Genomic DNA, 57,671 nt, shown 5'->3' with positions numbered 1-57,671 from the left:
CACTAATGTCTGTCATAGAAATCCTGCCAAGCCTACCAGGCAATACCCAGCCTTCCTTATGCAATCCGTGGAGTTCACGCAATCGCGGCTCCCTTCCATTGACTCCGACATGAGAATGCCGGTAAATTCTTAGATGAACTTATATCAGTTCAAATAAGAAACGTCATGTCGATTTAATCGCGGCACAGCGTTTCGAAAAAGACGCCGGATCGGAGGTTTGGCGAGTGGCTGCGCCGGCACGCGCGGCGAAACGGAATTACGGAGGAGGATGCAATGAAGAGTGTGAAATCGATCGGACATGTGGCTGTCAGCGTAAAGGACATCGACCGCTCGCTTGACTTCTATGTCAACAAGCTGGGCTTCGACGAAATGTTCCGGCTCGATCGTGACGGCCGCCTGTGGATCGTCTATCTGCGGATCACCGACACGCAGTTCATCGAATTGTTTCCGGAGGGCGTCGGCGATGGCGCACCGCCATTTGCCAATGTCGGATACAATCATCTCTGCCTCGAGGTTGAGAATATCGATGAGGCGATCGCCGATATCACCAGCCGCGGCGTCGTCCTGACGGCGGAAAAGAAGCTCGGTGTCGACAACAATTACCAGGCTTGGATCGCAGATCCGGAAGGCAACCGCATCGAGCTGATGCAGCTCGGCGCAGACGCCATGCAGACGGCCGCTATTCGCCGCATCAAGGGACTGGTCTGAGCCATGGATCTTTTCAGGCATCTCGGTCATATCGCATTGCGCGTCAATGATCTCGACAAGTCGCTGGCCTTTTACCAGAAGCTCGGCTTTCGCGAGATGACGCGTCTGCTCAATGATCAGGGCGAGGCGTGGATCGTCTATTTGAGGATCAACGACGATCAATATCTCGAGCTTTTCCCGAAGGGGATAAAGCGGCCGGAAGCCGGCCCGGACGTCATTGGCATCTTCCATATTTGCCTCACCGTTGAAGACATCGACAAGACGTTCGAAGAGCTTGCGAAGGTGGGCATTCACCCCAGTAAGCCAAGGCCGACGAAGATCGGCATCGATGGCAATCGCGGCGCATGGATCGAGGATCCCGATGGCACGCAGATCGAAGTCATGGAGATGGCGCCGGATTGCATTCAGCTCCAGGCCATCAGGAGATTGCATGATGAATCAGCCTGAACGGGCTGTTGTCTTCCTCGATAGCAGATAATTCAAAAGGGCCCGGCGGTTATCTGCCGGGTTCTCTCGTCGCGGGGTTTAGAGCGTTTCTGCTTTTCTTCGAATTGCGAAAACGCTCCAGCTTTTTGTCCCAACGCAATTCCGGACGGAAAACCGTTATGCGCTTTTCTTGGAATTACTCTAGAAGATCTGGTCATAGGCGTCCTGCATCGCCCGCACGAACTGGTCGTCCGTGCGCTTCGGATCGCTCCAATATTTGTCGGCTTCCTGCCAGATGGTGCGATACCAGTCGGCATCAGCCGTATTGAAGGGGTTGGAGACCTGCTTTGTCGGGTCTTTCAGCGTTTCCAGAACGAGCTTGTTGCAGGCATCGAGATTCGTCGTATCCGCGTCGATACGAACAGGGCTTGCGCCTTTCTTCAGGACGAATTCGGCATTCAGCTTCGGGTCGACATCGAGCTTGGCGAAGTCTTCCTGGGCCTTGGCGGTCTCGGCATTATTGGTATTGAGGAAGCCCCAGGAATCGACCGTCACGACCACGGCCTTGGTTCCGGGGATATTCATGCAGTCGAAATCCTCGCCAAGCTTCTGGTGGGCGGCCAGGAACTCACCCTTCATCCAATCGCCATGGATCTGCAACAGAGCCTTGCCGGTGATGACCAGATTGGTCGTATCGTTCCACTGGCGGTTGGGCGAGCCCGGATCGGTGTGCTCGGCAATCTGGCGGAAGCGCTTCAGCGCCGCGCGCATTTCCGGCGTATCGATGACGGTGCGGTCGGGCTTTTCACCGTAGAACCGATTGTAGATATCGGGGCCTTCTTCCGATGCGATCAGTGCCTGCAGCAGATAGGCCTTCTGGAACTGATCGCCGCCCTGGGCGATCGGGATGTAGCCGGCGGCCTTGACCTTGTCGAAGGCCGCGAAGAGGTCGTCGAGCGATTTCCAGGACTTCGGATCGACGCCGGCCGCTTCGGCGACATGCTTGTTGTAATAGATCATCCCGTCGATATGCACCGTTGCCGGCGCCTTCATGATTTCCCCGTCCACGGTGATGTTCTTCAAGACGGACGGCGGGAAGTTCTTCGTGGCGCCGATGCTGTCGAACAGCTTGGTGAGCGGTACGCCGAGGCCTTGCTTGTTCAGATCCCGATAGATGCCGGGATCGGAATTCATGAAGATCGCGGGCGGGTTGCCGCCGGTGATCATGTTCATCAGGCTGACATTGGCGCCGGAGTCATGGGCGATGGACAGGTCTTTCCATTGGTGACCGTCCTTGGCCCACGCCTGCCGCAGAACGGTGAGCGCCGCGATCTCAGATGGTTTCGACCAGGTGTGATAGACCACGACCTCATCTGCCCAGGCGCTTGCGGCAAGAGTGGTCGCGGCAAGCAAGAGGGACAGCCTCTGCAGGGATTTCCATTTCGTCATGCAATATTCCTCCCTTTCTTGATCTGGTCACAGCCGCTGGCCGGTCGGAGCGTCAAAGACGTTCAGCTTGGTGAGCGGCAGATAGACGGGCAGAGCTGGCTGGCTGCGATAGCGATTTGCGTCACGCCCATCGATGCGTACGGCGATGCTCTTTCCCGACATGGTCAGGAAAGCGAAGGCGTCAGGCCCGGATTTCTCGAAATATTCAACCGGGCAGTCGAAGCGAACGGTGTTTCCCGCGTCCTGACGCTCCTCGATCAGAAGCTCTTCGGCCCGGAACCCGATCTTCACGGGTTTGCCTTCGGCAGCCTTCGCCTTCCACTTGTATTCGCCAAGCCCGATGCGGATGCCGCTCTTCTCATCCACCGCAACGAGGTCGCCGCCGTCACGACTGACGGTGCAGTCGAGCAGGTTCATGGCCGGGGAACCGACAAAATCGGCGACAAACAGATTGGCCGGCTCATTGTAGATTTCATCAGGCGTGCCGAATTGCTGAATGACCCCCTTGTTCATCACGGCAATCTTGGTCGCCATGGTCATCGCCTCGACCTGATCATGGGTCACGTAGACGACGGTATTCTTGAGCTGGTTATGGAGCTTCTTGATCTCCATGCGCATTTCGTTGCGCAGCTTGGCGTCAAGGTTGGAAAGCGGCTCGTCGAACAGGCAGACGCCATATTGCTTGACAAGCGCCCGGCCAATCGCGACACGCTGGCGCTGGCCGCCGGAAAGCTGCGAGGGCTTGCGGTCGAGAAGATGTTCGATCTGCAGCAGCTTGGATGCCCAGGCGATCCGCTTGTCCGCCTCTTCTTTCGTGATGCCGCGCGAAGACAGTCCGAAATTCATATTCCCGCGTACTGTCTTGGTCGGATAGAGCGCGTAGGACTGGAAGACCATGGCAAGGCCGCGATCCTTGGGATCGAGGTAGCTGACGTCCCGCTCATCGATGAGGATTTCACCGTCGTCGATTTCGAGCAGGCCTGCCAGAAGATTGAGAAGCGTTGTCTTGCCACAGCCGGAAGGGCCGAGCAGCACCAGAAATTCGCCGTCGCCGATGCTGAGGTTCAGGTTCTCGATGACCGTGAGAGCGCCGAATTTCTTGACGATATTGTTGAATGCGATGGAAGGCATGCCCCTATCCCTTGATGGCGCCGGCGGTGATGCCCTGCACGAAGAACCTGCCGAGGACGAAGTAGATGACGAGCGGCGGCAGGGCCGTGAGCAGCGCCGAGGCCATGTCGACCGCATAGTTCTTGGCGCCCGTGGTCGTCACCGTGATGTTGTTGAGCACGACCGTCATCGGCTGTGCGTCCTGTGCGCCGAAGGTCAGGCCGACCAGAAAGTCGTTCCAGATGCCGGTGATCATCAGGATCAGGACGACGATCATGATATTGCCCGACATCGGCAGAACGATCTCGAAGAAGATCCGCCAGAAAGAACCGGAATCGATCATGGCGGCCGCGATGATCTGCGGCGGCATGCCCCGGAAATAATTCCGGAAGATCAGTGTCAGGAAGGGCAGGGACAGGACGCTGTGAATGACGGCGATGCCAAAGGTGGTGCCGTAAATATGCAGCGCGCCGGTGATCTTGATCAGCGGATACATGATGATCTGGAACGGCACGAAGGCGCATATGAAGAGAACGAACAGGAAGCCGTTCGCCCATTTGACATTCCACAGCGCCAACCCGTAGCCGGTGACGATCGATAGCGAGATCGTCAGCACGAGGCTCGGGGCAAGAATATAGAGCGAATTGACGAAACCGATACGCACGCCGTTGCAGTTCATGCCGGAACAGGCCTGCGTCCAGGCATAGGACCAGGCTTCGGTCGTCCACGGCGAAGGCAGGGAGAATATCTGCCCTTCGCGGATCTGATCCATCGTCTTGAAGGACGTCACGACGATGACATAAAGCGGAACCGCGAAAAACGCGGCTGCCATCAGCAGGAAGATGAAGATCACCACCCGGCTTGGCCGGATCAGCGGGCGCCGGCGCGCTTTCGTTTCTCGACCGGATTGCGCTGCGGCGGAAATTGCCGTCATGCCGCCCTCCTTTGCCTGATAGCCGTGATGACGACGAGCGGCAGGAAGAGGGCGAGAGTCGTCAGCAGCATGACGGCCGCGCCCGCAGAGGCGAAGCCGAGATTCTGCTTCTGCCAATAGGCGTCGATCACGAAATAGGCCGGCATGACCGATGCGCCGCCTGGTCCGCCATTGGTCATTGCGACGATGATGTCATAGGCCTTCACCACGCCGATGCAGAGCAGGATGATGCAGGTCAAGAAGGTGAGTTTCATCATAGGGATGATGACCTCGATATAGAGCCGCCAGAAGGGGACGCCATCGAGGCGCGCGGCCTGCCAGATCTCGGTGTTGATCGACTTCAGGCCGGCAAGCATGAGCGCCATGAAGAAGCCGGTCGATTGCCAGACCGCCGCCAGGATGACACCGAACATGACCGTGTCCTGGCTTGCGAGCCAGTTGAAGGAAGCGCTCTGCCAACCCATCGAGTGAAGCACGTTCTCGATGCCGAGCTCCGGATTGAAGAGCCAGCGCCAGACGAGCCCGGTGACGATCAGCGAAACGGCGAGCGGATAGAGAAAAACCGTGCGGAAGATGCCTTCCCCGTGCACCTCCTTGTCGATCAAGGCGGCAAGGATAAAACCCGTTACGATCGACAGCAGGCTCCCCACGGCAAAGATGGCGAGGTTCTGCAGGGACAGGATCCAGGAAGGATCGTGGAAAAGCCGCCAATATTGCTTCCAGCCGACGAGTTCATAGTCGGGAAAGCGCCTCGATGCCGTGAAGGAGAGATAGACGGTCCAGCCTATCGCTCCAATGAAAAACACAAGCGTCAACAGCGCCGCCGGCGCAACAGCCAGATGCGGGACGACGCGGCTCCATCGGATTCCCATGAGCCTCCTCCTCAGGCCGCCAGCGTTCCGCTCCTCCAGCTCGCCGCAGACGTGTTCTCATATGAACAAGATACAGTTCACAATAGACCAACTATAGGAATCAAAAAATCGGGATGTCAAATGACAATTGGCCGTCCCTCTGAGCTGTTGCCCGCTGACGTTGGATCGGGGCGAGGCGGGCAGCCAATCAATCGAAGAATGTTTGGTCGTCTTCCGCGAGATATAGTCTTGCGCGTTCGGGTAAGAGGTCGACGCCCATGCCTGGTCGTTCGATGACATCGACAAAGCCATCCTTGACGATCGTCTGCGGCAGGCCCTCGACGATGTCGTACCACCAGTCCGAGTCGCCGGTCGTATACTCGAAGGCGATGAAATTTTGAGGCAGGGTGGCGCATACCTGGATGAGCGCGCCGAGGCCGAGCAAGCCGTTCGCCGTCCCGTGCGGCGCCATCATGATCGAATGAAGATCGGCATATTCGGCGATCCATTTGAGTTCGGCGATGCCGCCGACATCGGCCGGATCGGGGCCGACGACATTGACCGCTTGGCCTTCGATCAGTTCCTTGAAGTTCTGGCGCAGATAGATTTGCTCGCCGGTATGGATCGGCGTCGTGCTCGCGCATGTCAGTTCACGATAGACGCCGGCATTGACCCAAGGCGTATAGTCGCCGGAGAGCAGGTCCTCGATCCACAGCAGATGATAGGGCTCCAGCATGCGGGCAAGACGGATCGCATCGGACAGCATCCATCCCGGGCCGCAATCGAGCGCCAGCCCGATCCTGTCGCCGGCGACTTCCTTCATCGCGGCAACACAATCGACCAGATGGCGCAGGCCCTTTTCCGTGATCGGACCACGGTCGAGTGCGCCGTGGAAGGGGCTGGCATTGGGTTCGCCGTAATAGAAATCCGGAATCCGCTTCATCGGTGAATGGAAGCCGATCGGCTGTTTGATGATAGTGAATCCTTCAGGCAGATCCATCATCTTCTTCAGATCGTCGGCCATGTGCTCCGGCTCGTAACCGCTGATTGGAAAGCGAATGGAGCCGTTGTAGACGCGAATGCGGTCGCGCACGCGCCCACCAAGCAGTTTGTGCACCGGCAGGTTTGCCGCTTTGCCCGCTACATCCCAGAGCGCCATCTCGATGACGCTGACGGCCGCGCCCCAGGGCTTGAAGCTTCCGCGCTGGCGGATCTTCAACATGACACGCTCGACATTGGTCGGATCCTCGCCGATCAGCGCCTCCCGGAAGGCAAGGATATGCGGCTTTAGATAGGGCTTCCACGTTTCGGCCTGGCCATAGCCGGAAACGCCTTCATCGGTGACGATGCGCACGATCGGGCTCTTGCCGATGATGGCGCATTTGAGGTCGACGATCTTCATTTCCGCTCCTCTTCATATCGGCGTCATAGGAGGCGCCGCCCCCTCCGCGGCGTTGCCGCCTGGATCCACCCAGCGGCGATTGACAAACCTGCGAGCCTTCTATTATCATTCATTAGAGAACTGATAAAGTTCAAATAGGAAACGATCGTGGAGGCGGCGGTTTCCAGACGCGCTTGCAGAATGGGCTCAGCTGGAGGAGGCAGGCCATGGTTACGCAGCATGCGGACGTCGCAGGCAGGGCCGAGCGGTTCAACAAACTTTATACCGCGGCAGTCTATGATATCCTCGACGAGATGGGGTTGCCCAATCAATGCATGGATCTCGGCATTCGGCCGCTCGACCGTGCGATGCGCATCGCCGGCCCTGCCTTCACGGTCGCCGCGACGGTCGATATGCGTACCGATGAGGAATATGATCTCGAAGAGGTCAAAACCTTCACCTTCTTCCGCCGCATGTATTCAGGCTGTGTCGTGCTGATCTCAGCCGCGGGCGAATGCAAGGCCGGTCACTGGGGTGAGTTGATGAGCACCGCTTCGAAGGCGCGTGGCGCAGTCGGCGTCGTCGTTGACGGCGGAATCCGAGACGGCAATATTCTCATGGGAATGGAGGACTGGCCGGTCTTTACCCGCTATCTCTCGCCCATCGAGTCGCGCGGCCGCACCCGCATCAGCGGCATCGAGGTCCCGATTTCCGTCACCGGCACCTTGACCTCACAGATCAGGGTCAACCCGGGCGATTGGCTTTTCGGCGATATGGATGGCGTGATGGTCATTCCCGCCGATAGGGTCGACGCCGTTCTGGCACGCGCGGAAGAGGTTCTGACGATCGAAAACAGGTCGCGCGACGAGATCCGTGCCGGCGGCGATGTCGCCGACATCTATGCGAAATACGGACGGCTTTGATCCGTTCGCTGACATCAAGACAGGTAAGCGGCTTGCGAGACCTGCGGCCGGGAGGAAGCCATGAAAATTACGGCGCAGAAGGTCTTCGTCGCAAATGTTTCGCGGACCAACTTCGTCTTTGTGAAGCTCTATACCGATGAGGGGCTGGAGGGCGTCGGCGAGGCGACACTCGAATGGAAGACCAAGACGGTCGTCTCCGCACTGGAGGAGTTGGAACGTGTGCTGATCGGGCGCGACCCGTTTGCCGTCGATGCGATCGTCGAGCAGCTGCATCGCGATTCCTATTGGCGGACAGGCGCGGTCTTTCGCACCGCCCTCGGCGCGATAGAGGCGGCCCTTCTCGATATCAAGGGAAAGGCACTCGGGGTCCCGGCATTCGAACTTCTCGGCGGGAAATATCGCGATCGGGTCGAATGCTACGCCAATCACTGGTTCTTTGGCGCCGTGACGCCGGATCAATATGCGCGAAAGGCCCGCGAGGCTGTGGACATGGGATACCGCGCCCTTAAGTGGGATCCTTTCGATGTCGCCGATCTCGAAATGAATGGCAAGCAACGCCGGCAGACGATCGATATCGTCGCGGCGGTGCGCGATGCGGTCGGTCCGGATGTGGACCTTATGCTCGACGTGCATGGCCGGTTGAACGTGCCGACGGCGATTGCCATGTGCCGCGAGCTTGCACGGTTTGATCTGCGCTGGATCGAGGAGCCGACACCGCCGGAAAGCATCGATGCGCTGGCCGACGTGCGCGCGGCAAGTTCGGTGCCGATTGCCGCCGGCGAGCGCTGGTACGAGCCCACCCGCTTCCTCGAGGCGCTGGCCAAGAAGGCAGTGGACGTGTTGCAGCCGGATGTTTCCCATGCCGGGGGTCTCGGCGAGACGAAGCGTATCGCCCACATGGCGCATTACCATCTTATCCCAGTCGCGCCGCACAACCCGGTCGGACCCGTCATGAATGCGATGACACTGCACATGTCGGTCGCCATCCCGAACTTTTCGGTATTCGAAACCGTCTCGATCGACGTGCCCTGGCGCAAGGAACTCGTGCGCGAGACGCTGCAATTCGAGGATGGCGCGATCCTTGCGCCGACGGCACCGGGGTTGGGCGTTGAGCTGAACGAAGAAGCCTGCGCGCGCTATCCCTACGCCCCATACGACGTGCCGCTGTTCGACGGCAGCATGAATACGAGCGGTGTCGCGGCAGGGGCGGCGACCTTCTCGCGCGTCGGGAAGGATGGACGCAATTGATTGACCGGAATGAGCGGGACCGGGTGGAAAGAGGAGCCACCTTGTCTATGCCAATGGCATGAAAGGTCAGGACACAGGCGCGACGGACATCTCGCGTGAAGGAGGAGGCAATGGACAAGATGAGGATGACGGTCGTTGCGGCCGTCGCGGTCTCGGCGCTGACATGCAGCAGCGCATGGGCCGGCGAGGTCGTCTGGTGGACACCGAACTGGGGCCAGGCGCGAGCCGAAAAGCTCGCGGCCGATTTTAAGAAGGCAAACCCCGACATTACCATCAAGATGGAGATCACCACGGCAAACGGTTTGCCGCAGCGTATCCTGACTGCCCTGCAGTCTGGCGCGACGCCGGATATCATCGAGGTGCAGCATCCCTGGATTCAGGGCTATGCCCATAACGGGCTCGTTCTGCCTGTCGATGACATCATCGAAGACAAGGGCGATTATAACAAGGCGGCGATCACCTACGACACCTATGACGGCAAGCTCTATGGCATACCCTACCGTGTCGAATGTGTCGGCGTGCTCTACAATATGGAAGACTTCAAAGCTGCCGGCCTCGATCCCGCCAATCCGCCGCAGACCTGGGATCAGTGGACGGATGCGGCAAGGAAGCTGACGACGGGCGGAAAGTTCGGTATGGCGATCACCGGCGGCGGGGAGGTCGGCAATACGGTGACCCGCCTGCTGCCGCTGATCTGGATGAATGGCGGGGATGTCATCAGCGCCGATGGAAAGACCGCCGTCGTCAATTCGCCGGAGGCTGTTGCCGCTGTCAAATTCTATACGGACTTCTATAAGAACAAGTACTCGCCGGATTCGACCCTGCAGAATGATGGCATTGCCAACCGTCAGCTCTTCATCGCCGGCAAGGTATCCATGTATCAGGCCGGTCAATTCGACATTGCCCCGATCATGCAGGCAAAGCCCGATCTGAAGCTGGGCGCCATGGCAACGCCGCATCCGGATGGCAAGCAGACCGCCGGCATCATCGGTGGCTGGAGTTATGTGATCCCGAAGGATGCCAAGAACCCTGATGATGCCCGCAAGTTCATCAAGTTTCTCGCCACCTCGGACAATCAGGGTTTCTTCACCGACACCTTCCCGGCCCGCGCTTCGGCACTGTCTCAGCCGCGGTTCCAGGATCCGATGCTCAAACAGTTCGCGGCGATGCTTCCCTTCGGCCGGCCGGCACCGAATACGCCGCGCTGGGTGGAGATTTCGCAAGCCCTGTTCGACGGCGTGCAGCGCGTGCTCTCAGGCGATCAGGATGCGCAAGCCGCCATGGATCAGGCGAAGGACGAAATTCAAGCGCTGCTTGATAGCTGATGGCAGGGACTGAGCGACGTGGTTTTGACGCGACGGCGTCAAGCTGCCGCCCGCGCCATGGACATTGGAGCGGTTCAGCTTTTTCACCGAATCTCTGAACCGCTCCATCTTCTTGTTTTCTCGCAATTCCGGGCGGAAAACCGCTGCGCACTTTTCCTGGAATTGCCCTGAGTGACATTCCCGCAGCATCACAGGAAAGGCCGACCCATGGGCCGCCCATCTACAGGTCTTCTGTTTGTCCTGCCCGCCATGATCGTGCTGGCCATGCTGATCGCCTATCCGATCGCCTACACGATCCTGCTCAGCGTCACCAATTCGCAGGGCGCCTTCACCGGCCGGAATTTTGCCAATGTGCTGCGTCCGCCGGTCACGCGGCAGGCCTTCTTCAACCTGATCTACTTCGTCGGCGGCTCGATCGTCTTTCAGGTCGTGCTCGGCACCGCCACAGCTATTCTGCTCAACCAGCACTTCACCGGGCGCGCCGTCCTGCGCTCGATAACGCTGATCCCCTGGGTCGTTCCTGGCATCGTTGCGGCGACCACCTGGGCATGGATGTTCCACACTGAATTCGGCATCATCAACTACATGATGACAGGCGCCGGCATCATCCCGGCACCCGTCAGCTGGCTGACCGATAGCGGCACCGTCATGCCCGTTCTGATCGCCATCAATGTCTGGAAACTGTTTCCGTTCGTGGCCATCATGGTTCTGGCCGGCCTGCAGGCGATCCCGAAGGAACTCTACGAAGCCGCCAAGGTCGATGGTGCCAATTTCTGGGAAGAGGTTTGGCATGTGACGCTGCCGCAGGTGCGCCCGGTCATCACGGCGGTGACACTGCTGCTGGTGATCTGGGGGCTCAATTCGATCACGCTCATCTATGCCATCACCAAAGGCGGACCGGCGAACAAGACGCTGATCACGCCGATCCAGATTTTTCGGCTCGCTTTCGAGAGTTTCCAGTTCAATCAGGCCGCTGCCCTATCGGTCATCTTCTTTCTGGTGGCGGCTGTGCTGGTGGCGATCTACCTGAGGGTGCTGACGACAAGGCCGGGAGAGGCCCGATGATGGGGAGAAGTCGCCTTGCAACGCTGACGATTGCGGTCTGCTCGCTCGTCCTTATGGCCGTCTGCCTCTTCCCCTTCGCCTGGATGGCACTATCTTCGATCAAGACGCTTCCGGAACTCTATACTGTGCCGCCGCATTGGCTCCCCGCAGCGCCAACGTTCGGCAACTATATCAATGTCATCTTCAGTTCGAATATCCCGCGCTACTTCCTGAACAGCGCCGTGATCTCAGTCGGTTCCACGGGTCTTGCACTCATCCTGGCGATTTTCGCTTCCTACGGCTTTGCCCGTTTCGAATTCCGCGGCCGGCGGCTTTTGCAGTCGCTCGTGCTGATCGGCCAATTGCTCCCGACCGCGGCGATCATCGTGCCGCTCTTCATCACGCTGCGCTATCTGCATTTGGTCAACACCTATTGGGGCCTGATCCTGGTCTATATGATCATCACCCTGCCGCTCAGCGTCTGGATGCTGACCAGCTATTTCAAGGCGATACCCGTCGAGCTGGAAGAGGCGGCGACGATCGACGGCGCCTCCCGCCTCGGCGTGCTCTTCCGCATCACGCTTCCGCTGTCCACGCCTGGCCTGGTGGCTGTCGTCGTCTATGCCTTCGTGACCACCTGGAACGAATTCATCTTCGCGCTCTGCTTTGCGACGGATTCCTCGGTCAAGACTCTGCCAATCGGGCTTGCGGAATTTTCGACCGAGTTCAACACCGATTGGGGAGCGGTGATGGCCGCCTCCATGGTGATGACAATTCCGGTCGCTCTCCTGTTCCTGTTTTTCCAGAACCTGTTCGTGGGCGGTCTGACGGCAGGCGCCACCAAGGGCTGAGCGAGCCCGCTGCGGAATGCACCCTCTTCGGCGGTTTTCCATCCAGATTGACGGGTACTCGAACGGGATCTCAGGTGCGACCGATCATGCGAGATAGGTTGGCGTTGCCGGTTCACTCATTCCGGTTGTTCCGTCGGCCGTCTCGAAGTCGAAAAATTTCTGGGTGACGAGGGCGGCTGCGCCGCGCGCCCAGGAATTGTCTTCCCAATCGGGCAGAAGCGGTGGCGAGGCGAAAAAGGTGCGAGCCGCCATGCTGGCTTCCAGGGGGCCGAAAAGAGCATCGCCGAACGAAACGGCCTCGCCGCCGACGACGATGACTTCGGGATCCGTGATGTTGACGAGGTTGGCGAGCGCCTTGCCGATCCCGGCGCCGGCTTCGTGCAGGATTCTGTTGACCTCCGCATCTCCCGCCTTTGCTGATTCCAGCATGTCGGAGAGGTTGTGGCTGCTATCCCGATTGGTCGCCTCGCGCCATGTGCGAAGCATGGAGGGTTCGGAATAATAGGCCATCAGGCAGCCGCGCTTGCCGCATTCGCACAGCCGGCCGTTCTCCTCATGCAAGGTGTGGCCGAATTTGCCGGCTGCGCCATGGGCCCCGCGGTAGAGTTTTCCGTCGACGATGATGGCACAGCTGATGCCGACGCCGATCGCAAGCACGGCCATATTGCGATGGTGCCTTCCCGGGCCAAAGAGCTGTTGGGCAATGGCATAGGCATTCGTGTCGTCCTCGAGCCAGACCGGCACCTTGACCTTTTGCGCGACCATCGATGCGAAAGGTACATTGTTCCACTTGAAACGAAAGCTGCGCACGCAGACGGCCTGGTTGTTATCGATGACGCCTGGCATGGAAACGCCAATGCCTGCCAGCCGCGCATGGGGGCGCCCTGCAGCCTTGACAAGCTGGGGCACGGCTTGGGCCAGCGTCGTTGCAACATTTTCCGGCTTGTTGTCGCCAAGCGATAGGCGGCAGGACGCGAGCGGGTTGGTTGCAAGATCGGTGACGACGCATTCGGCGGAGCCGACCATCAGCTTGAACCCGATCGCCAACCCATTGGCATAATTGATCTCGACGGGTATGGGACGCCGGCCCGAAAGCCCGGCCACGGCCTTGCCTTCGGTGACGTGGCCCTCCTCGATCAAATCGGCAATGACGAAGGTGACGGCCGCTGGACTGAGGCCGGTGATCGTTGCGATTTCGGCGCGGCTTTTCGGCCCTTCCTGCCGCAGAAGGTTCAGGATGAGCCGCCGGTTGAGGGCTCGCGAAGTGCTCTGGTCGCCTTTCAGGCTCACGATTTCTCTTTCTTAATTTTGTAAATTAATTATTGCGTCCGCTTCAGACTTATGCATAACTTCACTTGTCGATCAACATCCGGCACGTGCGCAAGCACGAAGAAGTCAGCAATAGGACAAGGTTTCTCGAACCGAGGGTTCCGGGCAGTGCAAATGCATTGCGGCGGCAGGTTTTTTGCGACCATTGCGCAGGCGGCAGGAGGGGGCGGCCGCCGCGCATTCCGTCCGGTCTGCTGATTAAGGATGAGGATAGATACCACAACGGGAGGAGTCCAAATGACTTTCAATTTGCTTGGAAGGCCGGCAAGCCGGCGTGCCTTTTTGAAGGGTGCGGGAGCGGTTTCCGCCGCCGCCTTCACCGGTTTTCCCATGCCCGCCATTGCACAGGCGCAAGACATCAACATCATTTCCGACGAGAACAACGCCGATGCACTGGCGATCCTGCGCAAGATGGCAGACGATTTCGGCAAGCAGGCCGGCGTTAAGGTCGTGATCAACAATATGGATCATGAGGCGCACAAAACCGCGATCCGCAACTATCTGGTCGCCGGTGCGCCCGATATCTGCTTTTGGTTCTCGGGAAACCGCATGCGCGCCTTCGTCAAGCGCGGCCTGTTCGACGACATTTCCGATCTCTTCGAAAAAGAGAAGTATAAGGATGTTCTTGGCGCGGCGGCCGGTTCGGTCACGGTCGACGGCAAGCAATACGGTCTGCCGACGGGCGGCACGCTCTGGGGTATGTTCTATCGCAAGGATGTCTTCGCCCAGCTCGGCACTGCCGTACCGGCAAGTTGGGATGATTTCCTGGCCTATGGCGCGAAATGCAAGAGCGCCAATCTGACGCCGATCGCGATGGGCACGAAGGAATTGTGGCCTGCCGCCGGGTGGTTCGATCAGATGAACCTGCGCATAAACGGTCTCGACAAGCATATGGCGTTGATGAACGGCGAGATGAGCTATCTCGATCCGGCGCTGAAGCCGGTGTTCGACATGTGGGAAACCCTGATCAAGCAAGGTTTCTTTACGCCGAACAACACATCTTTCGGCTGGCAGGAGGCGGGCGCGCTGTTGTCGCAGAAGAAGGCCGGCATGATGAACCTCGGCGCCTTTGTCCGCTCTACTTTCCCGAAGGAAGAGCTCGACCAGCTTGCTTTCGCTCCCTTCCCGACGATCGATCCGAAGATCGGCCGTTTCGAGGAGTTTTCGCTGAACTCGGTTCATATCCCGGCCAATGCCAAGAACAAGCAGGGCGCGCGCGAATTCCTCGCCTATTTCTACCGGCCGGAAAATCTCGGCCCTTATCTGGAGCCTGGCGGCAACGTGCCGCCCCGCAACGATCTGCCGCCGAGCAAGGACCCGCTCGTCAACGCTGCAGTCGAAACGCTGAAGACAGTGCAGGGTACCTCGCAATATTACGACCGCGATAGCGATCCCGACATGGCCCAGGCCGGCCTCGTCGGCTTCCAGGAGTTCATGGCGAAGCCCGAGCGGCGCGATGCGATCCTGAAGCGGCTCGAAGGTACGCGCAAGCGCATCTACAAGATCTGACCTTCCTCCCAGCGACCGGCAGGCGGGGCTGCCGCTCCGCCTGCCCATACCGAAAGAGGATAAGATGATGACATTTTGGCGCCGCCATCGCTGGTGGCTCACCCCGACTTTGCTGATATTGCCTGCGGCCGTTCTCTTTTCGATCGTGATCCTGTGGTCGGCGATAGAAAGCCTCTGGATCAGCCTGCACGAATGGGATGGCTTCAGTCCGATGGTCTGGATCGGCTTCGGCAATTATGCCGAGCTGTTCAACGACCCGCAATTCTATGTCTCGCTGAAGAACAACATCATCTGGCTGGTCATGTTCATGGCAGCGCCGCCGCTCGGACTGGCGATCGCCCTCTTGGTCAATCAGAAGATTCGCGGCATGCGGCTCATGAAGTCGCTCTTCTTCATTCCGCTGGTACTGGCTTCGGTTGCCGTCGGCGTCGTCTTTACCTGGGTCTATACGCCGCAACTCGGCCTGCTGGCGCTGATCTTCGGCTTTTTCGGCGCGACCGCACCCGCCGTCCTGTCGGACGAGCATTTCGTCACCTTCGCGATCGTGATTGCAGCGCTCTGGCCGCAGATCGCCTTTTGCATGGTGCTCTACCTCGCCGGGCTCAACAATCTCAGCGAGGAACTGATCGGCGCCGGTCGCGTCGATGGAGCAAGGGGCTGGAACATGCTGCGCCACATCGTCCTGCCGCAGCTGACGCAGGTCACCTTCATCGCGATCGCCGTCACCGTCGTCGGTGCGCTGCGCTCGTTCGACATGGTCTCGGTCATGACGCAGGGCGGTCCTTTCGGCTCGTCCGAAGTGCTTGCCTACCAGATGTTCGAGCAGTCGATCTTCTCCTATCGCTTCGGCTACGGCGCCGCGATCGCCTCGGTCCTGTTCGTGATCATGGCGGTATTCATCGCCTGGTATCTCACGCGCATCATTCGCATCGAAGAAAGAGGGGCCTGATGTATCCGCGCCCAATTGCCGAAGATGCCATCTGGCGGCGTCGCTTCTATTTCATTGCCGTGCTCGCAATCCTGATCCTCTGGCTCTGCCCGCTGTTTGCCATCATCCTGACGTCGTTCCGCTCGACGCAGGATGTCATGGGCGGCAATCTCTGGGGCTGGCCGACGCAGTTTGGCCTGGTGGAGAACTATACGTCCGTCTTCACCCAGACGCCGATGGCGCGCTATTTCCTCAACAGCCTGATGATCACCCTGCCGGCTGTCCTCGGCGTGCTGATCCTGAGCACGCTCGCGGGCTTCGTGCTGGCGCGTTATCGCTTCCGTGGCAACATGCTGGTATTTGCCCTGTTCGTCGGCGGCAATTTCCTGCCCTATCAGATCATGATGATCCCGGTGCGCGATCTGATGGTGCGCATCGGCCTCTACGACACGCCTGTAGCGCTGATCATCTTCCACATTGCCTTCCAGACTGGTTTTGCGACGCTTTTCATGCGCAACTTCATCGCCGCTCTGCCGGACGAGCTGTTTCAGGCCGCAAGAGCGGAGGGGGCGACGCCTTTCCAGACACTGGTTCATGTCGTCGTGCCGCTGGTGCGCCCGGCACTGGCGGCGCTCGCGATCCTCATCTTCACCTTCGTATGGAACGATTATTTCTGGGCGGTGGTGCTGACCATCAGCGATACGGTGAAGCCCGTCACGGCCGGACTTGCCAATCTGCGCGGCGAGTGGGTTTCGGCCTGGAACCTGATCTCCGCCGGCACCATCGTCGTCGCGGTGCCGCCGGTCGTCATGTTCTTCCTGATGCAGCGGCATTTCATTGCCGGGCTCACTATGGGCGCGGTGAAGGGATGAGTATTCCTTCCGCCACATCCGCCCTCCGTGTCACTCCCTTCCTTGCGAGCCTACAAGCATGACCAGTCTCGAACTACGCCACATCAATAAGAACTACGGCGCCTATCATGCGCTGCGCGGTATCGATCTTTCCGTCGAGCAGGGCGAATTCATTGTCATGGTCGGCCCCTCCGGCTGCGGCAAGTCGACATTGCTGAAGTCGATTGCCGGGCTGGAGACGATCTCTTCCGGCCAAATCCTGATCAACGGCCGCGATGTCACCACGGCCGAGCCGGGCGAGCGCGGCATTGCCATGGTGTTCCAGTCCTACGCGCTCTATCCGCATATGACCGTCGCCGAGAACATGGGCTTCGGCCTGCGCATGGCCAAGCGGCAGAAGGCGGAGATCGATGCGGCGGTGGCGCGTGCCGCCAAGATCCTGAGGATTACCGATCAGCTCGACAAGAGGCCGAAGCAACTGTCCGGCGGGCAGCGCCAGCGCGTCGCGATCGGCCGCGCCATTACCCGCTCCCCGGATGTTTTCCTGTTCGACGAGCCGCTATCCAATCTCGATGCGGCGTTGCGCACGCAGATGCGTGTCGAATTGAGTGGCCTGCATGCCGAGCTTGGCGCGACCATGGTCTATGTCACGCATGACCAGATCGAAGCCATGACGATGGCGAGCCGGATCGTGGTTCTCAACCGCGGCATCATCGAGCAGGTGGGCTCGCCGCTGGAGCTCTATCGCAATCCGGAAAATCTCTTTGTGGCCGGATTCCTCGGTGCGCCGAGGATGAATTTCTTCACGGTGACGGTCGATCAGGTTTCCGGACACGGCGTGATCGTCTCCGCGCCCGGCCTTGCGCCGGTGGCTGTCGAACTCGCGCCCGGCTGTGCGGTTCGGCAGGGAGAAAAGCTAACCTTCGGCATCCGGCCCGAGAACATCGCTATCGCCGAGGGACAATCCACGGGGGCTCCGATTTCCGGCCAAGTCCGTCTCGTCGAGCATCTCGGGCGCGAGACCATTCTTTATGTCGATGCAGGCGCGCTGCAATGCATCGGTTCCGAAAGCGGCACCGGCAACATCACCGTACAGATCGGCCATGTCGCCGGCATTGCCAACGACGCGCCGATCGGTCTCAGCATCGATCCCAAGGAAATCTACCTTTTCTCCGGCCAGGACGAACGAACCATCACCGTCCGCAAGCCAGTTCTCGATAAATAATAGTTCAGGAGCCTGATATCATGTCAGTGAGTAGCAGCAAGACCGACCTTTCCGTATGGCGGACCATCAAGACCGACAGGTTTCTTGTGGGAGCGCCGCATTATCCGGAACATGTCGATGAGGGCTATTGGGAGCGGGACGCCAAGCGCATGGCCGAAGCCGGCTTCAATGTCGTGCGTCTCGGCGAATTTGCGTGGCATCTTTTCGAGCCGAAGCTCGGCATGTTCGCTTTCGATCTCTTCGACCGTGCCATCGAGGTTCTGGCGCGCCACGGCATCGATACCATCATGTGCACGCCGACGGCGACCCCACCACGCTGGCTGACGGCGGCGCATCCCGAAATCCTTCGTGTCGATGGCAATGGCCGGATAATGAGCCACGGTTCGCGCCAGCATGCCGATACGGCAAGCCCGGTTTTCCGCGAGCACAGCAAGCGCATCACGAAGGCGATGGCCGAGCACTATCGCGATCATCCCCATGTCATCGGCTGGCAGACGGACAATGAGCTCAACACCAGCATGCCGGAATCCTTCTCTGCGGCGACGCTTTCGGAGTTCCAGGCGTTTCTGGCGGAAAAGTACGGGACCATCGACAAGCTCAATTTCGCCTGGGGCGGCGATTTCTGGGCAACCGCCTATGACGATTTCGACCAGGTCGTGCTTCCGATCGAATTCGGTCCCACCTTCCCAAGCCCCGGCCATGTCCAGGACTACCATCGCTTCCTCGCCTTCGCGACGGCCCGCTTCCAGCACGATCAGGTGGAAATCCTGCGGGCGACGAAGCCCGAGTGGTTCATCTTTCACAATCTCGGCGGCCTTCGCGACATCGATTTTCGCGGACAGTTTTCCACCGATCTCGATTTCGTCGGCTACGACATCTATCCGATGCTCTATGACGAATTCCAGCGCATCGGAAATCACGCCAAGGTACAGGCGCTTCACCTCGACATCTGCCGCGGGTTCTCAGGAAACTACATCGTGCCCGAGCAGCAGTCCGGGTTCGGCAGCCAGCCGGGCTTCTGTACGCTGACGCCGGAGCCGGGCGAAATGCGGCGCATGGCCATGTCGTCCGTTGCGCGCGGCGCCGACGGCCTCATGTTCTTCCGCTGGCGCCCGGCGCATTTCGGCGCGGAAATCTACTGGATGGGCATCATCGATCATGACGATGTGCCCCGTCATCGTTACGACGAAGCCAAGCGCTTCGCGACCGAGATGACGACGCTCAAGGATAAGATCCTTGGTACCTATGTGCGCATGGATGTCGGCATCGCCGGCTCGGATTTCGACAATCAGGAGGCGCACAAGACCTATTCGATCGGGCTGCCGAGCCCACAGGACGATGCCGTTCAGCTGCATCAATATTGCTACGATCGCGGCATTGCCTGCGGCTTCATCCATCCGGAAGACGATCTGTCGCGGCTGAAATTGCTTTATGTGCCGCATTGGGTGATGTGGAAGGACGGTTGGACCGAGAGGCTTGAGGCCTTCGCCCGGGACGGCGGCACCGTCGTCATCGGCGCGCGCACCGGCACGCGTGATGAAAACAATCATGTCATCCGCGAGGCCGCGCCGGGCGCGTCGCTGACGCGGTTGACGGGCGTCAAGGTCGAGGATTTCGGTCGCCTGGCAGCCCCCGACGCCAAGGGTCTATTCGACGTCATGTCGCGATCGGGCGGGCTTGTCATTCCCCCAAATCGTCCGGCGGAATCCCATCGTCGCGCTCGCCGCTTCACTTTCGGCAACCGTGAGATCGAGGCCGCATATTTCTACGAGAACCTGACGGTGACGGATGATGTCGAGGTGATTGCGACATGGTCGAACCGCTATGCCGAAGGTATGCCGATGGCAAGCCTGCGCCGGGTCGGCAAGGGCCGCGTGCTTTATCTCGGCACCTATCTGACACCGGAGCTGACGGATGCTTTGGCCGATCGAACCTTTGCGGAAGCGGGAATCGCGCCTCTTGTCGGCAATCTGCCCGATGGCGTCGAAGTGACGATGCGCCAGAACGACGAGCGACGCCTGCTTTTTCTGCAGAACTATCTCGACCAGCGCGCCGAATTGCGCGACGTCCCGGCCGGGATCGATCTGCTTGACAACGGCAAGGCGATATCCGGCACTCTGTCGCTCGACGCCTATGGCTGCGCCATCATAGAGCTTTGCTAGGCACGATCTCGGTACCCGTTTGTTTGAGCGGGTACCGATCGTTGCGATGCAGTCGCGGGAAAAATACGACTTTCTCCAGCGGGAGGGTGACAAAGCGGCGTTCGCGCCTATTCTCATACGCTGATCATATCTTGAACTTCGGTAGCAGCCGATTTCGATCTTGACGACTGGGAGGATATCATGACGCGCACGGTGATTATCGGCGCCACCGGCCATGTCGGCACCTATCTTGTGCCGCGACTGGTCGAAGCAGGGCATGAAGTGGTGGCGATCAGCCGCGGACAGGCCAAGCCCTATTCGCCGAACAAGGCTTGGAACGAGGCCGAGACATTGGTGATGGATCGTGCTGTCATGGAAAAGGATGGCAGCTTCGGTCCGGCCATCCGCGCATTGAAGCCGGATATCGTCATCGACATGATCTGCTTCACGCTCGATAGCGCAAGGCATCTGGCGGAAACGCTTGTCGGCCATGTCGGCCATTTCCTGCACACGGGCACGATCTGGACGCATGGCTTTTCGACCATCGTTCCGACGCCGGAGGAGGCGCCGAAGCGGCCGTTCGGTGACTATGGCACACAGAAGGCCGCCATCGAGGCATATTTGCTGGAAGAGGCGCGCCGCCGGGGATTTCCCGCGACCCTGATCCATCCCGGCCATATTGTCGGTCCGGGCTGGGCACCCCTCAATCCGGCCGGGCATTTCAATCCGTCGGCATTCTCGACATTGGCGCGCGGCGAAACACTGGCACTTCCGAATTTCGGCCTGGAGACGGTCCATCATGTCCATGCCGATGACGTCGCGCAGATGTTCATGGGCGCGATCGCCAATTGGCGCGTCTCGACGGGGGAGGCCTTTCATGCGGTTTCAGGCGGCGCGCTGACGTTACGAGGCTATGCCGAAGCCATGTCGCGCTGGTTCGGACATGAGCCGAAGCTGGAGTTCCTACCCTATGAGAAATGGGCGGAAGGCCAGGCGCCGGAGGATGCGCAGGCGACCTGGGAGCATATTGCCCGCAGTCCGAATTGCTCGATTGCCAAGGCGGAGCGGCTGCTTGGTTACAGGCCGCGCTATACGTCGCTGCAAGCCGTTCAGGAATCGGTCGCCTGGCTGATGGAGAAAGGGCGGCTCGGCTGAAGGTCAGCCGTTCGGGCTTCGGTCAGCGGCTCTTGAGCCAGGCATCCATGCCCTTGGCTGCCGCACGCCCGGTCGCAAAGCAGGCCGTGAGCAGGTAGCCTCCCGTCGGCGCCTCCCAATCGATCATCTCGCCGGCAACGAACATGCCGGGGAGTTTTTTTAGCATGTATCCACTGTCGAGTTCCGCCCAACGCACGCCGCCGGCCGACGAAATGGCTTCGGCGATCGGCCTTGGCCTCAGCAGCGGAATCGGCAGCGCCTTGATCAGGTGGGCAAGACTTTCCGGATGAGACAGTGCAGCCGGATCGGCAAGCTCGCGCAGCAGGCCCGCCTTGACGCCCTCGATGCCGGCACCCTTGCGCAACCGGTTGGAGAAACTGGCTTTGGGATCCTGCCGTGCCAGGTCGCGTGTCAAACGCTCCTCGTTGCGTCCGGGTGCCAGATCGACAACAAGCGATGCGTACTCCTTCTTCGTCAGGCGATCGCGCAGCGCGGTGGCATGCGCATAGACGAGGCTGCCCTCGATCCCGGTTTTCGAGATGACGAATTCGCCGGGGAAAGTTCCGGTATCCGATGTCGCGGTGACGGCCTTGAGGGGTTCGCCGGCAAAGCGTTCGCTGAACGGCGCGCTCCAGGTCACGTCGAAGCCGCAATTGGCCGGCTGGAAGGCGGCGATATCGATCCCCTTATCGCGAAGCCAGCTGACCCATGCCGCGTCCGAACCCAGCCGGGCATAGCTTGCACCGCCGAGCGCGAGCAGAACGGCATCATGTCGAACGGCCTCGCCTCCCCGCGGCGTTTCGAACAGCAGGCAGCCGTCGTCGAAGCCAGACCAACGATGCCGTGTCAGGATACTGACGCCTCGCGCCTCCAGCCGCGCCAGCCAGGCGCGCAGCAGCGGCGATGCCTTCATGACTTTCGGGAAGACGCGCCCGGATGAGCCAATAAAGGTTTCGGTTCCCAGGCCCTGCGCCCAGGCCCTGACATCGTCGGGTGTGAAGCCGTCGAGCGCGGCGCGCAATCGGGTCGAAGCCGCGCCGAACCGGTCGGCGAAAAGGCCGTAATCTTCCGAATGGGTGATGTTGAGACCCGATTTCCCCGCCAGCAGGAACTTGCGCGCGACCGTCGGCATGCTGTCGTAGACCACGACGCGATGGCCGAGCAGGGATAAGGTCTCCGCCGCCATCAGCCCCGCAGGTCCACCGCCTATGATTGCGATTTGCTTCTCAGTCATGCTCGTCCGCTGCCGCTTGCCTATTGCTCTCTAAAGCCGCACCGGGGCCGAAAGCAAGATCGTTGCGGTTTCTCCGGCCGGTTTCGGCAAAAGCGCGAACTCCTCGTTTTCGGACGCTTTTGCCGCCATACTCCCATTTAAACCGATATAACCATATGGTTACTATTGCTCTCGATTCGCCAGGGACTGTCAACTTATGCGATGATCGGTTACTTATCGGCGCGAGGAAAGACCGCATAAGCCCTATGAAATGCCGCCGGGAGCCATGATGTCGGAAGCCAAAATTGTAAAGCGCAGCGCAAAGAGCGCAGACTCTGAAAATGAAAAGAAAACGACCGCGCGCGCAGCTCCGGAACGGCCTCGCCTCAGGGATGCGGAACGCACCAGCAAGGCGATCCTCGCAGCCGCAACCAAGGAATTTGCCGAGCGTGGCTATGGCGGCGCGCGCGTTGATGCCATTGCCGAACGCGCCAAGATCAACAAGCGGATGCTCTATCACTATTTCGGCGGCAAGGATGCGCTCTATGTCGCCGTTCTGGAGGGCAGCTATATCGCCATCCGCTCGGCGGAAGCACGGCTCGATCTCTCGCATCGCTCGCCCGAGGACGGCATGCGGGATCTCGTCGTCTTCACCTGGCGGTATTTTCTGGATCATCCCGAATTCCTCGGGATTCTCAGCACGGAAAACATGCACAAGGCGCGCTTCCTGAAGCGTTCGGCGCGTATTTTCGAGCTGCATTCGCCGCTCGTCGCCGAAATTTCCGGCTTGCTCGACCGGGGTGCTGCAGCCGGTGTCTTCCGCGCCGGCTGCGATCCGGTGAAAATCTATATGAGCATTGCGGCACTCGGCTCGTTCTTCCTGACGAACCGCTGGACGCTCTCGACGATCTTCCGCCGCAATCTTTCCGAAAAGGCCGAAATCGAGGGGTGGGGCGAGCATATCGTCGACGTCATTTTCGCCTATCTGCGCCCCTAGCGCCGGATGATTTCAGGACGAACCGCCCTGAAAACCGAATCTGCGCTGGAATCAAACAAGTAGAGCCTGATGCCGTCCAAAAACCGGGTACATGTTTCGGTTTAGTGCTCCAGGCACTCCATCCCGATAAGCGGATGATCATGGATCCCTGTTGCCGCGGTCACTGACGATGGCCGTTGACAGCATGACTTCCTCATGCCAGTTATGTAACTATATAGTTATTTACGGGAGGAATGACTTATGGCAACGAAGCCGATCGGCATCATCATGCACGGCATCACCGGCCGCATGGGCTACAATCAGCACCTCGTGCGCTCCATCCTGGCGATCCGCGAACAGGGCGGCGTGCTGCTGTCGAACGGCGACAGGCTGATGCCCGAACCGGTGCTTGTCGGCCGCAACGCCGAAAAGATCGAGGCCATCGCCCGCGAGCACGGACTGTCGAAGACCACGACCGATCTCGACGCCGCTCTTGCCGATCCCGACAACACGATCTTCTTCGATGCCGGTTCGACGCAAATGCGCGTCGAGCTTCTCGAAAAGGCGATTGCCGCCGGCAAGCATGTCTATTGCGAAAAGCCGATCTCGGAGACGCTGGAGGAGGCGCTGTCGGTTGCTGCCTCGGCAGAGCGTCGCGGCGTCAAGAACGGTGTCGTCCAGGACAAGCTGTTCCTGCCGGGTCTGCGCAAGATTGCCATGCTGCGCGACAGCGGCTTCTTCGGCAAGATCCTCTCGGTGCGCGGCGAGTTCGGCTATTGGGTCTTCGAGGGTGACTGGGGCGTGAAGGCGCAGCGTCCGTCGTGGAATTACCGCAAAAAGGACGGCGGCGGCATGATCCTCGATATGCTGCCGCATTGGCGCTATGTGCTCGATAATCTGTTTGGCGAGGTCAAGTCGGTCAGCTGCCTCGGCGCTACGCATATTCCAAGCCGCGTCGACGAGAATGGCAACACCTATGTCGCCGATGCCGACGATGCCGCCTATGCAACCTTCGAGCTCGAAGGCGGCGTCATCGCCCATATCAACTCCTCCTGGGCGGTCAGAGTTCGCCGCGACGATCTCGTTACCTTCCAGGTCGACGGCACGCATGGTTCGGCCGTCTGCGGCCTGATGCGCTGTTGGACGCAGCATCGCGTCAATACGCCGAAACCGGTTTGGAATCCCGATCAGCCGCAGCCGATCAATTTCTTCGACACCTGGGAAGAGGTGCCGGACACGCAGGCCTTCGACAATGGTTTCAAGGCGCAATGGGAGCAGTTCCTATGCCATGTCGCCGAGGGCGCGCCGTGGAAGTTCACGCTTCGCGAGGGCGCCAAGGGTGTGCAACTGGCGGAACTGGCACAGAAGAGCTGGGCGGAACGTCGCTGGGTCGACGTGCCCTCGCTTTCGGCCCGCTAGGAGGCTAGTCTGATGACGAAAAGCCTTCGCTTGCCGACGACGGACGGCTCCATCGCCGCCTTCACGCCCGCCAACGAGCCTTTGATCGCGCCTGTGAAGCCGGCTGGCGGTCATCATTTCAATCGCGTCGCCTATGCCGCCGCGCATGTCGTGGTCGACGCGCTTGCCGACAACGATCCCTGGCTCGACCGCAACATCGACTGGGAACGCACGATTGCCTTTCGCGAATATCTCTGGGGTCTTGGTCTCGGTGTGGCGGAAGCGATGGATACCGCGCAACGCGGCATGGGGCTCGACTGGGCCGGTGCGAAAGAGCTGATTGCCCATGCGCAGTCGGCCGCCCGCGGCCGGTCGGATGCGGTGATCGCCTATGGCGCAGGCACCGATCATCTTCAGCCCGCTGCCGGCGTCATGATCGATGACGTCATCCGCGCCTATGAGGAGCAGATTGCCTATGTGGAAGGGCAGGGCGGCCGCGTCATTCTGATGGCGAGCCGGGCGCTTGTCGCAGCCGCCAAGAGCCCGGACGATTATATGAGGGTCTATGATCGCATCCTCGGGCAGGTCAAAGAGCCCGTCATCATTCACTGGCTCGGGTCGATGTTCGATCCGGCCCTGGCGGGCTATTGGGGCTCGGCCGACGATATGCGCGCCATGGAGACGGCGACAGCGATCATCAATCAGAATGCGGCCAAGGTCGATGGCGTGAAGATTTCGCTGCTGTCGGCGGAGAAGGAAATTGTCATGCGCCGCCGGCTCGATCCGTCGGTCAAGATGTATACCGGTGACGATTTCAACTATGCCGAACTGATCGCCGGTGACGAGCAGGGCTATTCGCATGCCCTGCTCGGCATCTTCGATGCCATCGCGCCGGCGGCGAGCGCGGCTCTCGCAAAGCTTGCTGAGAACGATCTCGACGCCTTCCATGCGATCCTGGCGCCGACTGTTCCGCTATCGCGTCATATCTTCAAGGCACCGACGCGCTTCTACAAGACCGGTGTCGTCTTCCTCGCTTATCTCAATGGCTTCCAGGACCATTTCCAGATGCTCGGCGGCCAGCAGAGTGCCCGTTCGATCCAGCATCTCTCGGAGCTGTTCCGGCTGGCCGATACGGCGCGGGTCCTGCGTGATCCCGATCTGGCCGTCTATCGGATGAAGGCAATCCTTGCCACCGTCGGCATCGATTAGCGGGTAAGATCGGGGGAGGATCATCACGATGGCCATAGAGGGTCTGTCCATCAATCTGGCGACGGTGCGCCAGCAATATGACATGCGCCAGGCGGTGGAAGCCTGCCTGAAGCAGGATATCGTCGCCATCGCGCCATGGCGTGATCAGGTCCATAAGATCGGACTTTCCGAAGCCGCTCGCATCGTTTCCGACAACAGGCTCAAGGTGACCGGCCTTTGCCGCGGTGGCATGTTTCCTGCAGCAGATGCCGAGGGCAGGGCAGCCGCGATCGATGACAACAAGCGGGCGATCGACGAAGCGGCGACGCTGAATGCCGATTGCCTCGTTCTCGTCGTCGGCGGCTTGCCGGAGGGATCGAGGGATATCGCCCATGCCCGTCAGATGGTGGCGGACGGTATCGCGGCGATCCTGCCGCATGCCCGCAGTGCCGGCATTCCGATCGCGATCGAGCCGCTGCACCCGATGTATGCGGCCGACCGCGCCTGCGTGAACACGCTGGAGCAGGCGCTCGACATCTGCGATCTTCTGGGCGATGGCATCGGTGTCGCGATCGACGTCTACCATGTCTGGTGGGACCCCAAGCTTCATGAGCAGATCGCCCGCGCCGGTGCCGGAGGCCGAATTTTAGCCCATCACATCTGCGACTGGCTGGTACCGACCACGGACCTGCTGCTCGATCGCGGCATGATGGGGGACGGCGTCATCGACCTGAAGCGTATCCGCGCCGAGATCGAGAAAGCCGGTTTTTTCGGCCTGCAGGAGGTCGAGATCTTCTCTCAGAACAATTGGTGGAAACGGCCGGGTGAAAAGGTTCTTTCCACCTGCATCGAACGCTTCCGCGCCGTTTGCTGAGCTGCGGCGGCCGAGGCACCATCGCCAAAAAAAACCGGGCCAAGAAATGGCCCGGCTTTCTTTCAAAGCGATGAAGTAGCGGCTTATTCGGCCGAAACGATCTTGCCGCCTTCCCACTTGTAGAGCGAGAAGCTCTGCGAGGTCAGGTCGCCGGTTTCGCCGTAGGTGACCTTGCCGATGGCGGTGTCGACCGGCTCGCCCTTCTTCAGAGCGGTACCGACGGCTTCGGCATCATCTGCCTTGCCAGCCTTCTCGATGCCGGCTTTCAGCACTTCGACGGCAGCATAGGCGTTGAGCGTGAAGGCTTCGGCCGGAATGTTGCGTGCTTTCAGGGCGGCAACGGCGCTCTGCGAAGCCGGGTTCTTCAGGGCGTCGGATGCATTGGTGAAGAGCGTGCCGGCAGCCGAATCGTTGGCGATTGCCCAATATTCGGTGTTGGACAGGCCGTCGCCGCCGATGATCTGAGCCTTGACGGAGATGTCGTGCAGCTGGCGGGCCAGCAGACCTGCCTCCGGATGATAGCCGCCGAAGTAGATCACTTCGACGCCGGCCTGCTTCAGCTTTGTCGTCAGAGCGCTGTAGTCCTTCTCGCCGGGGGTCAGCGAGTCGTTGACGACTTCGGTGACGCCGCCCTTGTTGATCGCTGCCTTGAAGGCGTCCGCCAGGCCCTTGCCGTAGGCGCCCTTGTCGTTGAGGATCGCGATCTTCTTGTCCTTGAAGTTCTTCACGACATATTCGCCGGCAACGACGGCCTGCTGGTCATCTCGGCCGCAGGTACGCAGGACATTGGTCAGGCCGCGGTTGGTCAGGCCCGGGGCAGTCGCGGTCGGCGTGACCATCAGGATGCCGTTTTCGGCCAGCGCGTCGGAAACCGGAATGGCAACGCCTGACGTAACCGGGCCGACGACGAAGCGGACGCTCTCGCCGACGAAGCCGTTGGCGACGGAGACGCCCTGCTTCGGATCGCCGGCATCATCGCCGAGCTTCAGAACGAGCTTCTGGCCAAGAACGCCGCCGCTCTTGTTGATTTCGTCGACGGCAGTCTGCGCGCCATTCTTGACCTGCTCGCCATAGGCAGCGACCGGGCCGGTCAGCGGCGCGATGAGGCCGATGGTGATGTCCGCATGCGCGAGAGGTGCGAAGGCCAGCGAAGCGACGAAGGTCGCGGCCGTCAATGTCTTCAGACTCATGTTAGCTCTCCTTGGATGGACGCGGCAGCGCCTTTTGAAACCGCCCGCAATCGCCTGTCTCGACGCGCAACCTGCCGTGAGGCGTTCTTTTAAAGAGACAGAGCTGATATCGAAGCCGATGATCGCCTTCGGACATTTTTTGATCTCGAAAGCGCTCATGAGGGTATTTTGTGTAGGAATATTGCGACGATTCCGCAAGAAAATAACCGTCGCAAAGACAATTTTGACGATTTTTCGCGATTCCTCATCGTCGGCTGGTTGCTATATTTCCGCAATCAAGGGTCGAGGCGTTGGGCTGCAATTTACCGCCGGACTTCATTCAGCCGAAACTAATCTTCCACAGCTTTCTGCCAAGCGTGCCTGTAGTGTCGTAATCCGCGCAAATCCGCGCAGATCGGCACGTTTTCCGTGGCGGAAGGTGGGCGAATTCCCGTCAGCAGGGCCGCGCCCTGGCTTGTCCCGGTCGAACCCGGCAAGGCAATGACGTTCTTGCCGGTTACCGAAGCCAGTGCGACGAGATAGGCACGATTGAAAGCAAACGGCCCTTCGACGAAGATTGGCCCCTTGGCGCCGATCAGATCAAGGCAGGCTTCCGTCATCATGGCGAGATAGAGGCTGACGGCTGCGAGCCGTTCGACGGAGTCAGTGGTGTTGCCGATCCATCGCATTTTCCTGCCCGGAAACGGACCGGAGCCCTCGACCACATTGGGCAACAGCATGAGGCCTTTCTCGATCACCGTTTCGAGGGCGCTTTCGACGGCATCGGCCGGCGCAGGACTGATATCGGCCAGGAGGATCTCGAACTCACGGCCGCCCATGAAGCGCCCCGACGGGACGGCGCGGCCATAGGCATCGACATTGGCGAGCGCGTCGCGATTGGCATCGAGATGGTCGAGATCGCCCCCGGCGCCGAAGCTGATGACCCAGGTTCCCGTCGAGACGACCGCAAAGGGGGCTTCGTTTTCCACCAGATGCGGCAGAAGCGAGGCGTTGGAGTCATGGATGCCGCAATAGACAAGCACCGCCTTTGCCAGCCCCATTTCGGCGGCAAGCGGCGGCAAGACCGGCCCGAGTGCGTCGAAAGCCGAGCGGACGGGCGCCATCAAAGCGCGGATGCCAAGCGTGTCGACGAGGGAGGAGTAGCTTTGCGTCGTCGGATTCCAGAGATCGGTATGGCAGCCGAGCGAGGTCACCTCGTTAGCAGTAACGCCGGTCAGGCGAAACGCCCAATATTGCGGATAGGTCAGGATCGTCGCGACGCGGGCGAAATCCGCCGGGAAGGTCTTTTTCAGATAATGAATCTGCGCACCGACATTCAGCCCGGCCGACAGCCCGGGTGAAAACGTCTCGCTGAAGTCCGGCCGCAATTGCGCATAGGCATCCTGAACGGCTTGAGGATAGCCGTGCTCGTAGTCGAGAACCGGCATGGCAAGGCTGCCATCCGCCGCCAGCATCACAGCGGATGCGCCGTGCGTGGTGATCGATATGGCATCGAATTCCGGTGTGGCGGCAAAACCCTTGAGGGCAGAGACGATGAAATCCCACAGCCCTTCGATATCGTAGTGCGGGTACGGGCCTGATTTCAAAACGCTGTTCGCAGTCTTGACGGCGGCAATCTCGGCACCTGTTTCTGCATCGAGCACGACGACCTTGGCGTTGGTCTTGCCGATATCGATGACCGCGATATGGCGATAGGCTCGGGTCGTGCTCATGGCAGATGAAAAACCGTGATCAGGTCGCTCTGAACAGGCGAATTGTCAGGATTGGTTGCCATGATGTCGGCCATATGCGCCCACCACTTCTTCATGAGCGGATGCTCTGGCAGGCTCGCCATGGCGTGATCCTTCGGTCGTGTCAGCACGCCGAAGAGCGTGTTCGTCTCGCGGTCTAGATGGATCGAATAGTCGCTGACGCCGGCCCGATGCAGCAGATCGACCAGCTCGGGCCAGATTTCATCATGCCGCTTCCGGTATTCAGCTTCCATGCCAGGATTGAGCGTCATTTTGAAGGCGTGGCGTTCGAGAACAACAGTCATTTGGAGCTCATGGTCCTGATGCGCCGGGCAATGATCGGCAGCGCGATGGTGATGATGAGGAGGAGGCCGATGAAGATCGACATGACGATGCCGGGAACATTGAGCAGGCCGAGGCCGAAGGTGACGAGGCCCATGACGAAGGCGGCGATGACGACGCCGCCGATCGTGCCTGAACCGCCGAGGATCGACACGCCGCCGAGCACGACCATGGTCACCACCTCCAGTTCCCAGCCGAGCGCGATCGAAGGGCGTGTCGAGCCGAGGCGCGAGGTGAGGCAGACGGCGGCAATGCCGCTCATGATGCCCGTCAGGAGAAACAGGATGAATTTGACCCGCTCGACCGGAATGCCGGAGAAACGCGCCGCGAAATCATTGTTGCCGATCGTATAGACCTGCCGGCCGAAATTCGTCGCATGCAGCAGGATCGCGAAGGCGATCGCAAGCACGATGAAGAGCACGAATTCGAAGGAGAAGACCCAGACGACATAACCCTGGCCAAAATAGGCGAAACTATCCGGATAATTGCCATAGGCCTGGTCGCCCAGCACGATATAGGAAATGCCGCGAAACAGGCTCATCGTGCCGATGGTGACGACGATCGACGGCAGCTTCAGCACCGAAACCAGGAAGCCGTTGAAGATGCCGCAGACGAGGCCGACGCCGATGCCGATCGCGACGAGGCCGGGCGTGTCGACGCCCAGTTGCGCGGCTGCGCCCATGGCCGTCGAGGCGAGTGCGATGATGGCTGCGACCGAGAGGTCGATTTCGCCAGCAATCACCAGCAGCGCCATGGCAAAGGCGATCATCGCCTTTTCGGTGAAATTGAAGGTCGCGTCCGAGAGATTGAAGGGATCGAGGAAATAGGGCGAAGCCAGCGAGTTGAAGATGAAGATCGCGACCGCGATGCCGAAGAGCAGCGTTTCCCAGCTTGCCATGACGCGCTTGAAGGGGGTGCCGAGGCGATCCGGAATGACGCGCTTTTCCGCGGCTGCCGCTTGCGAACCGTTGCTCATGCGTGTGCTCCCTGGCTGGCGGTGTCCTTTGCGGCCTGATCGCGCAGGATGATGCGGCCGCGGTTGCGTTCGCGCCGGGCGTTGAAGACGACGGCAAGAATGATGACGGTGCCTGATATCGCCATCTGCGTGAACGGCGAGATGCCGATGACCGGAAGTGCGTTCTTGATGACGCCAAGGAAGAGGGCGCCCAAGACCGCGCCGGCGACCGAACCGACGCCGCCGGCAATAGAGATACCGCCGATGACGCAGGCAGCCACGCTATCGAGTTCGAAGCCGTTGGCGATATCGACATAGGCGACGGCATAGCGCGACACCCAGAGATAGCCGCTCAGCCCCGCGAGCGCGCCGGAGAGGACGAAGGCGAGGAAGCGCGTCCAGCCGACATCGATACCGGCATAGACGGCGGCAACCGGGTTGCCGCCGCTCGCATAGGCCGAGCGGCCGAACTGCGTATAGCGCAGCACCAGATACATCATCAGCACGATCGCGATGCCGATCCAGGCAAGCACCGGCAGGCCGAGAAGTGGCGTGCGCGGCACGTTCAGGAAAATCGGCGTGAATTGATGCGCATTGACCCAGGCGCCCCCCGAGAGCACGAAGGCCATGCCGCGATAGATCGTCAGGGTGCCGAGCGTGACGACGATCGGCGGGATTTCCAGCGCCCAGACGAGATAACCGTTGATGGCGCCGAGAACCGCACCCATCAGGATCGCGGTAATAACGAGGGCGATCAGCGGAATATCGGGATAGGCCGCATTCAGCATCGCAACCGCCATGCCGGTCAAAGCCAGATTGGCGGCGACGGACAGATCGATCGACTTCGTCAGGATCACCGTCATCTGGGCAAGGGCCAGGATGATGAGGATCGATGTGTCGTTGAAGATATTGGCGAGATTGGCGGGCTCGGCAAAGCCGGCCGCACGCGTTGCGAAACCGGCGATCATCACGACGATGATGATGGCGAGCAGTGTTTCGCGCTTTTTGAGGATGCGTGGCATCCCGTCCTCCCTATGCGTTGCCGGTGGCGGCGCGCACCAGCGTTTCCGGCGTCAGTCCCTCGCGCTCGAACAGGCCTGCGGACTGGCCCTCCTTCATGACCAGCACACGATCCGACATGCCGAGGATCTCGGGCAGTTCGGAGGAGATCATGATGATGCTGAGGCCCTCGGCCGCCAACTCGCTGATGAAGCCGTGGACGGCGGCCTTCGAGCCGATATCGATCCCCTTGGTGGGCTCATCCAGAATGATGATCTTCGGCTGCGTCGCGAGCCACTTGCCGATGACCACCTTCTGCTGGTTGCCGCCGGAGAGCGTTCCCACAGGCACGGAAAGCGCGGCCGCGCGCAAATCCAGCCGTTCGGCGTATTTGCGGGCGAGAGCGAATTCGTTGGCCGCCTTCAGGAAGCCCTTGCGCGAGGTGCGTCCGAGCGAGGGCAGCGACATGTTCTGATAGATCGGCATCGGCAGCGCCAGGCCGTGGCGGCCACGCTCTTCCGGCACATAGACGATGCCGGCGGCAATGGCATCCTGCGGCGATCGCACTTGGATTTCTTGTCCGTCGAGCGTCAGGCGTCCGGACAGCGGTTTGGTGATGCCGAAGAGCGATTGGCAAAGCTCGGATCGCCCGGCACCGATCAGGCCGTAGACACCAAGGATCTCGCCGCGCCTGAGCTTGAAGGAAATATCGCGGAATTCGGTGCGGTGACAATATTTGTCGACTTCGAGAACGGTGTCGCCGATTGTCACGGGCACTTTCGGGAAAGCGTCCTTGACGTCGCGTCCGACCATCATGCGGACGATCTCGTCCTGCGGCGTCGACTTCAATTCTCCATGACCGACGGCGCGGCCGTCACGGAAGACGACGAAATTGTCGGCGATTTCATAGAGTTCGTCGAACTTATGGCTGATGAAGAGGATGGCCTTGCCCTTTGCCTTCAACCCTTCGACGATGCGGAAGAGATCGTCGATCTCCTTGCGGGAAAGGGCGGCGGTGGGCTCGTCCATGATGACGATGCGGGCCTCGATCGACAAGGCGCGTGCAATTGCCACAAGATGGCGCTGCGCGATGGAGAGGTCCTTCAAGCGGGTTGTCGGATCGATCGCGCTTTCCAGCGATTGCAGAAGCTCTTTCGATCGGCTGTTCATACTCTTCCAGTCGATGGTGCGCCAGGACGTGCGCGGCGCATGGCCGAGGAAGATGTTTTCGGCGACAGTCAGCTCGTCGAAGAGTACGGTTTCCTGATGAATAGCCGTGACGCCGGCATCGATCGCGGCTTGCGCATTGGCGAAAGCTGTCGGCTTGCCATCGACGAGGATCTCGCCTTCATTCGGACGGTAGATGCCGGTCAAAATCTTCACGAGGGTCGATTTACCCGCGCCGTTCTCGCCGATCAGCGCGGTCACCTTGCCGGGATAAAGCGAAATGCTGACGCCATCCAGCGCCTTGACGCCAGGAAAGATCTGGGAAATGCCGCGCATTTCCAGAATGGCCTGATTGTTCGCGGCTGGTGTGTCCGCGATGGAGCGTTGAAGGACTGTGGTCATCAGCAATGTACCGGATCAGTGAAACCAGGTCCGGCGGCTGACGCCGCCGGAGAGCTGCGAGTTCGATTTTCGATCAGAAAACCTTGGAGAACTGATCGATGTTCGAAGCGTTGTAGACGAACGGATCGGCCATGGCGGCTTCGCCGTTTTCGCCAACCTTGATCTTGCCCATGCGGCCGGCATTGATCTCGCTGCCCGGCTTGCCGTCGGTCTCGCCCTTGACCAGGCGATAGGCAATCTGCGTTGCGGAATAGCCGAGATCGATCGGGTTCCAGATCGCAAATTCCTTCGTCGCCCCAGACTTGATTGCGCCGGCCATTTCGGACGGCAGGCCGAGACCGGTCACGTAGACCTGGCCGATCTTGCCGGCATCCTTGACGGCCTGCGAAGCGGCGAGCACGCCGACCGTCGTCGGAGCGACGATGACTTTGACTTCCGGATGCGAGGTCAACAGGCCCTGGGCTTCACGATAGCTCTTGTCGGAGAGGTCGTCACCATAGACTGTTGTCACCAGGTTGAGGCCCGGGAAATCCTTCAGCTGCTTCTTCATCTCGCCGATCCAGATGTTCTGGTTCGTCGACGTCGTCGTGGCCGACAGGATGGCGAAATTGCCCTTGCCACCGTCGAGGTGATCCTTGGCGAGCGTCAGGCACATCTTGCCGATCAGCTCGTTGGACGAGGGGTTCAGCTGCAGGATACGGCCGGCCTTGGCGACACCGGAATCCCAGGAGATCACCTTGATGCCGCGCTGGGTGGCCTTCTTGAGAGCCGGGACGACGGCATCAGGATCGTTCGCCGAAATCGCGATGGCATCGACGCCCTGCGCGATCAGCGAGTTGATGACTTCAATCTGACCTTCGGCCGTGGTCGAAGTCGGGCCGGTATAGATCACCTGCACGCCGCCCAGATCCTTTGCAGCTTCCTGTGCGCCCTTGTTGGCGGCTTCAAAGAAGCCGTTGCCCAGCGACTTCACCACGAGACCGATCTTGACGTCTTTTGCACTGGCCGCGCCGGCGAAAAGCGTTGCGGCGAGCGCGACGCCGATCGCCAGTTTCTTTGCAATATTCATGTCACTTCCTCCCAAAGTTAATAGGCATGCTCACCCCGCCTGAGCCGCGTCTCATGCGACCGACGGGGAATCCTCCTCCTCGGCCTCAGCCGAAACATTTGCAATGATGAGCGAGATGCCCGCGTCCTCGATCATGCGCACCGTCTCGGCGGTGATGCCGTCGTCGGTGATGATGGTCGAGACCTGCTCGAGCGGGCAAAGGATCAGACTGGAGCGCTGGCGGAACTTGCTCGAATCGACCATGACGACAAGCTCGTCGGCCTGGCGCATGAGCTTCTGCTCGCTCTGGATGACCAGCGCGTCGGCTTCCATGATGCCGAGCGGGCCGACGCCCTGCGCGCCGATGAACATGCGCTGAGCGTAGAAATTCCGGATCGTATCGTTGTCGAAGGGCGAGAGGATCAGGCTTTGTTCGCGATAGATCGCGCCGCCCGGCACCGTCACGTTGTTCTTCGAATGCTTGACCAGGTGTTCGGCGATCGCGAAGGAATTGGTCATCACCTGCAGCCGGAAGGCCGAGATATAGTGGACCAGCTGAAACGTGGTCGTGCCGCCATTGATGATGATGGCGTCACCGGGATTGCAGAGTTCGGCCGCCTTGCGCGCAATTGCGCGCTTCCTATCGATGTTGACGGCTTCGGATACACGAAAAGGCCGTGCCGCCAGATTCCCAAGCTGAGGAGGATGGATGGATTCCGCGCCGCCGCGCACCCGCCGGATCTTTCCCTGTACATGCAGGGCAGCGATATCACGGCGTATCGTCGCTTCCGAAGCCTCGGTCAGCTCGGAAATATCCTGAATCGTGACGACGGACTTTTCCTGTACGGCGCTCAGAATAATGCGATGGCGTTCACGTTCGTGCATCGGCTCCTCCTTGATGGCGGTTATTTCGCAAATACGACAATGTGTCAATCATAAACGATCATAAACTTTCATATTGCAGCGCAACATTATCGAATTTGATCGTTTTCGATTGACAAGGCGACTATACGTGAGCGATACCCTGCTCACAAAGGGCGGTTCCATCATAATCCGGTCCGCCCGAAAGACTTGATTTCAAGGGAGGATGACATGGCGGCTGGCGTTCAGCTTCTGGAAAACCGTTGGGACGATGCATATGCTGATGGGCTCGATGAGCCGGGCAAGCTGCTCTATCGGTCGAATCTGCTCGGTGCCGACAAGCGTATCACCAACTACGGCGGCGGCAACACGTCGGCCAAGGTCATGGAAACCGATCCGCTCTCCGGCGAGAAGGTTAGGGTGCTCTGGGTCAAAGGCTCCGGCGGCGATGTCGGCACCATCAAGCTCGACGGTTTCGCCACGCTTTATCAGGACAAGCTCGACAGCCTGAAGAACATCTATCAGGGCGTTGCCGACGAGGACCGCATGGTCGGCTTCCTGCCGCATTGCACTTTCAACCTCAACGCCCGCGCCGCGTCGATCGATACGCCGCTGCATGGCTTCGTGCCGTTCACCCATGTCGACCATATGCACCCGGATGCCATCATCGCCATCGCCGCCTCGAAGAATTCACGCGAACTGACACGCGAGATCTTCGGCGACGATATCGGCTGGCTGCCCTGGCGCCGTCCCGGCTTCCAGCTCGGCCTCGATCTCGAAGCCTTCGTCAAGGCGCATCCGAATGCCAAGGGCGTCGTGCTCGAAAGCCATGGTCTCTTCACCTGGGCCGATGATGCCAAAGCCTGCTACGAGCTGACGCTCGCGATCGTCAACAAGGCGATCGAATGGTTCGCAGCCAAGACGGAAGGCAAGACGATTTTCGGCGGTGCCATCACCCAGAGCCTGCCGCAGGCGGAGCGTCGTGCGATCGCCGCCCGGCTGATGCCTGAAATCCGCGGCCGCATCGGCAAGGCGGAGCGCAAGCTCGGCGATTTCGACGATCAGGATGCCGTGCTCGAATTCGTCAATTCGAAGAACCTTCACCCGCTCGGCGCGCTCGGCACCAGCTGCCCGGACCATTTCTTGCGCACCAAGATCCGGCCACTGATCGTTGATTTCGACCCGGCCAAGCCCGATGTCGATGCGGTCATCGCCGGCCTCGACAAGGCGCTGGAAGATTATCGTGCCGACTACGCGCGCTACTACAATGATTGCAAGCACGACAATTCGCCTGCCATGCGCGACCCGAACCCGGTGATCTTCCTCGTGCCCGGCGTCGGCATGCTGTCCTTTGCCCGCGACAAGGCGACTGCCCGTATCGCCGGCGAGTTCTATGTCAACGCCATCAACGTCATGCGTGGCGCCTCCACGGTTTCCGAATATCAGGGCCTGCCGGAGCAGGAAGCCTTCGATATCGAATATTGGCTGCTGGAAGAGGCGAAGCTGCAGCGCATGCCGAAGCCGAAGAGCCTTGCCGGCCGTGTCGCTTTCGTGACTGGCGGCGCGGGCGGCATCGGTCGCGCCACCGCCGCGCGCCTGGTGGGCGAGGGCGCTTGTGTGGTTCTGGCTGACATCGACCAGGCGGCGCTGGAGAGCACACAGGCCGATTTCGCCAAGCGATATGGTGCCGATGCGGTGCGCAGCGTCAAGCTCGACGTGACGAAGGAAGATGCCGTCATCTCCTCCTTTGCCGAGGCTTGCGTCGAATTTGGCGGCGTCGATATTCTGGTCTCAAACGCCGGGATCGCGTCTTCCGCGCCGATCGAGAGCACCGAGCTTTCGATGTGGAACCGCAATATCGATATCCTCGCGACAGGCTATTTCCTCGTTTCGCGCGAAGCCTTCCGGCTGTTCCGCCGCCAGAATCTCGGCGGCAATGTCGTCTTCGTCGCCTCCAAGAACGGTTTGGCCTCCTCGCCGAATGCGGCCGCTTACTGCACGGCAAAAGCCGCCGAGATTCATCTCGCCCGCTGCCTGGCGCTGGAAGGGGCGGAAGCCGGCATCCGCGTGAACACGGTCAATCCCGACGCCGTGTTGCGCGGCTCGAAGATTTGGAATGGCGAGTGGCGCGAGCAGCGCGCCGCCTCCTCGAAGATCGAGGTGGACGAACTGGAGGAACATTATCGCAAGCGCTCGATGCTGAAGCTGAATGTGTTTCCCGAGGACATTGCCGAAGCGATCTATTTCCTGGCTTCGGACCTTTCCGCCAAATCGACCGGCAATATCATCAACGTCGACGCCGGCAACGCGCAGAGCTTTACGCGGTAGTTGGCCGCACTTCCTTCTCCCCCGCGGGGAGAAGGTGGCCCAAAGGGCCGGATGAGGGGGCGCGGCAGACGCGGTTCTATCTTTCGCTCACGCTCAAGATGGTCGTCGCTTCGCTCCTTACCCCCTCATCTGCCCGTTGGGCATCTTCTCCCCGCGGGGGAGAAGAGGGAATAAGCTGATCGAGACGCTGATATTTTGAGTGACGTACATGGGAGGAAAGAATGGCCGAGTTTAGAATTGCGCCCGATCTGGTCGCTGCAGAAAACGACAAGCGCGCCGCCGCGCTGAAATCCGATTATGAGGCGCTCGGCGCCACGCTCGCCCGCCGCGGCATCGATATCGAAGCCGTCACCAAAAAAGTTTCTGAATTCTTCGTTGCCGTTCCGTCCTGGGGCGTTGGCACCGGCGGCACGCGCTTTGCCCGTTTCCCGGGCACCGGCGAGCCACGCGGCATCTTCGACAAGCTCGATGATTGCGCCGTCATTCAGCAGCTGACGCGGGCAACACCAAGGGTTTCGCTGCACATTCCCTGGGACAAGGCCGATGCGAGGGAATTGAAGGCGAAAGGCGATGCACTCGGCCTCGGCTTTGACGCCATGAACTCCAACACCTTTTCCGATGCGCCCGGTCAGGCCCATTCCTACAAGTTCGGTTCGCTGAGCCACGTCGATGCTGCGACCCGCGCCCAGGCTGTCGAACACAATATCGAATGCATCGAGATCGGCAAGGCGCTCGGCTCGAAGGCGCTGACGGTGTGGATCGGCGACGGCTCGAACTTCCCGGGACAGACCAATTTCACCAAGGCCTTCGAGCGCTATCTCGCCGCCATGGCCGACATCTACAAGGCACTGCCGGATGACTGGCGGCTGTTTTCAGAGCACAAGATGTACGAGCCGGCCTTCTATTCTACGGTCGTACAGGACTGGGGCACCAACTATCTGGTCGCGCAGACCCTCGGCCCCAAGGCGCAGTGCCTCGTCGATCTCGGTCACCACGCGCCGAATACCAATATCGAAATGATCGTCGCGCGCCTCATCCAATTCGGCAAGCTCGGCGGTTTCCATTTCAACGATTCCAAGTATGGCGACGACGATCTCGATGCCGGCGCCATCGAGCCCTACCGCCTGTTCCTCGTCTTCAACGAACTGGTCGATGCCGAGCGGCGCGGGGTCAACGACTTCAATCCGGCGCATATGATCGACCAGTCGCATAACGTTACGGACCCGATCGAAAGCCTGATTTCCAGTGCCAACGAGATTCGTCGCGCCTACGCACAGGCGCTGATTGTCGATCGTAAGGCACTGGACGGCTATCAGGATGCGAATGACGCGCTGATGGCGTCGGAAACGCTGAAGCGCGCCTATCGCGCCGATGTCGAGCCGATCCTGGCCGAAGCTCGCCGCCGCGCCGGCGGCGCCATCGATCCGGTCGCCACCTACAGGGCGAGCGGCTATCGCCGCAAGGTTGCCAGCGAACGTCCGGCATCCGTTGCCGGCGGTGGCGGGATCATCTGACGCCCCCGGTAATTCCGGCGGATGGGCGACCTCATGCCCTCCGCCGAAAGTGCTTTGCTCAATAACCGAGCGCCATGCCATCCTTGCGGTGGTCGGATGCGCCGAGCAGGATGCCGCGCTCGTGATCGATCATGATTGCCTGCGCGCCGCCGATCGGTTCATCCGCCCAGTCGACGGTGTGGCCGCGCCGCTCCAGATCCCGCCTGGTTTCCTCCGATATGGTCGGCTCGAGCGAGAGCTTGCCGCCGAAACAGAAGCTGCGCGGTTGGTCGCTCGCCTGCTGCGGATCGAGATCGCGATCGAGGATCTGGGTGAGCATATGGGCATGGCCGGCTGCCTGATATTGTCCACCCATGACGCCGAAACTCATGCGCACCTTGCCACCTTCCATCAGCATTGCCGGAATGATCGTATGGAAGGGCAGCTTGCCGGGACCGATGGCGTTCGGGTGGCCCGGTTTGACGACGAAGCCGGCCCCGCGGTTCTGTAGCAAGACGCCCGAGCGAGGCGCATAGATGCCGCTGCCGAAAGCCATGAACACGGAATTGATGAGGGAAATGGAGTTGCCGTCCCGATCGACGACGGAGACATAGACCGTGTCGCGATGTGTCGGTCCGTCCCAGATCTTGGTGTCGGCGGCACGCTCGAGGCTGATCTTCGCCCGCATGGCGGCGACCGATCGATCGGACAGCAATTCGTCGATGTCGAAAGTGAGATGGTCGGGATCGCAGATCAGTTGGTCGCGCATGGCGTAACCGGCCTTGGTCGCTTCGGCATGCAGGTGGATGCGGTCGGCTTCGGAAAGCTTGGGATCGCGAAGGTCGAAGCCGTCGAGAATGCGGGTGATCAGCAGCGCCGCCAGGCCCTGGCCGTTCGGCGGGCATTCCAAAAGGTCCCGGCCACGGAACTTGCCGGAAATAGGCTTCGTGTCGAAAGCCTTGTAGTCCGCGAAGTCGCTTTCCGCGTGCAGGCCGCCCAGCGATTGAAGAAGCGCAGTGATCTCCTCGGCCACCGGGCCGCGGTAGAATGCGTTCCGACCATCTCTGGCGACGGCTCTGAGGGTGGCGGCAAGCGCCGGGTTGGCAATACGGTCGCCGGTGCGCGGCGCCTTGCCGTTCGGCAGGAAATAGGCAGCCGCTTGCGGATATTTGGCCACACGATAACTGTAGCGGCGCCAATCGAGTTCGACGCGCGGCGTGACGCAATAGCCGTCTTCCGCAGCCGCGATTGCAGGGGCCAGAACGCGATCCATGCCCAGCCGGCCATAGGAGCCAATCAGCCGGCACCATGCATCGATCGCGCCGGGAATGGTAACGGCATGCGGGCTGTCGTCCGGGATGGCACTAAAGCCCTTATCGAGGAAATAGTCGAGATTTGCCTTCTTCGGTGCACGGCCCGAGCCGTTCAGCCCGACCGGCGTACCGCCGCCAGCGCTGTAAAGCGCGAAGCAATCGCCACCTATACCCGTCATGTGCGGGTCGATGACGGACTGCAGTGCGACTGCGGCGACTGCAGCGTCCACGGCATTGCCACCGGCTCGCAGAATGTCGACGGCGGCAAGTGTAGCCAGTGGATGCGAAGTTGCCGCCATGCCTTTGTCGGAGATCGCGACAGATCGGCCTGGCTTGAAAAAATCTCGCTGCTGCATGGTTTCGATGCTCTCCATGTGTCCCGCCCCCATCCGTCTGCGATGCGGCGTCGTTAGTGTTTTACGGTGTTTTGGCGGTCATGGAAGAGATGAACTGGCCGAGTGGTGATTTTCGGTTGCGTGCTGCCGCATATGAGGTGGCGCTGAGTGCCCAAGCGGCGAAGGCCCCGTTCTTCCGATTCTCGCGCAGCAGGCGATCACTTTCGAGTGGTCCGACAGCGGGAATTGAGTATTGTCGAGGGCAGCGATGCGGTTGATTCATGATTGGGTGATCGGCCGATGTCTCGAAGGACAGAGCCTGTTCTGGATAGGTGAGGAAAGACGATGACGATTGACATTAACGGTTTTGCCGGACGCCTGAAGCGCCGCGAAAATGGCGGCATGATCTCCGGCTGGGTCGGTATTCCCGACGCGATGCTCGTCAACCATCTGGCGCAGGAAGATTTCGATACGCTCGTCCTGGATATGCAGCACGGCATGTGGGATATGGCTTCCGCCGCAAATGGCATTGCGCATGTCCGGCTTGCCGGCAAGCCGGCAATTGCCCGCATTCCGGTCGGCGACTTCGCATCGGCATCGCGGCTTCTGGACGCCGGGGCCTCCGCCATTATCGCGCCGATGATCAATTCCGCAGATGACGCACGCGCCCTGGTGAAGGCGACCAAATATCCGCCGCTCGGCGAGCGCAGCTGGGGCCCCTCGCTTGCTCTCAATCATTTCGCCATTTCCGCGGAAGACTATCTGCAGAGCGCCAACAGCCTGACCGTTACCATCGCGATGGTCGAAACCCGGACAGCGCTCGACGCGATCGACGAGATTCTTGCCGTTGATGGTATCGACGGCATCTTCATCGGCCCATCGGATCTTTCCATCGCGCTTTCGAATGGTGCCCGGCTTGCGCCCGAGAGTGCTGCGATCGACCAGGCGCTTTCAACCGCGCTCGCGCGCTGCCGCGCCCATGGCAAGATCGTCTGCGCCTTTGGCGGCGACGGCGATCGCGCCGGGCAATATTTGAAGCTCGGCCTCGATCTGGTCATTGCCGGTACGGAAACGGCGCAGCTGCGGGCAGGTGCCCGCACGGCCATCCAGGCTGCGCGCAAGATCGCGGACCAGAGCTGACGCCTTACAGACCTGACCAAGATGGTTCCGGTTAAGCCGATGCTCACTCCGTGATATTGAACGATGGTTTTGGATCTGCTGCCATCAAGGCGCCGGCGGATCCAGGCATTCAGAATGCTGGGCGGCGAACGTTGAAGCAATTCCGGAAAACTGCACAAACGGCTTTCGGTCCGGAATTGCGAGACAACAAAGAGATAGAGCGGTTTGGCAGTTCCGTGAAACGGTGAACTGCTCCAGCCTCCGTTAGTTTACGAGCTTTACGAAGCAGGGATTATACGACTCTTCGCCACAGCTGCCGCGGGCTTTCGCCGGCGTGATCGTGTTTTGAATGGCGATGGCGACAAGCGATACGGCAATGATCGTCAAAACAGTTCTCGTATATTTATCCATGAGATTCCCCGGTGATAGAAGGATGAAACATACGCAGCTTAAAATTGATTTTCTGAACGTCGCCTGAATATCGATGCTTAGGGTTGTATTCTGATGTGCGTGACGAGTCTCGGAATGACGGTGCACGCACGCATTTCCCTCCCCCACATTGAGCGCAGCCCGTGCTTGCATCCTCGTCGGGCTGCAGGCATTCTCGCGCCGATATGACGGAGCGGAATGATTTGCCGAAAGTGCAGGAACTGGCGATGGGACGCGGTTTGCGGCGGGAGGCGGGCCAGCGCGTGACCCTGCGGACGGTTGCGACCGCTCTCGGCCTGTCCGTCACGACCGTCAGCCGCGCCTTGAAGGAAGGCCCCGAGGTCAATCGGGAAACGATCGAGCTGGTCAAGCGGGCGGCAAGCGAGCTCGGCTATCGTCCCAATCTCGGTGGCGTCAATCTTCGCACCGGCAAGACCCATGCCATCGGTATCGTGCTGCCTTTCGGGCGCGAGGGCGAGATGAACATTGTCGTCGCCTCGCTGATCGAGGGCGCCTCGCGCTACATGAAGGCGCGCGGTTATCGGACCACGATCGCACCGCAACTGCAGGCCGATGATCCCTTGGCGACGGTGCGTGATATCGTCGAAGAAGGATCGGTCGACGGTATCGTCATCACGCATACGACCCCGCAGGACGACCGCGTCAAATATCTGCTCGAGGTCGGCATGCCCTTTGTCACTTTCGGCCGTACCGAACTCTTGAGCGTTCATCCGAGCATCGACCTCGACCATGAGGTGATCGGCGCGGAGGCGGCGCGCCTGCTTCTGGATGCCGGGCACCATATGCCGCTGCTGATCGCGCCCAGCCATCAATTCACTTACAGCCTGCAATTCGTTCGCGGCTGGCGCAGGACCTTTGCGGAACGCCATCTCAATGTTCCGGACGATTGCATTCATTTTACCTCCGCGACCCCCGACAATGGTCGCGAGATGGCAAAGCGCATAGCCGTGCAGAAACCTGAAGCGAGCGCCGCTTTCGTCGCGAGCGAGGAAGCGGCGCTCGGGTTCCTCGCCGGCCTGCGCGACGCCGGACGACAGGCCGGCAAGGACTTCGCTCTGATCACTTACGGCGGCACGGCGCTGCCGGACTTTTTCAATCCGCCGCTCAGCACGTTCCACTATTCGAACCATGCCATAGGCGAGCGTTTGGCCGCCTTTCTGCATCGGGCGATCGCCGGCGAAGATTCGGCCGATCTGCGCGAAGTCGTCCGTGCCGCCTTCGTCGATCATCAGAGCCAGGCCCGCCACGGTTAAACAATGACGCAGCGCGAATATGAGCGAATTTCCGGAAAGTATTCGTAACGTTACGAATCCGCCTATTCTTCCTGAATTCGCTGCGACGCGCCAGAAAATATCGAGTTGACAGATGTCCCTTTTTCGTGATCGTAACGTTACGAATGACGAGAACGCGGGCTGGGAGGCTTGCGGGCAAGTCGTTTCGGCAATGCTGCGGAGCTACCGTGTACAGGTGGCCGCATTCCGAGGCGGAGGAGGATGACATGAGCGGAAACTCGCTTTTTTTCGGATCGCCAATTTGGACCTTCAATTGGAATCCGCCCTATCAGGCGCCGCTCCGGCGGCTTGCCCGCACCGGCTGCAAGGGGTTCGAGCTGACGGCATGGTCGGTGGACATGCTGAGCTACTATACGCCCGAAACCATTGGTGAATTGAAGACGATCGCCGACGGGGAGGGGCTGATTCTCACCAATTTCTTCTTCAATCTGCCGTTCAACCGCGCCGCAAACGCCGCCGTCTCGACCGTCGATCTCAATGGCTACAAGCGCGGGATGGATGTCGCCGCTGCCATCGGCACGCCGGTCGTGACAAGCATGACGCCCTATCCGTTTCAGTCCGAGGTCAAGCCGATCCTGCAGCGGCCGATTTCGCAGGAATGGAGTGCGGCGGTCGAGCAGCAATGGGATTGGACAGGCGAATATGACGCCGTCGTCGAAGGTTTCGCCAGAGCCTGCGAAATTGCCGCCTCCGCCAATCTCGGGGTTGCGATCGAGCCGCACCCGTATCGCTGGGTCAGTTCCGGTCAGGGCATGCTGCGCCTGATCGAGCGCACCGGCGCTGCCAATCTCGGCCTGAATTTCGACCCGAGCCATCTCTTTCCGGCCGGCGACATGCCGCATTACGTCGTGCTGGCACTCGGTGATCGCATCTTCAATACGCATTTTTCCGACAACGAGGGTCATACCAACGCCCATTGGCGGCCGGGACGCGGCAAGATCGACTGGAAGGCGATCTTCGCGGCACTTCGGACCATCGGCTATTCCGGCCCGATCACTCTGGAGTTGGAAGATGCGCCTGGGGCCTCGCACTGGACGCATTTTCGCGAAGCGACGGCAGAATTCGACGACGAGATGCGCCGCGGCATGAGCTATCTGCGCACCGCTGCCGCAGAGCTTGATATCACCATTTCGTAAGAGGCAAATCCCAATGAGCAACGAGCCCATGAAAGTCGGCATCGTCGGCGCCGGCAATATCAGCGCCACCTATGTCGCGACCCTGCACATGTTCGATTTCATCCGCGTGAAATCGGTCTACGATCTCTACGACGCATCGGCGCGCAAACTCGCCGAGCAGTTCGGCATCGAAGCCGTGGCGCTCGATACGATGCTTTCCGACCCGGAAATCGGCCTGATCATCAACCTGACGACGCCGGTCTCGCATTATGCCATCAGCAAAAAGGCCCTGCTTGCCGGCAAGCATGTCTATTCGGAAAAGCCGCTCGGCATTTCCATGGCCGAAGCGGAAGACCTGATGGCGATCGCGCGGGCAGGGGATCTGCGGCTTGGCTGTGCCCCCGACACCTTCCTCGGCGGCGGCCATCAGCTGACGCGCCGGCTGCTCGACGAAGGGCGCATCGGCAAGACGATCTCGGCAACGGCAATGCTGCTTTTGCCTGGCCACGAGCACTGGCACCCCAATCCCGCCTTCTTCTATGGTCGTGGCGGCGGTCCGATGCTTGATGTCGGCCCCTATTACGTCACCAACCTGATCGCACTGCTCGGCCCGGTGCGCGAGGTCTTCGGCACGGCGAAGATCACTCGTATCGAACGTACGGTGAAGACCGATCCGCATCGCGGCGAGACGATCAAGGTCTTGGTGCCGACGCATCTGACCGGCGTGATGGAATTCCATAGCGGTGCGACCGTCACTATCGCCACCAGCTTCGACGTTATCAAGCACAGGCACAATCAGATCGAGCTTTACGGCTCCGAAGGCACCATGGTGACGCCGGATCCGAACAATTTCACCGGCAAGGTCGAAATATTCCGCGATGGGGACGATGCATGGCGGGAGATTCCGGTCGATCATCCCTACACCGAAGGTATGCCCGGCCATCTCGGCCTGCGCGGATTGGGCGCGGCCGAAATGGTGGATTCCCTTCGCTCGGGGCGCCGACATCGGGTATCGTCGGAACTGGCCTTCCACGCATTGGAAGTCATGACGGCTTTCGAACGTTCTGCCCAATCACGCGGCGTGGTTGCAATTCATAGCAGTTGCGGCCGCCCGGATCCGATAGCGCGCACAATTAATGAGGGACGTTTCGCCTAGGCTGCGCTATAGAGTTCAGGAAAATGCGGTCCTTTCGGGTTGCAGGCTTGACGAAGGGGCAATGCCAGAGGAAGCATTGACCACTTGCCGCTGGGAACGGAGGCCCGGCGGCGCGGTTTTGGAGGATCGTTGAATTCGGCACCCGATGTCTGTGGACGGCAGCGGCTGAACACAGGCGTTGGGAGAACGCTATCAAAGGAGGAGGAACGCATGCGCAAATTGATGATGACATTGGTCGGCGCCACGGCGCTGGCTGCAGCGAGCGTGACCGGTGCTCTGGCCGAAGGCAAGAAAGCTGAAGTCCTGCATTGGTGGACTTCGGGCGGTGAGGCCGCAGCCGTGAAGGAATTGGCCAAGGCCTTCAACGCCGCCGGCGGCGAATGGGTGGATACCGCCATTGCCGGATCCGGCTCGACCGCCCGTCCGATCGGCATCAACCGCATCATCGGCGGTAACCCGCCGACGGCCATGCAGTTCAATACCGGTACGCAGATGAACGAATTGGCCCAGCAAGGCCTTCTGCGCCCGCTCGACGATCTCGCCAAGGAGCAGGATTGGAAATCGGTTCTGACGCCGTCCTTCTATCAGGCCATCCAATTTCAAGACCATATCTACGGCGCGCCGATCAACGACCACGGCCAGAACTGGGTCTTTTATTCCAAGGCCGTCTTCACCAAGGCCGGTGTAACGGAAGAGCCGAAGACCTGGGACGAAATGTTTGCCGCGCTCGACAAGATCAAGGCGGCCGGCCTGATCCCGATTGCCGTCGGCGGCCAGCCCTGGCAGCTGCAATCGATGTTCAATGCCATCCTGCTCGGAGAAGGCGGCAAGGATCTCTACGCCAAGGTCTGGAAGGATCTCGATACGGATGCGGTCAAGTCCGACAAATTCAAGCATGTGGCGGAGGTCTTCGCCAAGCTGCGCAACTATCAGGATCCTGGCAGCCCGAACCGTGATTGGAACGTCGCGACCGGCATGCTGATCGACGGCAAGGCCGGCATTCAGTTCATGGGCGACTGGGCCAAGGGCGAGTTCATCCATGCCGGCCTTGTGGCCGACAAGGATTTCGGCTGCATCCTTGGGCCGGGTGAATCCAACTTCATGATGGGCGGCGACATCTTCGTCTTCCCTGTCCTGAAGGACAAGACCGCCACCGACGCTCAGACGTTGCTGGCGACGGTCATCATGTCGAAGGAAGGCCAGCTTGCCTTCAATTCCAAGAAGGGTTCCGTGCCGGTGCGCCTCGACGTCGATACGTCGAAGCTCGATGCCTGCGCCCAGAAGGGCCTGACTGCGCTCAAGGATCCGAGCCGCCAGATCCTCGCGCCGGATGTGCTCACCGCTCAGGATATCGTCCAGACGGAACAGGATCTGGTCGCCCAGTACTGGACGACGCCAAGCATGACGGCCGACCAGTTCGCCGAGCAGTTTGCGCAGGTGATTGAACAGGCGAAGTAAGCTTCGATCGACATCCATGCGGCGGCGGGCATCCCTGCCGCCGGCTTCCATGAATGCTGAGGAGGAGCGCGCCCATGAGCACCCCAGACACGAGTGCCGCCGCCGCACCAGCGGCCGCCAGGCCTGCGAGCGTCAGCCGCAGGAAGATGCATTTTTCGCCCTATGTGGCCCTGTTCCCGGCTTTCGCCATCGTGCTTCTCGCCTATGTCGTCACGGTCGTCTGGAACATCTGGATATCATTCACGGACAGCAAGGTGCTGCCGGTCAACATTTTCGTCGGCACGAAGCAGTATGAGCGGTTGTTTTCGACGGCGCGCTGGCTGCTGTCGCTGCAGAACGTCGTCCTCTTTGGCATTCTGTTCATTGCCGGCTGCCTGATCCTCGGCTTTCTGCTGGCGGTCGCGCTCGATCAGAAGGTGCGTTTCGAAAATACCTTCCGGACGATCTTTCTCTATCCCTTCGCCATGTCCTTCATCGTGACGGGGCTGGTCTGGCAGTGGATCATGAATCCGACGCTCGGCCTGCAGAAGGTTGCCGACAGCATCGGCTTCACCTGGTTCCGCTTCGACTGGATCGTCCAGAGCGATCTTGCCCTTTACGTCATCGTGCTTGCCGGCATCTGGCAATCATCCGGTCTTGTCATGGCGATCATGCTGGCCGGCCTGCGCGGTGTTGACCGCGAATTGTGGAAGGCGACGCGTATCGACGGCGTACCGAGCTGGCGCGTCTATCTGCACATCGTCATCCCGATCCTCAGGCCGACCATCATCACTGCCAGCGTGCTTCTGGCGATTGCCGTCGTCAGGGTCTACGAACTCGTGCTGGCGACCACCGGCGGCGGTCCGGGGATCTCGACCGAAGTGCCCGGGAAATTCATCATGGATTACCTCTTCGGGCGCGGCAATATCGGCCTTGCGACCGGGGCATCGACCGTGATGTTCATCACGGTGGTCATCCTGGTGACGCCCTGGCTCTATTATGAATATTTCCGTGAAAAGCCGAGGGGGAACTGATGACGATGCCATCTTCCGTCACTGGTGCCATGCAGGGTCCGACCGGGCGCAAGCCGCAGCATCTGACCCCTGGACGCATCGGCCTCTATCTCTTTCTCGTCATCGCGGCACTGTTCTTCCTGCTGCCGCTCTATGTGATGCTCGTCACTTCGTTCAAATCCATGCCGGAGATCCGCCAGGGCAATATCTTCGCCTTTCCGCAGATGTGGACGGCGGATGCCTGGGTACAGGCGTGGAGCACCGCCTGCACCGGACTTGAATGCGGTGGCATCAGCGTCGGCTTCTGGAACTCGGTGAAGATCCTGATCCCGAGCATGATCCTGTCGATCCTGATCTCGTCGCTGACCGGTTACGCACTGTCCTTCTGGCGGGTCAGGGGCGCGAACGTGCTCTTTGCCATCCTGCTGCTCGGCGCTTTCATCCCCTATCAGGTGTTCATCTATCCGCTGGTGCTGATCTATCGCGATGTCGGCATCTATTCGACGCTGCCCTGCATCATCATCACCCACACGGTCTTCGGCCTGCCGGTGTTGACGCTCTTATTCCGCAATTATTACTCAAGCCTGCCGATGGAGCTCTTCAAGGCGGCCCGCATCGATGGCGCCGGGCTTTGGCAAATCTTCTTTCGGCTGATGATCCCGATGTCGATCCCGATCCTGGTGGTGGCGGCGATCCTGCAGGTCACGGGCATCTGGAACGACTTCCTTTTCGGCGTCGTTTTCGCCGGCCGGGAAAATTTCCCCATGACCGTGCAGCTCAACAACATCGTCAACTCCACCCAGGGCGAGAAGCTCTACAACGTCAACATGGCGGCGACCATCCTCACCGCCCTGGTGCCGCTGATCGTCTATTTCGGTTCGGGCCGCTGGTTCGTGCGCGGCATCACCGCCGGCGCAGTCAAGGGATAGTTCATGGCCAATGTTTCCATTCGTGAACTTGCAATCGATTTCGGCAGCGTCAGCGTTCTGAAATCGCTCAATCTCGAAATACAATCGGGCGAGTTCATCGTGCTGCTCGGCCCGTCCGGCTGCGGCAAGTCGACCTTGCTCAATGCGATTGCCGGGCTGACCGACATCACCGACGGGCAGATCTGGATCGGCGACAGAAACGTCACCTGGGAAGAGCCGAAGGATCGCGGCATCGGCATGGTATTCCAGTCCTACGCGCTCTATCCGACGATGACGGTGGAGGGGAATCTTTCCTTCGGGCTGCGCATTGCCGGCATGCCGAAAGACGAGATTGCCCATCGTGTCGACCGCGCCGTGCAGATCCTGCAGATCGATCCCTTGCGTAAGCGCCGGCCGGGCGAATTGTCTGGCGGTCAGCGCCAGCGTGTCGCCATCGGTCGCGCGCTCGTGCGCGATGTCGATGTCTTCCTGTTCGACGAGCCGCTCTCCAATCTCGACGCCAAGCTCAGAACCGAGCTGCGCGTCGAGTTGAAGCGCCTGCACAGCGGCCTCGGCTCCACCATGATCTATGTGACGCACGACCAGATCGAGGCGCTGACGCTCGCCGATCGCATCGCCGTCATGAGCGGCGGCGTCATCCAGCAATTCGCCACGCCGAAGGAAATCTACCGGCGCCCGGTCAATCGCTTCGTGGCAGGCTTCGTCGGTTCTCCCTCGATGAACTTCCTGTCCGGGCAGGTGACGAGCAATGGCGGCGTGCCGGCCTTCGCTTTGCCCGACGGCCGCAAGATCGATCTCAACGGCTATGAGTTTTCCGGCACGCCGGGCGAAGGTCGCAAGGCGACGCTCGGCGTGCGGCCCGAGCAGATGCAGTTCCAGCCCGCGGGTAGCCGGGCCGCGAGCCTGCCGGCAATTTTCACCATCGTCGAGCCCATGGGGTCGGACAATCTGATCTGGGGCCAGGTCGGCAGCGAGACGCTGTCGGTGCGCATCGACGCCGACGAGGAGGTCGCGCTCGACCGAGAGCAGCCGGTCTATTTTCAGCCGACGCTCGCGTCGTTGTTCGGAGAAGACGGCCAGCGCCTGTAAGTCGCCGTGCCGCGCGTTCGACCGAGCGCGCGGCAGGATTGTCATGCCCTGACTTCGAAGACCATGTTGAACGGCGTTTCGGTCGCCTTGCGGAAGTGCGAATAGCCCGCATCCATGGCAACCTTGCGCAGTTTCAACTCGCCGGCTTGTGCACCCAGACCCAGCCCGACTTCCTGCGATAGCGAGGCCGGTGTGCAGATCATCGTCGATGCGCCGTAGAAGACGCGGCCGACAGGGTTGAGGTTGTCCTTCAGGCAATCATGCGCGAAGGGCTCGACGATCATCCAGGTGCCATCGTCGGCGAGGCTTTCCTTGACATGTTTGCCGGCGCCGACCGGGTCGCCCATGTCATGCAGGCAATCGAACATCGCCACGAGATCGTATCCGGCAGCCGGGAAATCCTTGGCACTTGCCTGCTCGAACGTGATGCGTCCGTCGACGCCCGCTTCCTTTGCAGCAGCTTGGGCCCGTTCGATCGAGGGCAGATGATAGTCGAAGCCGAAGAAGGTCGAGTTCGGATAGGCCTGCGCCATCAGGATGGTCGAGGCGCCGTGGCCGCAGCCGACATCGGCAACGGCGGCGCCGGCCTGAAGCTTTTCATGCAATCCGTCCAGCGCCGGTATCCATTCCGTAACGAGATGGCTGTTGTAGCCCGGCCGGAAGAACCGCTCCGTGCCACGAAACAGGCAGGCGCTGTGCTCATGCCAGCCGAGGCCGCTGCCGGTTTTGAAGGCATTGGCGATCTTCGGCTCATCCAGCCACATGGATTGAACCACGTCGAAGGCACCATTGAAGAAGGCGGGGCTGCTTTCCTCCGCAAACACCATGGCCTGCTCCGGCGTCAGGTAGAAGCGCTCGGTTTCGTCGTCATAGCTGACATAATCGGCCGCCGCCTGCGCCGACAGCCATTCACGCACATAGCGCTCCTTCACGCCAACCTTGTCGGCAAGCTCCGCCGACGTCATCGGTGTTCCGTCCGCCATGGCCTTGAACAGACCCAGATGATCTCCGAGTGTCACCAGCACACCCGAGACCGCCGCGCCGACATCGCCGACCAGGCGCCCAACCAAGGCATCGAGCTTCTGCATATCAGGTTCGCGCATGACATCCTCCTCCCAGAATTGATGTAGCGTTCCATCCGATATATTCGGAAGCCTCAAAATACTCCTGGGTGAGACAGTAAGCAATGATATGGCGGGATAAAGTAATACTTGCCCCGCTGATGAAGATATAGATTACTTGTTTGAATTAATTGAAGTTTCTTATTGAGGGTGTTGCGATTTTTCAGCCGGCACGCGCCAGTTCTTTTTCCAAAACGGAAATAAAACGCGGATCATCCGCAGTGATATCCGGAGCAAAACGGGCGGCAACCTTGCCATCGCGGCCGATGAGGAATTTTTCGAAATTCCAGACAATGCCGCCGTCTTGCCCGGTTTCAAGGCCGTGTTTCGCCAGCCGTTCACGCATGGGGCCGTCTCCGATCGTCTCGACACCGGAGGCGATCAGGCTGTTATAGAGCGGATGGCGTTCCTCGCCGGTGACGGCAATCTTGGAAAACATCGGAAACTGCACATCGTAGGTCAGAGTGCAGAAGCTCAGTATTTCGTCGTTGCTGCCCGGTTCCTGGCCCTTGAAATCATTGGCGGGGAAGCCGGCGATGACCAGACCTTCGTCGCGTTTCTCCTCATAGAGCTTTTCCAATCCTTCATACTGTACCGTCAGGCCGCATTTGGACGCGACGTTGACGACCAGGATGACCTTGCCGTGAAAGTCGGCAAGCGTCGTATCACTGCCGTCGATTCTCTTTACCGGAATATCGAGCACGCTGTCGGTCATTTCATTCAACTCCAAAATGATTTTGATCACCGTATAATAAGCTGTGACCCTAAGCACACTATACTATCAATGTTTTGCCTCGACGGATTGTCGCATTTGCCGCTGCCATTATCCTGCGTCGCTGCCAGTTGCGCGATAAAACGACGTTGGGACACGTGGAGAATGCCAATGTCAAACCGGTGTCAGTAAACCAATCGAGCTCTTATCGTTCCCGGAATCTGACGAAGCGCCTCAAGTATATCATTCGCTCTCTGGCCAACGCCTTCGGCTTCGACAACCACGTAACCTGTTTCGCCATGCGTCTGCAGGAATTCGCCGACGATGTTCAGTCCGCGCGACGAAAAAATCGTGTTCAAACTGTTTAGGATGCCCGGGCGATTTTCGTGGACATGGATGAAGCGTGTACCGTTTGGACGCGGCGGCAATTGAACCTGGGGAAAGTTGACCGCACCCAGTGTCGAGCCGACATCGGAATATTCGACGAGCTTGCGGGAAACCTCCCTACCAATGCGCTCCTGGGCTTCTTCGGTCGACCCGCCAATATGCGGGGTCAGGATCACGTTATCCAGGCCTTGCAGCGGCGTTTCGAAGCGCTCTTTGTTTGACGCGGGTTCTTTCGGGAACACGTCGACAGCCGCCCCTGCGAGATGTCCCTCTTTCAAAACCTTCGCAAGCGCTTCGAGATCGACCACGGTACCGCGGGAATTATTGATGAAAAAGGCTCCCTTTTTCATTCTGCGCAGCTCGGCCTCAGTTATCATGTTTTGCGTAGAACTGGTTTCCGGAACATGCATCGTCACGAAATCCGAGATTTCGAGGAGTTCGCCGAGCGAAGCCATGGATTCCGAGTTGCCGTGGCGAAGCTTGTCTGAAGGATCAAAATAGCGAACGTTCATGCCCATGCTTTCCGCAAGAACGCTAAGCTGCGAGCCGATGTTGCCATAACCCACGATGCCAAGCGTTTTGCCGCGCATCTCGCGACTGCCTTCAGCTGACTTGTCCCATCCGCCTTGATGAGCGGAAGCCGAACGCGGGAAAATCCGCCTTGTCAGCATGATGATTTCGCCGATGACAAGCTCAGCGACCGACCGCGTATTCGAGTAGGGAGCGTTGAACACAGGGATACCGCGTCGGCGGGCTGCATCCAGATCCACCTGATTTGTTCCCACGGAAAAACAGCCGACGGCCATGAGCTTTTTGGCGGAGCTGAAAATTTCCTCTGTGAGCTGCGTGCGTGAGCGAATTCCGATAATATGCGCTTCGGCTATATGGCTTTTGAGGTCCTTATCATCGAGAGCCTTTGGCAGATGAGTGAGATTGACGTAGCCCGACGATACAAAGTAGTCCACCGCGCTCTGGCTGATCCCTTCCAATAGAAGTACCGAAATCCGATCACGAGGAAGAGAAAGCTGTCTGGTCATGAATTACCTTTGATTGTCGAATTCTATCTGGCAGGTGTCACTCGTCCGCCCAGAGCTCACACCCACGGTCACATGACTTAGCGGCCATCCGACAGGCAGTGCAAGAACAAACTCAAGTCCATCGCCGCTTACTGGCCTGTGCTCTGATCGGTAGCCGGCATGAGGGCCGATCCGTTCATTCAGCTCCGTGATAGACTTGGGAAAATAGCAGAGAGTTCCGCGAAATCCGAAACTGATTGCCGAGAAAGTTGCACAAATCCCATCGGTTAATTTCAAAACCTATCAGTTTATAGGCATATTTCCGAGTTTATATTCGATATATCTCATTAAAATTGCAAAAACTAATAGTATTAAAATACATAACTGTCGATTGAATTCGAATGTCGATCGATGAATTTATAGATCTGATAATATTTCATAAAATACGACGCGACATTGTCGATAATTATTGTTATAGTAAGCGGAATCGCGGACCTATTTCTTGAGAATGATCTTTCTGGCGCATTTTAGAACTTTTATGACTGGCAGGCGGTTCCGGTGATGGAGAAAGTCGGATTACATCAGCTGGATACGAAAAATTTCGCAGGGAAGCGAGAACGCCCTGCGGATGAGGTTTTCAGCGGGATTGACACTATTTCGAGGCAATCTCGCATGGATATCAAGCCGACGGCGCAGCGGGCGACAATATGGGTCGACCGGAGGCAAGATGCGGATAGTGGCGCAGATGTTCTAAAGCCGATGAAGTCAACGGCTCTTGGAATCGATGCCGACTTCCGATTACCCCATCGCACAGAGCAGGTCAGGCTGGCCAGGCAGCTGGTCAAGGAAGCAATACCGGACGTTCGACATCTCTTTAATCGGGCGCGGCGTTATCGCGATATCCAATATGATTCTGCCGGGAGAGTGGTGGGAAAGCTTATGTCGCGGCGGCCGGCCGATGTTGTTGCGTTAATCGGTGCTGAAAAACCCAAGGACGGTCGGGAGGGAACTCTCTTTCATTCGCTGGCCGTAAGCGCATTGGTGATTGCATTCGGCCGCGGTTTGGGATTGAGCGAAGATACGGTCGGCCTTCTCGGTTTCGGCGGATTACTGCACGACATCGGAAAAATGGCTTTGCCAACGAAGCTGTTGGAGGCATCTGGTCCATTGGATACCGCCGAGCTCATGCTTATCCGGACACATCCGGAGTTGGGGCACGAGATTCTCAGGCAAATCAAGAATATACCGAAAGTCGTTTTAGATATTTGTCTTTATCATCACGAGAGGTTCGATGGCTCCGGCTATCCATACGGGCTTGTCGGAGCCGAAATCCCCGAGGCCGCGCGCATCGCTGCAATCTGCGATGTCTACGATGCTCTTACGACCACGAGGCCATATAAGACCGCATGGTCTCCCTATGAAGCAATCGATGCGATGCTCAGATCGACCGGACAGTTCGACCCTGTGCTGTTGAACGCGTTTGTATCTTGGATAACGAGCGACGGCATCACCCAATAGATCAACGGATCGCAGGCATGCAGCGTTGCAGCCGAACGGTGGCTGCGTTCAGCTGCGGCAAATTTGCACCTGCCATTCTTCGCTCGGTAAAGCGCGCGATCCACCTCCGAGAGACAGACAGAGCCGGATCGGCGGTCGTGGCGATGATTTTCGCTAAGTATACGAGACAGGACGCAGGATCTGATGCGGAGAAGATCCGCAACCCGAACTACGTTCAGGCAATAGTACAACCATGTTGTGATCGGTAATGAAACAGGCCGATACTGCCGCCATCCTTTAATCTGTATATGGTGCAGCAGTCATTGCTAAATATGAAGATCTCGTAATATATTCTCTTAAAGCGGTTGCTACGTTCTGGTAAGTTACGACTCACGCCCGGTCGTTCGACGAGACTGCGATTGTTGATGCGAAGGGGCCGATGCGGACACACCAGATCAAACTGGACAATGGCCGGATTTTGCGTGGCCGGCTTGGAGGACGAGGCCCTATGCCCGAGAACCGAGTGGATCGGTCGCAGCGAATTCCATATGGGTCCGAATCCGCCAACGGTTCAGAGGCGATGATTTCGCTTTGGGATCTCGATCTCAAACTGCTCGATTCCTCCAAGAGATTCAAAGAGCATATCGGCCTTGCCTTCCGGAACGAGATGACGCTGTGGGAAGCTTACCCGACTCTTGCAAAACCGGCGTTTGCCGAACTCATTCGTCAGGTCATCGATACCGGTGAGCCCCGCACGATCCGGCTTGACGATCCGAAGCGGCGAAAATGCAGCGTTCTCGTCTCCTCTATCCGCGCGGGGCTTCTGATTGTCGAAAACAACGGCGCAATTACGAAGGATGTCCCGCCATCCGCAGACGATGAAAAAGCGCTGCTTATCCATCAGGCAACGCATGATGTCTTGACCGGATTACCCAATCGCCGTCAATTCAGCTCGGCACTGGCGCAACTGTTTCCGGTGAGCGGCAAGATCGGGCCGGTGCTGATGCAGCTCGATCTGGACGATTTCAAGCCCGTCAATGACACGCTTGGCCATGGCGCCGGCGACATCGTGCTGAAACTCGCCGCCGAAAGAATCAAGGATGCGCTCGGCCGGGGCGGAACGGTCTACCGTCTCGCCGGCGATGAGTTCGCCATAATCCAGGCCGGCACGCAACGGACCCTCGAGGCAGAAAAACTGGCGGAAGCGCTGGTTGCGGAGTTCAAGAAGCCGTTCACGGTCAACGGCATCTCTGTCTTCGTCGGGGTCAGCGTCGGGATCGCAATTGCGCCGCGCGACGGCAATGAGGGGGAGCAGCTGATGAAGGCTGCCGATGTCGCCCTTTATGCCGCCAAGCAAGAGGGACGCCGGCGTGCGCGAACTTTCGATCCGGCCATGCTGATCGTGGTCGAGCAAAGGGAGCTGCTGCGGCGCAGCCTGCGCGTGGCGCTGCAGCGCGACGAGTTCTTCATCGAATATCAGCCGCTGGTGAAGCCTCCGTCCAATGTGGTCGGTTTCGAGGCGTTGCTGCGCTGGCGGCATCCAACCCTCGGAGTCATTCCCCCGGCGGCTTTCATTCCCATGGCCGAAGCCGATGGCCTCATGCGGGACATTGGTCAGTGGATGCTGGAGGAAGCCTGCCGCGAGGCCCTGGCATGGCCGGCGCACTATACGCTTGCGGTCAATCTTTCTCCGGCGGAGTTCCTGACGCCGGGCCTGACCGATCGCATCTCTCAAACGCTCGATATCGTCGGATTTCCAGCCGAGCGCCTGGAGCTGGAAATCACCGAAGGCGTGCTTCTCGAGCGGACGACCAACAATCTCGACACGCTGAACACGCTCAACGTGCTCGGCATTCAGATTTCCCTCGATGATTTCGGCACGGAATATTCTTCGCTCAGCTACCTCAAGAATTTTCCCTTCGATACGATCAAGATCGATCGCTATTTCATCAGGGATCTTCTGCAGGATACCAAAGGGCAAACCATTGTACGCTCCGTGATCGGCCTCGCTCATGGCCTGGACATGCAGGTGACCGCGGAGGGTGTCGAAACGCAGCAGCAGGCAGTCTGGCTCCAGAAGGAGGGCTGCGATCGCCTGCAGGGCTACGGCATCAGCCCTCCGCTCGGCGCGGACAAGC

The 57,671-nt window shown here is 59.7% G+C and carries 50 protein-coding genes (2 of these 50 cut by a window edge); 29 read left to right on the top strand and 21 right to left on the bottom strand.

Features of this window, described 5'->3' with window-relative positions; translation table 11 throughout:
* A protein-coding gene (locus tag DQ393_RS14070) for an IclR family transcriptional regulator (protein ID WP_112342387.1) crosses the window boundary here: on the bottom strand, positions 1-16 show its 5' end (the start). Its footprint begins 857 nt before the window's first position; only the first 16 of its 873 coding nucleotides appear in the window; it begins with the start codon at positions 14-16; the stop codon falls past the left edge of the window.
* Positions 17-273: 257 nt separating this feature from the next.
* On the opposite strand from DQ393_RS14070, the gene DQ393_RS14065 reads away from it, so the two are divergent.
* A complete protein-coding gene (locus tag DQ393_RS14065; protein WP_112342386.1) occupies positions 274-708 on the top strand; it encodes a VOC family protein in 435 nt (144 codons plus the stop codon).
* 3 nt (positions 709-711) lie between these two features.
* On the top strand, positions 712-1,155 hold the full coding sequence (locus DQ393_RS14060; RefSeq protein ID WP_112342385.1) for a VOC family protein: 444 nt from the start codon (positions 712-714) through the stop codon (positions 1,153-1,155).
* Between the two features lie 180 nt (positions 1,156-1,335).
* Here the strand turns inward: DQ393_RS14060 and DQ393_RS14055 are convergent, their stop codons facing one another.
* The 5 genes from DQ393_RS14055 to DQ393_RS14035 all read right to left on the bottom strand — a co-directional run bounded on the left by DQ393_RS14055 (position 1,336) and on the right by DQ393_RS14035 (position 6,880).
* Complete coding sequence (locus DQ393_RS14055; protein WP_112342384.1) at positions 1,336-2,583, bottom strand: ABC transporter substrate-binding protein; 1,248 nt, start codon at positions 2,581-2,583, stop codon at positions 1,336-1,338.
* Between the two features lie 27 nt (positions 2,584-2,610).
* Positions 2,611-3,714 (bottom strand): ABC transporter ATP-binding protein, encoded by a 1,104-nt coding sequence (locus tag DQ393_RS14050; RefSeq protein ID WP_112342383.1) that lies wholly within the window; start codon positions 3,712-3,714, stop codon positions 2,611-2,613.
* 4 nt (positions 3,715-3,718) lie between these two features.
* Positions 3,719-4,627, bottom strand: coding sequence for a carbohydrate ABC transporter permease (locus DQ393_RS14045; protein WP_112342382.1), 909 nt, complete (start codon positions 4,625-4,627; stop codon positions 3,719-3,721).
* On the bottom strand, positions 4,624-5,499 hold the full coding sequence (locus DQ393_RS14040) for a carbohydrate ABC transporter permease (protein WP_112342381.1): 876 nt from the start codon (positions 5,497-5,499) through the stop codon (positions 4,624-4,626). Before DQ393_RS14040 ends, DQ393_RS14045 begins: the two co-directional genes overlap by 4 nt.
* Positions 5,500-5,686: 187 nt before the next feature.
* Positions 5,687-6,880 (bottom strand): mandelate racemase/muconate lactonizing enzyme family protein, encoded by a 1,194-nt coding sequence (locus DQ393_RS14035; RefSeq protein ID WP_112342380.1) that lies wholly within the window; start codon positions 6,878-6,880, stop codon positions 5,687-5,689.
* 206 nt (positions 6,881-7,086) lie between these two features.
* Here DQ393_RS14035 and DQ393_RS14030 point away from each other — a divergent pair, with 206 nt between their 5' ends.
* The 5 genes from DQ393_RS14030 to DQ393_RS14005 all read left to right on the top strand — a co-directional run bounded on the left by DQ393_RS14030 (position 7,087) and on the right by DQ393_RS14005 (position 12,250).
* Positions 7,087-7,782: an RraA family protein gene (locus tag DQ393_RS14030; protein ID WP_112342379.1), complete on the top strand. Its 696-nt coding sequence runs from the start codon at positions 7,087-7,089 to the stop codon at positions 7,780-7,782.
* 60 nt (positions 7,783-7,842) lie between these two features.
* Positions 7,843-9,030: a mandelate racemase/muconate lactonizing enzyme family protein gene (locus tag DQ393_RS14025; protein ID WP_112342378.1), complete on the top strand. Its 1,188-nt coding sequence runs from the start codon at positions 7,843-7,845 to the stop codon at positions 9,028-9,030.
* A gap of 110 nt (positions 9,031-9,140) precedes the next feature.
* Positions 9,141-10,355, top strand: coding sequence for an ABC transporter substrate-binding protein (locus DQ393_RS14020; RefSeq protein WP_112342377.1), 1,215 nt, complete (start codon positions 9,141-9,143; stop codon positions 10,353-10,355).
* Between the two features lie 207 nt (positions 10,356-10,562).
* A complete protein-coding gene (locus DQ393_RS14010) occupies positions 10,563-11,420 on the top strand; it encodes a carbohydrate ABC transporter permease (protein ID WP_112342375.1) in 858 nt (285 codons plus the stop codon).
* The gene (locus tag DQ393_RS14005) at positions 11,417-12,250 is read left to right on the top strand and encodes a carbohydrate ABC transporter permease (RefSeq protein ID WP_112342374.1); all 834 of its coding nucleotides are present in this window, start codon (positions 11,417-11,419) and stop codon (positions 12,248-12,250) included. The genes DQ393_RS14010 and DQ393_RS14005 overlap by 4 nt, the downstream gene beginning before the upstream one ends.
* A gap of 84 nt (positions 12,251-12,334) precedes the next feature.
* On the opposite strand, the gene DQ393_RS14000 is transcribed toward DQ393_RS14005, so the two are convergent.
* Complete coding sequence (locus tag DQ393_RS14000) at positions 12,335-13,540, bottom strand: ROK family transcriptional regulator (protein WP_112342373.1); 1,206 nt, start codon at positions 13,538-13,540, stop codon at positions 12,335-12,337.
* Positions 13,541-13,816: 276 nt separating this feature from the next.
* Here DQ393_RS14000 and DQ393_RS13995 point away from each other — a divergent pair, with 276 nt between their 5' ends.
* From DQ393_RS13995 to DQ393_RS13970, 6 genes are all read left to right on the top strand, one after another.
* Complete coding sequence (locus DQ393_RS13995; RefSeq protein WP_112342372.1) at positions 13,817-15,088, top strand: ABC transporter substrate-binding protein; 1,272 nt, start codon at positions 13,817-13,819, stop codon at positions 15,086-15,088.
* Between the two features lie 64 nt (positions 15,089-15,152).
* Positions 15,153-16,037 (top strand): carbohydrate ABC transporter permease, encoded by an 885-nt coding sequence (locus DQ393_RS13990; RefSeq protein WP_112342371.1) that lies wholly within the window; start codon positions 15,153-15,155, stop codon positions 16,035-16,037.
* Positions 16,037-16,888 carry a carbohydrate ABC transporter permease gene (locus DQ393_RS13985; protein WP_112342370.1) on the top strand — a complete coding sequence of 284 codons (852 nt, stop codon included), beginning with the start codon at positions 16,037-16,039 and terminating at the stop codon, positions 16,886-16,888. Before DQ393_RS13990 ends, DQ393_RS13985 begins: the two co-directional genes overlap by 1 nt.
* A gap of 58 nt (positions 16,889-16,946) precedes the next feature.
* Entirely contained in the window at positions 16,947-18,092 is a 1,146-nt protein-coding gene (locus DQ393_RS13980) for an ABC transporter ATP-binding protein (protein ID WP_112342369.1), read from the top strand.
* 20 nt (positions 18,093-18,112) lie between these two features.
* Positions 18,113-20,254, top strand: a complete 2,142-nt coding sequence (locus tag DQ393_RS13975) for a beta-galactosidase (RefSeq protein ID WP_112342368.1) — start codon at positions 18,113-18,115, stop codon at positions 20,252-20,254.
* Positions 20,255-20,434: 180 nt separating this feature from the next.
* Positions 20,435-21,388, top strand: a complete 954-nt coding sequence (locus DQ393_RS13970; RefSeq protein WP_112342367.1) for an NAD-dependent epimerase/dehydratase family protein — start codon at positions 20,435-20,437, stop codon at positions 21,386-21,388.
* A gap of 22 nt (positions 21,389-21,410) precedes the next feature.
* On the opposite strand, the gene DQ393_RS13965 is transcribed toward DQ393_RS13970, so the two are convergent.
* Positions 21,411-22,622, bottom strand: a complete 1,212-nt coding sequence (locus tag DQ393_RS13965) for a TIGR03862 family flavoprotein (RefSeq protein WP_112342366.1) — start codon at positions 22,620-22,622, stop codon at positions 21,411-21,413.
* A 268-nt stretch (positions 22,623-22,890) separates the two neighbouring features.
* Between DQ393_RS13965 and DQ393_RS13960 the strand changes: the two genes are divergently transcribed.
* From DQ393_RS13960 to DQ393_RS13945, 4 genes are all read left to right on the top strand, one after another.
* Positions 22,891-23,598: a TetR/AcrR family transcriptional regulator gene (locus DQ393_RS13960; protein WP_112342500.1), complete on the top strand. Its 708-nt coding sequence runs from the start codon at positions 22,891-22,893 to the stop codon at positions 23,596-23,598.
* Between the two features lie 240 nt (positions 23,599-23,838).
* A complete protein-coding gene (locus DQ393_RS13955; protein ID WP_112342365.1) occupies positions 23,839-24,996 on the top strand; it encodes a Gfo/Idh/MocA family protein in 1,158 nt (385 codons plus the stop codon).
* Positions 24,997-25,008: 12 nt separating this feature from the next.
* Positions 25,009-26,184, top strand: coding sequence for a dihydrodipicolinate synthase family protein (locus tag DQ393_RS13950; protein WP_112342364.1), 1,176 nt, complete (start codon positions 25,009-25,011; stop codon positions 26,182-26,184).
* A 28-nt stretch (positions 26,185-26,212) separates the two neighbouring features.
* The gene (locus DQ393_RS13945; protein ID WP_112342363.1) at positions 26,213-27,037 is read left to right on the top strand and encodes a sugar phosphate isomerase/epimerase family protein; all 825 of its coding nucleotides are present in this window, start codon (positions 26,213-26,215) and stop codon (positions 27,035-27,037) included.
* A gap of 83 nt (positions 27,038-27,120) precedes the next feature.
* On the opposite strand, the gene DQ393_RS13940 is transcribed toward DQ393_RS13945, so the two are convergent.
* The 8 genes from DQ393_RS13940 to DQ393_RS13905 form a co-directional block, all read right to left on the bottom strand.
* Positions 27,121-28,227, bottom strand: coding sequence for a branched-chain amino acid ABC transporter substrate-binding protein (locus tag DQ393_RS13940; protein ID WP_112342362.1), 1,107 nt, complete (start codon positions 28,225-28,227; stop codon positions 27,121-27,123).
* A gap of 329 nt (positions 28,228-28,556) precedes the next feature.
* Positions 28,557-29,939: an FGGY-family carbohydrate kinase gene (locus DQ393_RS13935; protein ID WP_112342361.1), complete on the bottom strand. Its 1,383-nt coding sequence runs from the start codon at positions 29,937-29,939 to the stop codon at positions 28,557-28,559.
* The gene (rhaM, locus tag DQ393_RS13930) at positions 29,936-30,262 is read right to left on the bottom strand and encodes an L-rhamnose mutarotase (protein WP_112342360.1); all 327 of its coding nucleotides are present in this window, start codon (positions 30,260-30,262) and stop codon (positions 29,936-29,938) included. The genes DQ393_RS13935 and rhaM overlap by 4 nt, the downstream gene beginning before the upstream one ends.
* The gene (locus DQ393_RS13925) at positions 30,259-31,275 is read right to left on the bottom strand and encodes an ABC transporter permease (protein WP_112342359.1); all 1,017 of its coding nucleotides are present in this window, start codon (positions 31,273-31,275) and stop codon (positions 30,259-30,261) included. Before DQ393_RS13925 ends, rhaM begins: the two co-directional genes overlap by 4 nt.
* The gene (locus DQ393_RS13920; RefSeq protein ID WP_112342358.1) at positions 31,272-32,276 is read right to left on the bottom strand and encodes an ABC transporter permease; all 1,005 of its coding nucleotides are present in this window, start codon (positions 32,274-32,276) and stop codon (positions 31,272-31,274) included. The genes DQ393_RS13925 and DQ393_RS13920 overlap by 4 nt, the downstream gene beginning before the upstream one ends.
* A gap of 10 nt (positions 32,277-32,286) precedes the next feature.
* Entirely contained in the window at positions 32,287-33,822 is a 1,536-nt protein-coding gene (locus DQ393_RS13915) for a sugar ABC transporter ATP-binding protein (protein WP_112342499.1), read from the bottom strand.
* A 73-nt stretch (positions 33,823-33,895) separates the two neighbouring features.
* The gene (gene rhaS, locus DQ393_RS13910) at positions 33,896-34,891 is read right to left on the bottom strand and encodes a rhamnose ABC transporter substrate-binding protein (RefSeq protein ID WP_112342357.1); all 996 of its coding nucleotides are present in this window, start codon (positions 34,889-34,891) and stop codon (positions 33,896-33,898) included.
* A gap of 51 nt (positions 34,892-34,942) precedes the next feature.
* Complete coding sequence (locus tag DQ393_RS13905; RefSeq protein ID WP_112342356.1) at positions 34,943-35,755, bottom strand: DeoR/GlpR family DNA-binding transcription regulator; 813 nt, start codon at positions 35,753-35,755, stop codon at positions 34,943-34,945.
* 207 nt (positions 35,756-35,962) lie between these two features.
* Here DQ393_RS13905 and DQ393_RS13900 point away from each other — a divergent pair, with 207 nt between their 5' ends.
* Both DQ393_RS13900 and rhaI read left to right on the top strand, forming a co-directional pair.
* Positions 35,963-38,059: a bifunctional rhamnulose-1-phosphate aldolase/short-chain dehydrogenase gene (locus DQ393_RS13900; RefSeq protein WP_112342355.1), complete on the top strand. Its 2,097-nt coding sequence runs from the start codon at positions 35,963-35,965 to the stop codon at positions 38,057-38,059.
* Positions 38,060-38,280: 221 nt separating this feature from the next.
* Positions 38,281-39,573: an L-rhamnose catabolism isomerase gene (gene rhaI / locus DQ393_RS13895; RefSeq protein ID WP_112342354.1), complete on the top strand. Its 1,293-nt coding sequence runs from the start codon at positions 38,281-38,283 to the stop codon at positions 39,571-39,573.
* A 58-nt stretch (positions 39,574-39,631) separates the two neighbouring features.
* On the opposite strand, the gene ggt is transcribed toward rhaI, so the two are convergent.
* A complete protein-coding gene (gene ggt / locus DQ393_RS13890) occupies positions 39,632-41,221 on the bottom strand; it encodes a gamma-glutamyltransferase (RefSeq protein ID WP_112342498.1) in 1,590 nt (529 codons plus the stop codon).
* 324 nt (positions 41,222-41,545) lie between these two features.
* Here ggt and DQ393_RS13885 point away from each other — a divergent pair, with 324 nt between their 5' ends.
* Positions 41,546-42,340 carry an HpcH/HpaI aldolase family protein gene (locus tag DQ393_RS13885; protein ID WP_112342353.1) on the top strand — a complete coding sequence of 265 codons (795 nt, stop codon included), beginning with the start codon at positions 41,546-41,548 and terminating at the stop codon, positions 42,338-42,340.
* Between the two features lie 243 nt (positions 42,341-42,583).
* On the opposite strand, the gene DQ393_RS33425 is transcribed toward DQ393_RS13885, so the two are convergent.
* Entirely contained in the window at positions 42,584-42,730 is a 147-nt protein-coding gene (locus DQ393_RS33425) for a hypothetical protein (RefSeq protein ID WP_169643742.1), read from the bottom strand.
* A gap of 245 nt (positions 42,731-42,975) precedes the next feature.
* On the opposite strand from DQ393_RS33425, the gene DQ393_RS13880 reads away from it, so the two are divergent.
* The 7 genes from DQ393_RS13880 (at position 42,976) to DQ393_RS13850 (ending at position 50,800) form a co-directional block, all read left to right on the top strand.
* Positions 42,976-44,022: a LacI family transcriptional regulator gene (locus DQ393_RS13880; RefSeq protein WP_181592349.1), complete on the top strand. Its 1,047-nt coding sequence runs from the start codon at positions 42,976-42,978 to the stop codon at positions 44,020-44,022.
* 245 nt (positions 44,023-44,267) lie between these two features.
* Complete coding sequence (locus tag DQ393_RS13875; protein WP_181592348.1) at positions 44,268-45,197, top strand: sugar phosphate isomerase/epimerase family protein; 930 nt, start codon at positions 44,268-44,270, stop codon at positions 45,195-45,197.
* 13 nt (positions 45,198-45,210) lie between these two features.
* On the top strand, positions 45,211-46,332 hold the full coding sequence (locus tag DQ393_RS13870; RefSeq protein WP_112342350.1) for a Gfo/Idh/MocA family protein: 1,122 nt from the start codon (positions 45,211-45,213) through the stop codon (positions 46,330-46,332).
* Positions 46,333-46,542: 210 nt separating this feature from the next.
* Positions 46,543-47,790: an ABC transporter substrate-binding protein gene (locus DQ393_RS13865; RefSeq protein ID WP_245430352.1), complete on the top strand. Its 1,248-nt coding sequence runs from the start codon at positions 46,543-46,545 to the stop codon at positions 47,788-47,790.
* A gap of 74 nt (positions 47,791-47,864) precedes the next feature.
* On the top strand, positions 47,865-48,803 hold the full coding sequence (locus DQ393_RS13860; protein ID WP_112342349.1) for a carbohydrate ABC transporter permease: 939 nt from the start codon (positions 47,865-47,867) through the stop codon (positions 48,801-48,803).
* 5 nt (positions 48,804-48,808) lie between these two features.
* Positions 48,809-49,711: a carbohydrate ABC transporter permease gene (locus DQ393_RS13855; RefSeq protein WP_210209422.1), complete on the top strand. Its 903-nt coding sequence runs from the start codon at positions 48,809-48,811 to the stop codon at positions 49,709-49,711.
* Positions 49,712-49,714: 3 nt separating this feature from the next.
* Positions 49,715-50,800, top strand: a complete 1,086-nt coding sequence (locus tag DQ393_RS13850; RefSeq protein ID WP_112342347.1) for an ABC transporter ATP-binding protein — start codon at positions 49,715-49,717, stop codon at positions 50,798-50,800.
* Positions 50,801-50,841: 41 nt separating this feature from the next.
* Here DQ393_RS13850 and DQ393_RS13845 read toward each other — a convergent pair whose 3' ends face one another.
* From DQ393_RS13845 to serA, 3 genes are all read right to left on the bottom strand, one after another.
* A complete protein-coding gene (locus DQ393_RS13845) occupies positions 50,842-51,903 on the bottom strand; it encodes a class I SAM-dependent methyltransferase (RefSeq protein WP_112342346.1) in 1,062 nt (353 codons plus the stop codon).
* Between the two features lie 181 nt (positions 51,904-52,084).
* Positions 52,085-52,636 carry a glutathione peroxidase gene (locus DQ393_RS13840; protein ID WP_112342345.1) on the bottom strand — a complete coding sequence of 184 codons (552 nt, stop codon included), beginning with the start codon at positions 52,634-52,636 and terminating at the stop codon, positions 52,085-52,087.
* Positions 52,637-52,818: 182 nt separating this feature from the next.
* Positions 52,819-54,057 (bottom strand): phosphoglycerate dehydrogenase, encoded by a 1,239-nt coding sequence (gene serA, locus DQ393_RS13835; protein WP_112342344.1) that lies wholly within the window; start codon positions 54,055-54,057, stop codon positions 52,819-52,821.
* A 651-nt stretch (positions 54,058-54,708) separates the two neighbouring features.
* On the opposite strand from serA, the gene DQ393_RS13830 reads away from it, so the two are divergent.
* Positions 54,709-55,554 (top strand): HD-GYP domain-containing protein, encoded by an 846-nt coding sequence (locus DQ393_RS13830; RefSeq protein WP_181592347.1) that lies wholly within the window; start codon positions 54,709-54,711, stop codon positions 55,552-55,554.
* A 487-nt stretch (positions 55,555-56,041) separates the two neighbouring features.
* Positions 56,042-57,671: the 5' portion of a putative bifunctional diguanylate cyclase/phosphodiesterase gene (locus tag DQ393_RS13825; protein WP_112342342.1), read on the top strand. Its footprint extends 74 nt past the window's final position; only the first 1,630 of its 1,704 coding nucleotides appear in the window; the start codon lies at positions 56,042-56,044; its stop codon lies off the right edge, out of view.

The sequence above is a fragment of the Martinezella tropici genome (assembly GCF_003287875.1).
Taxonomy (GTDB): Bacteria; Pseudomonadota; Alphaproteobacteria; order Rhizobiales; family Rhizobiaceae; genus Rhizobium; species Rhizobium tropici_C.
The sequence above is the reverse complement of the archived record's forward strand: the minus strand, read 5'-3'. Positions and strand labels throughout refer to the sequence as shown.

Bases quoted from the DNA above. Each gene is read 5' to 3' on its own strand.
- DQ393_RS14065 (WP_112342386.1), top strand. From the start codon at position 274: ATGAAGAGTGTGAAATCGATCGGACATGTGGCTGTCAGCGTAAAGGAC.
- DQ393_RS14060 (WP_112342385.1), top strand. From the start codon at position 712: ATGGATCTTTTCAGGCATCTCGGTCATATCGCATTGCGCGTCAATGAT.
- DQ393_RS14055 (WP_112342384.1), bottom strand. From the start codon at position 2,583: ATGACGAAATGGAAATCCCTGCAGAGGCTGTCCCTCTTGCTTGCCGCG.
- DQ393_RS14050 (WP_112342383.1), bottom strand. From the start codon at position 3,714: ATGCCTTCCATCGCATTCAACAATATCGTCAAGAAATTCGGCGCTCTC.
- DQ393_RS14045 (WP_112342382.1), bottom strand. From the start codon at position 4,627: ATGACGGCAATTTCCGCCGCAGCGCAATCCGGTCGAGAAACGAAAGCG.
- DQ393_RS14040 (WP_112342381.1), bottom strand. From the start codon at position 5,499: ATGGGAATCCGATGGAGCCGCGTCGTCCCGCATCTGGCTGTTGCGCCG.
- DQ393_RS14035 (WP_112342380.1), bottom strand. From the start codon at position 6,880: ATGAAGATCGTCGACCTCAAATGCGCCATCATCGGCAAGAGCCCGATC.
- DQ393_RS14030 (WP_112342379.1), top strand. From the start codon at position 7,087: ATGGTTACGCAGCATGCGGACGTCGCAGGCAGGGCCGAGCGGTTCAAC.
- DQ393_RS14025 (WP_112342378.1), top strand. From the start codon at position 7,843: ATGAAAATTACGGCGCAGAAGGTCTTCGTCGCAAATGTTTCGCGGACC.
- DQ393_RS14020 (WP_112342377.1), top strand. From the start codon at position 9,141: ATGGACAAGATGAGGATGACGGTCGTTGCGGCCGTCGCGGTCTCGGCG.
- DQ393_RS14010 (WP_112342375.1), top strand. From the start codon at position 10,563: ATGGGCCGCCCATCTACAGGTCTTCTGTTTGTCCTGCCCGCCATGATC.
- DQ393_RS14005 (WP_112342374.1), top strand. From the start codon at position 11,417: ATGATGGGGAGAAGTCGCCTTGCAACGCTGACGATTGCGGTCTGCTCG.
- DQ393_RS13995 (WP_112342372.1), top strand. From the start codon at position 13,817: ATGACTTTCAATTTGCTTGGAAGGCCGGCAAGCCGGCGTGCCTTTTTG.
- DQ393_RS13990 (WP_112342371.1), top strand. From the start codon at position 15,153: ATGATGACATTTTGGCGCCGCCATCGCTGGTGGCTCACCCCGACTTTG.
- DQ393_RS13985 (WP_112342370.1), top strand. From the start codon at position 16,037: ATGTATCCGCGCCCAATTGCCGAAGATGCCATCTGGCGGCGTCGCTTC.
- DQ393_RS13980 (WP_112342369.1), top strand. From the start codon at position 16,947: ATGACCAGTCTCGAACTACGCCACATCAATAAGAACTACGGCGCCTAT.
- DQ393_RS13975 (WP_112342368.1), top strand. From the start codon at position 18,113: ATGTCAGTGAGTAGCAGCAAGACCGACCTTTCCGTATGGCGGACCATC.
- DQ393_RS13970 (WP_112342367.1), top strand. From the start codon at position 20,435: ATGACGCGCACGGTGATTATCGGCGCCACCGGCCATGTCGGCACCTAT.
- DQ393_RS13965 (WP_112342366.1), bottom strand. From the start codon at position 22,622: ATGACTGAGAAGCAAATCGCAATCATAGGCGGTGGACCTGCGGGGCTG.
- DQ393_RS13960 (WP_112342500.1), top strand. From the start codon at position 22,891: ATGTCGGAAGCCAAAATTGTAAAGCGCAGCGCAAAGAGCGCAGACTCT.
- DQ393_RS13955 (WP_112342365.1), top strand. From the start codon at position 23,839: ATGGCAACGAAGCCGATCGGCATCATCATGCACGGCATCACCGGCCGC.
- DQ393_RS13950 (WP_112342364.1), top strand. From the start codon at position 25,009: ATGACGAAAAGCCTTCGCTTGCCGACGACGGACGGCTCCATCGCCGCC.
- DQ393_RS13945 (WP_112342363.1), top strand. From the start codon at position 26,213: ATGGCCATAGAGGGTCTGTCCATCAATCTGGCGACGGTGCGCCAGCAA.
- DQ393_RS13940 (WP_112342362.1), bottom strand. From the start codon at position 28,227: ATGAGTCTGAAGACATTGACGGCCGCGACCTTCGTCGCTTCGCTGGCC.
- DQ393_RS13935 (WP_112342361.1), bottom strand. From the start codon at position 29,939: ATGAGCACGACCCGAGCCTATCGCCATATCGCGGTCATCGATATCGGC.
- rhaM (WP_112342360.1), bottom strand. From the start codon at position 30,262: ATGACTGTTGTTCTCGAACGCCACGCCTTCAAAATGACGCTCAATCCT.
- DQ393_RS13925 (WP_112342359.1), bottom strand. From the start codon at position 31,275: ATGAGCAACGGTTCGCAAGCGGCAGCCGCGGAAAAGCGCGTCATTCCG.
- DQ393_RS13920 (WP_112342358.1), bottom strand. From the start codon at position 32,276: ATGCCACGCATCCTCAAAAAGCGCGAAACACTGCTCGCCATCATCATC.
- DQ393_RS13915 (WP_112342499.1), bottom strand. From the start codon at position 33,822: ATGACCACAGTCCTTCAACGCTCCATCGCGGACACACCAGCCGCGAAC.
- rhaS (WP_112342357.1), bottom strand. From the start codon at position 34,891: ATGAATATTGCAAAGAAACTGGCGATCGGCGTCGCGCTCGCCGCAACG.
- DQ393_RS13905 (WP_112342356.1), bottom strand. From the start codon at position 35,755: ATGCACGAACGTGAACGCCATCGCATTATTCTGAGCGCCGTACAGGAA.
- DQ393_RS13900 (WP_112342355.1), top strand. From the start codon at position 35,963: ATGGCGGCTGGCGTTCAGCTTCTGGAAAACCGTTGGGACGATGCATAT.
- rhaI (WP_112342354.1), top strand. From the start codon at position 38,281: ATGGCCGAGTTTAGAATTGCGCCCGATCTGGTCGCTGCAGAAAACGAC.
- ggt (WP_112342498.1), bottom strand. From the start codon at position 41,221: ATGCAGCAGCGAGATTTTTTCAAGCCAGGCCGATCTGTCGCGATCTCC.
- DQ393_RS13885 (WP_112342353.1), top strand. From the start codon at position 41,546: ATGACGATTGACATTAACGGTTTTGCCGGACGCCTGAAGCGCCGCGAA.
- DQ393_RS33425 (WP_169643742.1), bottom strand. From the start codon at position 42,730: ATGGATAAATATACGAGAACTGTTTTGACGATCATTGCCGTATCGCTT.
- DQ393_RS13880 (WP_181592349.1), top strand. From the start codon at position 42,976: ATGGGACGCGGTTTGCGGCGGGAGGCGGGCCAGCGCGTGACCCTGCGG.
- DQ393_RS13875 (WP_181592348.1), top strand. From the start codon at position 44,268: ATGAGCGGAAACTCGCTTTTTTTCGGATCGCCAATTTGGACCTTCAAT.
- DQ393_RS13870 (WP_112342350.1), top strand. From the start codon at position 45,211: ATGAGCAACGAGCCCATGAAAGTCGGCATCGTCGGCGCCGGCAATATC.
- DQ393_RS13865 (WP_245430352.1), top strand. From the start codon at position 46,543: ATGCGCAAATTGATGATGACATTGGTCGGCGCCACGGCGCTGGCTGCA.
- DQ393_RS13860 (WP_112342349.1), top strand. From the start codon at position 47,865: ATGAGCACCCCAGACACGAGTGCCGCCGCCGCACCAGCGGCCGCCAGG.
- DQ393_RS13855 (WP_210209422.1), top strand. From the start codon at position 48,809: ATGCCATCTTCCGTCACTGGTGCCATGCAGGGTCCGACCGGGCGCAAG.
- DQ393_RS13850 (WP_112342347.1), top strand. From the start codon at position 49,715: ATGGCCAATGTTTCCATTCGTGAACTTGCAATCGATTTCGGCAGCGTC.
- DQ393_RS13845 (WP_112342346.1), bottom strand. From the start codon at position 51,903: ATGCGCGAACCTGATATGCAGAAGCTCGATGCCTTGGTTGGGCGCCTG.
- DQ393_RS13840 (WP_112342345.1), bottom strand. From the start codon at position 52,636: ATGACCGACAGCGTGCTCGATATTCCGGTAAAGAGAATCGACGGCAGT.
- serA (WP_112342344.1), bottom strand. From the start codon at position 54,057: ATGACCAGACAGCTTTCTCTTCCTCGTGATCGGATTTCGGTACTTCTA.
- DQ393_RS13830 (WP_181592347.1), top strand. From the start codon at position 54,709: ATGGATATCAAGCCGACGGCGCAGCGGGCGACAATATGGGTCGACCGG.